Source organism: Kaistella sp. (genome assembly GCF_041824135.1).
In the GTDB taxonomy this organism is placed as follows: Bacteria; Bacteroidota; Bacteroidia; order Flavobacteriales; family Weeksellaceae; genus Kaistella.
The window spans coordinates 1-45,844 of the sequence record NZ_JBGZYM010000043.1 but is presented as its reverse complement, the minus strand read 5'-3'; the positions used below and the strand labels follow the sequence as shown (position 1 = coordinate 45,844).

Below are 45,844 nucleotides of genomic sequence, written 5' to 3'. Positions count from 1 at the left end.
TAGCTCCACATCCAGTTGAAGAAAATGGCTAATTTATTTCGAACACTCAAAATTAACATTAAGTGTAAAAACATCCAAAAGTACCACGCAAATAATCCCTGAAATTTAAAATTAGGCAAATCGACTACTGCTCTGTGTTTCCCTATCGTTGCTAAGCTTCCTTGGTCATTGTATTCGTATTCCGTCCAGTCTTTTTCAGATTTTTTCAGGAAATTTCGTCCTACATTCTTACCTTGATTGATAGCGACATTCGCAACCTGTGGATGCCCGGTAGGATATTTAGGAGTTTCCATATAAGCGATATCTCCAATGGCGAAAATATTATCGTAGCCAAGAATTCGATTATAACGGTCGGTTTTAAATCTATTTCTAAGAATGATCTCTGGATCTAATCCATCAACAATATTGCCGGTAACACCTGCCGCCCAAATCACGTTATTTGATGGAATTGATTTCCCACTTTTCATGTAAACTTTGTCACCGTCGTAATCCGTCACCATTTCACCGCGCATAAAATCGACTCCTAATTCTTCTAAATATTGGTCAGATTTTTCTTGGGCTTCGTCGCTCATCACAGCCAAAGGCATTTCGGTAGAACTTATTAAAATGATCTTTAGATCTTCAAAATTCATGTGAGGATAATCGCGGGGTAGAATATCTTTCTTCATTTCGGCAAAAGCTCCCGCCAACTCCACGCCGGTCGGCCCACTTCCCACAATTACAATATTCCAATTACCGTCGTCGCTGCGTTTTCTTTCGATAATTAATTTCTCAAAAGTTAACAGGACGTGATTTCTAATGGCGATTGCTTCCTGGGTGTTTTTCATCCCAAAAGTGAGATGCTCCATTTTAGTATTTCCAAAGAAATTGGTTTTACAACCCGAGGCGATCACTAATTTATCATAAGTAAACTCTGCTTCTTCGGTAATAATTTTGTTTTCTGAGGGAATAATTTTATGAACTTCGGTCAATCTGAACTGCACATTTCGCGACCGCTGGAAAATTTTTCTAAAAGGGAAAGAAATATTACTGGGCTCAATCCTACCACAAGCAACCTGATAAAAAAGTGGTTGAAACATATGGTGATTCACCTTGTCAATGACCATCACCTTTTTTCTTTTATTGTTAAGGGATTTAGCTAACTGTAAACCGGCAAAACCACCTCCAATAATTACTATTTTTTCGCGTGCTTCCATAGGTGCAAAATTACGAAATTTAATCTCAATCTATATTAATTCTAAATAGCAAAAAAGCAGACAAAAAAAATCCTCGAAAGGATTTCAAGGATTAAATATTTACTGTTTTACTATTTGCGTGACTTTCTGAGTGTTGTCGCTTAAAACATATCTCATCAGATATTTACCTGGTCTAAGTTTGTCTAAACGAATTTCTTCAGAATTCTTATTAATCTGATATTCTGCAACCTGCATTCCTAAAATGGAATAAAACGTAACAGACTTAATTCTTAAAGAAGGATCTTTTGATTTTACCATAATAAAATCACGGGCAGGATTCGGATATGCAACCAACACCGGATCTTCTGATTTTTGGTTTGTAATCATCGAAACTCTGTCAGCCGATTGTGCGGAAACTTTTTCCGAAAAAGCTGTTAAACTGCCGATTAAGATTACAAAAAGTAGTAATTTTTTCACCTATAATGATTTTATTTTAAACTATATCTTAACAAAAGTAAGAAATTCTATTTGAAATACAATAGTTTTTTCGCAAAACTATAATTAAATTTGCAAGCGATAAATCAAATACCATTCCAAAAAATGATCATCTATTCAAGAAACAGAAGACTAAGAACAAACGCGGCTATCAGAGCTCTTGTGCAAGAAACTACTCTTACGACCAGTGATTTTGTAATGCCTATTTTCGTAATGGAAGGCACCAACACTCAGGAAGCGATCTCCTCGATGCCGGGAATCTATAGAAGGACACTTGATCTTACTGTAAAGGAATGCCAGGAATTATTTTCACTTGGCGTAAAAGCAGTGAATTTGTACATGAAAGTTTCTGAAAACTTGAAAGATAATACCGGAAAAGAATCATGGAATCAAAACGGCTTAATGCAAAATACCATTAAAGCAATTAAAGATGCCGTTCCAGAAATGATCATCATGCCGGATGTTGCTTTGGATCCCTACTCGATGTACGGTCACGATGGAATTATCACCAACGGACAAATAGATAACGATGCCACCAACGATTCATTAGTAAAAATGTCGGTTTCACTGGCAGAAGCTGGGGCAGATATCGTTGCGCCAAGTGATATGATGGACGGGCGAGTTGCCGCAATCAGAACTGGATTAGAAGAAAGCAGTTTCACTGATGTTGGAATATTGAGTTACGCAGCCAAATACGCAAGTTCTTTTTACGGACCATTTAGAAGCGCGCTGGATTCAGCGCCTGTAGATAATCAGGAAATTCCAAAGGATAAAAAGACCTATCAGATGGATTTTCATAATTCACGAGAAGCAATTGATGAAGTTTTGAAAGATGTTGCAGAAGGAGCAGATATTATTATGATCAAACCGGGAATGCCCTATCTGGATATCGTTGCTAAAGTTCGCGACATCATTGATTTACCAATCGCAGTTTTTAATGTGAGTGGCGAATATGCGATGCTAAAGGCGGCGGCTCAAAATGGCTGGTTAGACAATGACAAAGCGATCATCGAGAGTTTAACATGCATCAAAAGAGCTGGCGCAGATATGATTTTCACGTATGCCGCAAAAGAAGCAGCGATATTATTAAATAATTAAACAAAGAATACATACAAAAAAGAGTTTCTAAATTTAGAAACTCTTTTTTTATTTTAAAACCAACCTTTCTTATTCTGAACATAGGTTCGGTCGAATTGTTCGTCGGGCATTGTTAAGTAAATAACTCCTTCAACTATTCCAAGGAAATGTAAAATCCCGCAACTGGCAAAAGTGATAACTATCTGAATGATTCCTTCCTGAATATATCCAAGATAAAACTTATGGATTCCTAAACCTCCTAATAAAATAGCTAAAATTCCTGCTGCTAATTTTTTTTCAGATCGATAATTCCCTTGATTGCGATTGAAATTTTGGTTTTGCGATGATTCAGGATTATTATAACCGTAGGTTTCCATATTGTATTATTTTTAGTTAATTGTTTAAATATAAGTGTGCACTTATGATTTATTGTTACAGTTAAACTAAACTTTTCCTAAATAAAACAAGCCGATACATTTTTGATTTTCATCTAAATCTAGAAATTCATTCAAATGATTGATCATTCCAGGCGTGCTCCAATAACAGCCGATTTCATGAGCTGTCGCAGTGAGATACATATTTTGAACAGCCATTGCCGTGGCTGCAATTTCTTCCCATTCTGGTAGCAAACCACTGAAGTTTACACCAATAGTAATGATGACGTTTGACTTCGATACTTTGTCAGAAATGTCCGCATATTTCTTTTCCAGAAAGGACTGAGGATTGGTCGTCTGTTTATAAATATCAGCTAATTTTTCTCCTAATTGCTTTTTTTCTTCGTCACGAAAGACTTTTAACCGCCAAGGCTTTGTGCGCTTATGATTGGGTGCGAAAGTAGCAGAATTTAAAATTTCAGTTAGAATCTCTTCTTTAACTTCCTCGGTCGAATACGACTTCGGAAATGTACTTCTTCTCGTTTCTATGATATTTTTTAATACTTCTGCTTTTTCCATTTTATAATTTAAATTAAAGTTTACCAGACCTGTTCAATCACCTGACTGATATTATTGAGCGTAAAAGAATCACCGACCTGTTTGCCAAACATGATTTTCGCCATCGGACTTTCTTCAGAAATCGCATAAAACCGATCTCCTTCAAAGAAAAATTCGCCTAAGGAAACAGAAATATAAAACCGAGCTTTATTAGTGAATACAATCGAACCCACTTGAATTCGGTCCGAGTCTTTATCAATGATTTTAGATAAATTTCTTTTTAGATCCTTTAAGGCAGCCAGCTGCTTTTGCATTTGATAAATCTCTTCCTGCATCTCTTCGCGAATGGAATCGTATTTAGAAGTCTTCTTCACCTCCCGACTTGCCTCCAAAGTAAACTCCATGAAATTTTCGAGTTTATGAATTTTTTGCGCAATAATTTCTTGGACGTAGCTGCGAACTTCAGTTTTTACCAGGGTACTTTTTTGCATACCGTTTCTATTTTTTATTAAAGATAAAAATTCTTTTCAAATAGGAACGGTATAAAAAGTTAATTGTAAATCGATCGTAATATTAAATTTTCAAACGTTGACGAGTTGCTTCAAAAAGGATAGCACCACAAGCAACCGAAACATTTAAGGATTGAGTCTTGCCTTCCATTGGAAGTTTTATTTTTTCATCTGAATGATGCAGAACTTCCTTAGAAATACCAGTTTCTTCATTTCCCATCACGATGGCACAAGGTTGTGTAAAATCAACATCGTAATATAATTTCTGCGCTTTCTCAGTTGCTGAAAAAACCTGAACGCCGGATTGTTGCAGAAAATCAACCGTATGACCAAGATTTTTTTCCTTACAAATGATGATATTGTACATCGCTCCAGCAGATGTTTTTATGGCGTCAGAATTCATTGGCGCTCCACCTTTCTCTGGAATAATAACAGCATCAACGCCGGCACATTCTGCAGTTCTGCAAATGGCTCCAAAATTCCTAACATCTGTCAATCGGTCTAAAATTAGAAGAAAAGGTGTTTTCCCAGCTTCGAAAAGCTCGGGTAAGATGTTTTCAATAGAATGAAAAGGAACGTCTGAAATAAAAGCAACCACACCTTGGTGATTTTTTCTGGTAAAACGATTCAGTTTTTCAACAGGAACAAAATTGGGTCTGATTTTGTATTTCGCCAGAAGATCTTTTAATTCATAATAAATGTCTCCTTGTAAACCGTTTTGCAAAAATACTTTATCAACCGTTTTTCCGGCTTCAATTGCTTCTATTACCGGTCGTAATCCAAATATAAAATCGTCTTTCATAAGTTCTTTAAAAATTAAGTGTACCAGGTTTTATTTTATTTCCTAACCTCGCAATCGGAATGTTTCTATTTAAAATTGTTCGCCCAGAATTGCTCTTTTCTGAGCCATTGCGTAACCTAAGTGAGTGCTTTCATGCATATTATTAAAAATAATCGCGTCTTGAATATTCTTCAGGTCCAAACCAAAACTGGTGGTGTAAGAAGTATAATCAGGAAAGAAATCATCATCATAATCTTTCATTAAAACCTTGGAAGTTTCGGTGAGCAGAAAAGCCAAATCATCAATCTCCGATTGCTGTACATTCAGATTCGGAAGCGTTCCTTTTTTGTAGGTTTCAATCCAGTACTGATCGATCCGAAAAGGATTTCCGCTCAAGTAATAATGCAATAATTGCTGCGTTGCTACACAATGTGCAATATTCCAGTAAATATTATTATTGAATCCATCTGGAATCAACAATAAATCTTTAGTGGAAGTATTTTGCAAGATTTCTAAAATATTTCTGCGAACTTGTCGATGTGCCTGAAAATGATAATTCATTTTGCCATTATTTTAAGGTCCAAAAATAGGTTAATTAACTGAAAATGACAAGAATTTACCTCATTTTCATCAATAACGATTATCGCTTTCATTTGAAAAATCTCCTATTCAAATGTAATTTTTCAACTACCATTTCTACTATTTATTTGGTCGTAAAAAACGCAGTACACTTTAAAGCAAGTCAGAAGCAGTAAGGTTTAACAAACTTTAACTCATCGTTGGCATTAATTGTGTTGATTGGTGTCCATATTTATTGGAAATTTACACTTTAAATTCTACAAACAATATGTCAGAACTCAATCAAGCAGAAGATATTAGACAACTAACAGAAAAGGTAAGAGAACAGAATTACTTTTTCACACTCTTAAAACAGGAAATCAACAAAGCAATTATCGGACAAGAATACATGGTAGACCGTTTATTAATCGGTCTTCTGGGAAATGGTCACGTTCTTTTGGAAGGTGTTCCTGGTTTGGCAAAGACTTTAGCCATCAAAACTTTGTCAGATGCTGTTCACGGTGATTTCTCCCGAATTCAATTTACCCCAGATTTGCTTCCGGCAGATGTGGTGGGAACAATGATTTACAGTCTTAAAGACAATGATTTCTCCATCAAGAGAGGACCTATTTTCGCTAATTTTGTTTTGGCTGATGAGATCAACCGTGCACCATCAAAAGTACAGTCGGCTTTATTGGAGGCGATGCAGGAAAAGCAGGTAACTATTGGCGATGAAACAATGCCGCTTCCTAAACCATTTTTGGTATTGGCAACGCAAAACCCGATTGATCAGGAAGGAACTTATCTATTACCAGAAGCACAAAGTGACCGTTTTATGTTGAAGTGTACCATCACTTATCCTGATTTTGAAGATGAAAGAAAAATCATGAACATGGTAGCGAGCGGACATTCTCCTGAAATTCGTCAGGTAATTAGTTTAGAAAATATCACTGAAGCTAAGAAATTAATTAACCAGATTTATCTGGACGAGAAAATCGAAAAATATATTTTGGACATGGTTTTTGCAAGCCGATTCCCAGAGAAATATGGACTTACCGACTTGAAGAATTACATCAGTTTTGGTGCTTCACCAAGAGCTTCTATTAACTTATCGATTGCTGCACGAGCCATGGCTTTCTTGAAAAATCGTGCTTTCGTGATTCCAGAAGATGTGAAAGAAATTGCAAAAGATGTTTTACGTCACCGTATCGGTTTAAGTTTCGAAGCAGAAGCAGAAGAAATAACCTCTGATGATATTATTGACAAAATCTTGGGTAAAATTCAAGCGCCTTAAAATAAATCAATTGAAGATTTTAAATTTTAAATGATGCAAATACATTTTTAAAATTCAAAATCTAAAATCTAAAAATCCAGAATTCTACCGTGCAGATCAAAGACATCATCAAAAAAGTAAAACAAATTGAGATTCGGACTAAGAAAAAGTCTGAAGCAACTTTGATGGGTCAATATCACAGCGCATTTAAAGGTCAGGGAATGACTTTTTCCGAAGTTCGTCCTTACCAGTTTGGTGATGAGATCCGACGCATCGACTGGAATAAAACCGCCCGCTTCCGCGAACCATTTGTAAAAGTGATGGAAGAAGAACGGGAACTAACCATGATGCTTTTGGTTGATATTTCTGCGTCAATGGACTACGGAACTCAAAGTCAGTTAAAGCGGGAATATGTCGCTGAGATTGCTGCGAGTTTAGGTTTTTCTGCCGCGGGAAATAATGATAAAGTAGGTTTAATTTTATTTGCCGACAAAGTTTATAAAGTAATTCCACCTCAAAAAGGAAGAAAACATATTTTGGCAATTATCAGCACCATTTTATCAGCCGACTATGTTGCCGCAGAAGCGAAGATTGATAAAGCTTTAGAATACATGATGACTGTTTTCAAAAAGAAATCACTGATTTTTATGTTCTCCGATTTCGAAGATGCTTATGAATTAAAAATGGTGAGAATCGCGGCCAGAAAGCATCAGTTATTAGGTCTAAGAGTGTTTGATCAGAAAGACAATGAAATCCCAGATGTTGGATATGCGCTTTTTACAGACGCAGAAACCGGAAAACAAATTTGGGCAAATACAAGTAATGCAAGATGGCGTTACCAATTTGCAGAACAACAAAAGCAAAAAGTAAAACAAGTAACCGAAGATTTCGAAAGTTCTTCGGCCAGTTTTATCAATATTAATACAGGCGAAGATTATTCTAAATTTTTGTATCAATATTTTAGAAAAAGATAAATTTTGAAAAGACTACAACTCATATTATTTCTACTCCTAAGTGCATTTGTATTTTCGCAAACCTTAAGTTCAAAACTCGACAAACAGACTTTGGCTTTGGGTGAACCAGGCATTTTGCAGATTCACATTTCAGATCTTCAGGCAAAAGATGTTCTGTCTGCACCAAAAAATGAATTACTTCCTTTTCACTTTGAGGAAATAAAAGACAGCATCAGCAAACAAATGGATTCGTACGATCGCATCATTGAGTTCGCTGTTTTCGAAGAAGGAAAATTCACCATTCCAGCTCTGGATTTTAGAATTAACGGCAAACTTGTTAAAACGATTCCTTACGATATTGAAGTTATCAATACCGCTCAAAAAGGCGATGAGATCAATGATATCATGAAAAATAAACAGGTCGATCTTGGTGTTCAGGATTACTGGCAAATGTACAAATGGTATATTTTAGGCGTCTTAATTCTGCTGGCTTTAATATTCATCATCTATCAACTCATTAAATACGGAAAACGGAAAAAATCTGATCCGATCGTGATGACGAATCAAACTTTAAGAGAACTTGAAAAACTTAAAAAGAAAAATTACATCGAGGACGGAAATTACCGATCATTCTATGTGGAGTTATTAGACATTACCCGTAATTTCATTACCAAACAATATAAAATTCCGGCAGATGTCCTATTGACCGATGATTTAATTGATATCATTAAACTTAACAATACCATTTCTCCCGATAATGAAAAAATTATTGAAGACATCTTTTTAAGAGGTGATTTGGTAAAATTCGCAAAAGTATTTCCTGATCAGCAAAATATGCAGGATGATTTTGATCAAATGAAAACTTTCGTAAAACGTTCTTCCAAAGATCTGGAAATAGAACACTTAAGAACTGGAGTGTAAATGATGAGCTTAGATTTTTTAAATTTCGAATTGTACAGCCCGTGGTTCTTACTGCTGTTTGCGGTTTTCATCCCGCTGATCATTCGTGATGTAAGCAAGAAAAAGCGTTCTGGAATCACTGTTCCTTCCACTCAGAATATGGAAGCGAACAAATCTATTTTGTTTGTTTTATTCCTGCTGAAAATTTCAAAATATATTATTCTTTCCTGCTTAATTATCGCGATGGCCAGACCGCGCACGTTTACCATTTCGCAAGATCAGGATGACAGCAAAGGAATCGACATTATGCTTTCCGTAGATGTTTCGCTAAGTATGCTCGCAAAAGATTTGGAGCCAGACCGTTTAACGGCGTTGCAAACTATCGCCAAAAAGTTTGTCAACAGCCGTCCTGGTGACCGAATTGGTTTGGTGACTTACGCCGGTGAGGCATTTACAAAAGTTCCCGTCACTTCAGATCACGCCGTTGTAATTGATGAACTAGAGAACTTGAACACCATGGAGCTGATTCAAGGAACCGCAATTGGAGAAGGACTTTCCGTCGCCGTTGCCCATCTTGTGAACAGCAAAGCGAAATCAAAAATCATCATTTTAATGACCGACGGCGTTAACACCATCGCGAATGCAATGCCTACACAAGTCGGTGCCGAACTGGCACGCAGCAGTGGAATTAAAGTATACACCATAGGAATTGGGACCAACGGTTACGCACTTATGCCGACCGCCGTTGATTACGCAGGAGATCTCGTTTTTACGGAAGCTGAAGTTCAAATCGATGAACCGGTTCTTCGCGAGATTGCACAAACTACGGGTGGAAAATACTTCCGTGCTACCACCAATCAAGGTTTAGAAAACGTTTATGACGAAATCAACCAACTCGAAAAGACCGAATTGAAATCGACCAAACTCTATAATTATCAAGAATATTTCAGAAACTTTTTGTGGATTGCCTTAGGCGCCCTGTTTTTTGATGCGCTGCTGCGTTGGGTTTTCTATAAATTTTTAAGTTAAAAAAGGAATGAACAGTTTTAGAAGCAACACCATTTTATCTTCTTTCAAGAGCGGTCCCGCTCTTCGTTACAATCTCTTTTTTGCCTTTGTAATCCGACTGCAAAAAAAGAGGATTTTCACTGCGATCGGGGCTAGAACCTCAGATATTTTGTCTTTCGAAAACTTAAATAAATTAATGATCACGTAAATCATATCAATGAACTGGACTTTAGGAAATAACTGGTATTTACTTCTGTTGCTGCTTTTGCCGCTACTGGGAATCATCATGGTTGCTTACCTCAAATGGAAAAACCAGCGTAAAAGTATTTTTGCCGAAGCCAGATTTCAAGAGGAATTATTCGAAAAGAAATCAGGTTTTTCGAAAGTGATGCCGATCCTTTATTTATTGGCGACCCTATTTTTAGTGCTTTCCATTGTGGATTTACTGAGTGGTTCTGAAGAAGTAAAATCCAAGCAGAAAATGAACAACGTGATTTTTTTACTGGATGTTTCTAATTCAATGAATGCGCAAGACGTAGAACCCAACCGTTTAGATGAAGCGAAAAACATCATCATCAACACGATGGGCAAAATGAAAAACGATAAAGTCGGAATCGTAGTTTTTGCTGGAGAAGCACGTTCTATTATGCCTTTGACAACTGATTTTCAGACTGTAGAAACTTATCTTGGCGGCGTAGAAACCAGTATTGTGAAGATTCAGGGAACTGATTATTTAAGAGCGATGCAAACGGTTGTAGATAAATTTAAGAACATTCCGAAAGGTGCCCGACAAGTTGTTTTATTAAGTGATGGCGAAGATAATGAAGGGAATGAAAAACCAGCTGCTAAATTAGCCGCTAAAGAAGGAATTTCAGTAGTTACAGTCGGTATTGGATCTGAAGAAGGCGCACCTATTCCCGAATATGTATTTGGTCAATTAATGGGTTATAAAACCGACATGAACGGCCAAACCGTTATTTCAAAAAGAGAAAATTTAGCCTTAAAAAATATTGCAGATCAAACCACAGGAAGTTATGTTGACGGCAATAATCTGGAGAATGCGACGACTCAGACTATTGATGGATTGCGAAAAAGTGCAAGCTCCAGTGAAAGTATGGTAAAATCAAACAACGCCATTCACTATTATCAATATTTTCTGGGAGTTTCCATCTTCTTATTTATGCTGATATTTTTATTAAATCCGAAGCGGGATTTTAATATTTGATTCAAAACCAACGCATTCGGCCGACTTTAACCCAAATTTAACAATATCATCCATAGACTTTAACATATAAAGGAATATTTTTGCAGTGATGAATTTAAAATTATTTTTTGCGGCATTTTTTTTAGCGGCTGGATTTACCTTTTTTTCTGCGCAGGAAAACTATAACACTTTAGTTTACAAAGGAAACCAGCAATTCGATAAAGAAAATTACGAAACCTCCTCTTCTAAATACACGGAGGCCGTACAACTCAACGACAAAGAGTTTATGGCCCACTATAATCTTGGTAATTCCCTTTACAAAAGAAAAATGTTCGATGAAGCGAAAGCAGAATTCGAAAAAGCCGAAAAACTTTCTGCCAACCTTCCCGACAAAAGTGCTGCCCTTTATAACTTGGGCAATACGTACATGCAGCAGGAAAATTCTAAAAAAGCGGCAGAACTTTACAAACAAGCACTTAAACAAGATCCATACAATGAAAGCATTCGTAAGAATTATGAGATCGCCATGTTGAAAGAAAAGGAAAAAGAAGAACAGAAAAAACAAAAAAACGATTCTGGCGGCGGTGACGGCGACGAGAATAAGGACAAAAATAAAGGCCAGGATAAAGGAGATCAGCCAAAGCAAGAAGCTGGAACCGGTCAGAAAAATAAAGGTGATGGTGATGGAAAAGATCCTAATGAAAATAAAAAACCAGACGCTAATAAAATGCCCAAGGATTTAGAAGACGCCATTCTGAATCGGGTCGGAAACAAAGAACGGGAAACCGCGAAACGGATTCTAAACAAAAACTCCTATTCGCTGCCAGAAAGCAACGAAAAGGATTGGTAATGAAACAACATTTTTCCTACATATTATTTCTAATGTCTGCTGTATTCACTTACGGTCAGGTCACTTTGGCGATTTCTGATGTGAAAGATCAAAAGGTTAATCAGCGATTTACTTTAACGGTGCTTTTAGAAATCAGTGGTGAAAATATGGAACAGCAAACTCCTTTACAAATGCCGGATTTCTCCAAGTTTGATATTATTGGTACCGCTTCCGAGAGAAACACCATCGTTTTAGATGCTAAAAAAGGAGACGTCATCAATCAACTTGTCTATCAGTGCGTGCTAGCTCCAAAGCAGTCAGGAAAAGTGAAAATTGGATCAGCACTGGTTACCGTGAATGGGAAAATTTATAAAACCGAACCATTCGATATTAATGTTCGTGATTCAGAAAGAGCTTCTTCTGTTGCCGATAACTCCGACAAAAATGACTTATATCTGAATTTAGAAGTTCAGGATAAAGTGGTGTATAAAAATGAACCGACGATTGCAATCCTGCGCGCTTACAGCCGTGATTACGATAATTTTAGAAAAGTAGGAAAAGTTCATTTTCCGAACCAACGCAATGCGAACATAAAAGCGGTAAGTTTTGCAAAATCCGAAATAGAATCTAATTCTGGAATGGCTTCTCAAATTATCGGCGTGTTTATGATTTTCCCTTCAGAAACAGGTACGGTTGAAATCAATCCCATTTCTGCTTCGTTTGCCAGTTCTTCAAAATCAAATAAAATTTCATCAAACAAAGTGAAGTTGAATGTGAAGAAATTACCGGTCGGAATGCCTTCCCATTTCAAAAATGCGGTTGGTAAATTTGCTCTTGATCTATTGAGTCTACGAAATGAAGATATTCCTGAAATTGATCAACCCTTAAATATTGTTTTAAAACTGACCGGCTCAGGAAATCTGGGAAGTGTGCATTTACCTAAAATTCAAAATTCACAGGATTATATTTTCTACCAGCCAAAAATCACCACTGAATCATCAGCTAAAAAGAACGGACTCACCGGTGCTATCACCGCTGAATATATTGTGGTTCCAAAAAAATCAGGACCAGTCTCTATCAAATTTGAAGACTTCTCTTACTTTGATCCAGAAAGCAAAAAATACACGGACTTAGGTGCGAAAGAATTATTAATTAATGTAAAAACACCATTACAAATTGCAGATGCTAAAACCACTTTGCAAAAAGTAAATGAATACACCAACACGGTTTTGGAAACGGTAAACACACCTGTTTTACAAACTCAAAATCTGATCGTTAAAGATAAAAATAGAATTAACTGGAAAGTGGTGGTTGGTAATTTCGGTTTGTTGACCATTTTTGGTTCTCTGTTTTTAATTGTTTTAAGAAAGCGAGAGAAAAGAAAATTGAAACCTCATGTTGTTATAAAACCAATCAGCACCATTGCTGAAACCGAAGAATTAATTCGACAAAATTTAAGCAATCACATTGAAGAGAGTATTGAATATTTAAAAATCTTAAAAGATAATAAAGAATTTACAAAGTTCTTTGAGGCATATGATGAGCTCAACAGAGAGACCAAAGAATATCACGGCGCAAAAGACGATTCAGAATTCAGAACGATTCTAGAAAAAACTCAGGGACAGCAAATTTCGGAACGATACCGATCACTTTCGGAGCAAATTCAGATTGAAAAATTCGCTCCAATTCATGTTGAAGAGCAGATGGATGACCTGTACAAAACGATTCACATCTTATATTCAGAAATTAACAAATAATGACTTATTTTTCATATTTTTGCGAAATTAATAATTCCAAGAAATGTTTGAATTTTTCTCAATAAAAGAAACCCTTACCGCCTCCATGATTCTCTTCGCTGTAATCGATATTATCGGATCAGTACCAATTATCGTTGGCTTAAAAAAGAAATTTGGTAAGATCGAAGCCGAACGTGCCGCCATCGTTGCTGGAATTTTAATGATCGCTTTTCTTTTTATTGGAAATAAAATTCTAAAATTGATCGGCGTAGATGTGAATTCATTTGCAATTGCAGGTGCATTTGTGATCTTTATCATCGCTTTAGAGATGATTCTTGGCATTGAAATTCAAAAGAATACAGAATCCAAATCCGCTTCAATTGTACCGATTGCATTTCCTTTAATTGCGGGTGCTGGAACATTGACTACAACGCTTTCTTTACGTGCGGAATATCATGATATTAATATCATTGTCGGAATTGTGATCAACACAATTTTCGTATATTTGGTCCTGAAATCAGCGAATTGGCTGGAGCAAAAATTAGGTGACGGAACACTTCAGGTTTTACAAAAAGTTTTCGGAATTATTCTTCTTGCAATTTCAATTAAGTTGTTTACAGCGAACTTCGCTCAACTTTTCTCTCAGTATGTTAAATTTTAATTATTAAAAAAATGCAACTCTTTTATAAAATATTCTTAGCACTTTTCGTAATATTTATCGGTATCAATCTTTATGTTATCGAATGGCCTTTAGGATTTTTGGCAGAAGAAAATTCTACATTCGTGCTTTCAATGTCAGCAGCAATCGTCGGAATAATCGTTGTATTTATTTTGCATATGATGAGCCGACTTTCAGTAAAAAAGTAAATTCAATCTTCAAATTTTAAATATTTTTGTTACCACAAAGTTTGTGGTAAAGGGAATCTGTAAAAAATGCCAAAAAGTTATCGAATGTTCTTTTTAATCAACATTTATAAACTTTGGGTTGGGTAGTTTAGAAGACCGTTGTTACATAAAAATCACCTCCCTGAAGAAGTGATTTTTTTTATTTTGTAATTCGAAACAATTGTAATCAGATTCATTTATTCCATTAAATTGTCCTGCTTTTCACCACATTAAAACCGTAATTTCTTTTGTAAAAAAAAGAAATAGAATAACCACTAAAAATAAATATTTATACTTTTTATCGATTTTTAAAATCTCATCACGTCTTTAACAACTCCATTATTCTGAGTATGTTGCACCAATTCTTTGATGATGAATTCGCTGATCTTATCTTCATCTTTATTGCTCGGGAAAAGCAAATGAACGTTTGCGCCAGCATCTAACGTAAAGAACAGAGGAAGATTGGTTTCTTTTCTAAATTCCCAGATCTTATTGATGACCGCTAATGTTCCAGCTTGCATCAAAATAAAGGCTGGTTCACTCATCATCATCATGGCATGTAAGGTTAAAGCTTCATGTTCAACCAACTTTATGAAAGCGTTCATGTCGCCTTCTTTGAGGATGGTTTTTATACTTGTAAAATTTTCATGAGCTTCTTGAAATCTTCTTTCTGCATACGGATTGGTATTCATCAAACCATGACCAACGGTAGAACTGACGGATTTCTCACCTTCGTGAATTAGTAAAACCCAGTCGTTGAAACTTCTGAATACGTCATGAACTTCTTCATTCGGATAGCGAACTGCAAACAGATCAGAACTTCCGGAAACTTCTACAGTTTGTCCCCAAACTACGAGTCCATCATACAAACTCCTGCATGCGCTTCCGCTTCCTAAACGAGCCAAAAAACTGGCCTTTTTTAAAGAAAAGCTTTCATCAGTCTGACCTGAAAATGATTGATCTAAATTCATCAGACATTTTGCAATCGCGCCAAATCCTGAGGCTGAACTTGCAATACCCGAACTATGTGGAAAAGTATTTTCAGTTTTAATGATGTATTTCCCTTTTAAGATCCAGGGTAAATATTGTTCGATCGTTTTAAAATATTTCTCGATTTTTTCAGCAAACTTCACTTCTTCTTTGCCAGCTAAAAACGTCTGAACAGAAAACTGCTCCTCTGCCAGAAACTCCAGTTCTGTATTCGTTTTACACAGATTTAAAGTATAACTAATACTAGGATTGGCTGGAATCTGATTTTCATATTTCCCCCAATATTTAATTAGGGCAATATTTGATGGACAAGATTCTGTCACTTTCTGATTAGAGATTTTGAAGTTTTGATCTCCTGAAAATTCGTTCATATTTTCTATCTGATTTACTTTAATGAAATACATTTATTTTCGAAATGTATTTTTTAAGAATTATACATTTTATCTACAATTGCTGCATATTTTTGAAGGACCACATTTCTTTTTACTTTTAAAGTCGGCGTAATTTCTCCACTTCCGACTTCAAATTCTGCAGGCATTAAAACGAACTTTTTGACCTTTTCAAAACCAGAAAATCCTTTCTGAATCTCCTCCATTTTTTCACGGTAAAATTCTTTTACTTTATCTAAATCCACAATCTCCTGCCAAGTCGTGAATGGAATATTCATTTTAGCAATTTGTTCTTGCAACGCATCAAAATTTGGAATAATTAGAGCAGTTACAAACGGTTTACCTTCCGCGACAATCATCGCCTGATTGATATAATTATTGTTGGAAAGCAGATTTTCTATCGGTTGTGGTGCAATATATTTTCCGTTGGATGTCTTCATCAAATCCTTAATCCGATCGGTAATAATTAAATTTCCCGCGTCGTCAAATTTTCCAGCGTCACCGGTTTTGAACCAACCATCTTCCGTGAAAACTTCCGCAGTTTCTTGCGGTTTCTTGTAATACCCTTTCATAATGGAACTTCCTTTGGCCAGAATTTCGTCATTCTCGCCAATTTTAATTTGAGTATCACCTAACGGAATACCCGCTGAACCATGCTTAAAATGATGAAAAGGAAAGCAAGTTAAAGTTGCCGTAGTTTCTGTCAAACCATAACCAACCGTGATGTGAATGCCCATTGCTTCAAAAAACTGAGTCACTTCTCCCGAAACCGAAGCGCCGCCACAAGGCATAAACCAAAGTTTTCCCCCCATTTTCTTCTTGATCTTATTGAAGACCATGATGCCGGCAATTTTATTTTTTAAACCTAAGGAGAAAGGAATATTTTCATCTGATCTCCGCAACTCTGCAACTTCAGTTCCGGTGGCTAACGCCCAAGTGAAAATTTTCTTTTTGGCAGGCGAACTATTCGCAGCCATTTCATTAACACTGGCGTAAATCTTCTGATAAAACCTCGGTACAGCACACATAATAGTTGGCTTGATCTCGGCTAGAGCGCTGGCAATTAACTTTGTATTTTCTAAAAAATAAACTTTAGAACCGCCATACAAAGCGAGCAAAGTCCAAGAACGTTCAAAAATATGAGTTAAAGGTAAAAAAGCCAGTGATGTTTCCTGTTCGAAGTTTTTAAATTTAAAAAATTCAAAATGGGCTTCCACTGATTTATGAAAATTTCCGTGGGTTAACATGACTCCTTTGGGAACGCCAGTCGTCCCGGAAGTGTAGATAATCGTGGCTAACTCGTCATCTTCTTTGGAAATAATATCGAAATCTTCCTCTGATTTTTTAATAAAATCTTCCAGATAATGACTGTTTTCTTTCTTGATCCAGATCGATTTTTTTGCAACTATAATTTGTTGTAGAATGTTGCTTTTATTTAAAATATTGAAAGCCGCATCGTACTGCTCCTGATTTCCGACGAGTATGATTTTACACTCAGATTCGTTAAGAATATATTCGGCCTGTTCTTCATTATTCGTAGAGTAAATTGGAACTGTGACGGCACCTAAGGATAAAATCGCTAAATCTGTGGTAATCCACTCTGCTGAATTATCCGAGTAAATCGCCACTTTATCATGCTCAGAAATCCCAGCTGCTCTAAGTGCATTGGCAGTTTTAAAAACCAAACGTCGAAAATCGGTCCAGTTAATTTCTGTCCACTTTTCTTTTTTCTTAAAACCGATTGCGGGCTTCGTAGGAAACTTAGCCGTATTTATATTTAAAAATTCTGCAACATTCATAGTTATTTTTTAGCTGAAATAAAATTTTTCAAATGGAAATCGATACTTTCAAAAACAGGAATAAATTGATAGTCAAGCTCTTCCTTAATCTTTTTATTGGAAATGATCTGGTGTGAAGTTACGGTTTCTAGGTTGACTTTACTCATTATCCGAAGTTGCGGAAACAGCCACCCAAATAGTTTATTCGACACGTAACCTGCAGTTAAAATATCTTTTGACAGGATCTTTGCTTTTGATTTTCCTAATCTCTCACGCACAAAATTGGCCACTTCTACTATCTTCTTGGATTCAGAAATGAGGATGAATCGCTCTCCGAAAATATTTTTTTCCATTAATGAAATTGCAATTTCAGATACATCTCTCACGTCTATATAAGCAGTACTTCCACTCATCGCGTAAGGATATTTTGAAAATGCATCAAACATTTCACCGCTACTCGACTGCCAATTTCCGCTGCCGACAATGACGCCCGGATTGATGATGACCGTATTGAGACCTTCTGCAGATGCGCGCCAAACTTCCATCTCGGAAAAGTGTTTGGATTTGGCATAAGAAGAATGAGCAAGTTTCGAATTATAATTAGAATCTTCGGTCACTTCACCGTTTTCATCAACACCATCTAAAACCGCCGTTGAACTTACAAAACAGAATTTCGTTACCGATGAATCTTCACAAGCAAAAAGCAACCATCGGGTTCCTTCGATATTGGTGTGATACATCGTTCGGCGATCATCTGGATGAAAACTCACTTTTCCTGCGCAGTGATACACTTCGATAACTCCATTCAAGACATTCTGAAGAGAATTGATATCTGCGAAATCAACATCAACCCATTCAATTTTATTAAAAAAATCATCAGGTTGATCGGTATAGAAATGAAATGATTTTCGAACCTCATCAATATTACTGGATGATCTTTTGGTGGCACGCACGGATTTCCCACGCTTTAGCAATTCTAAAGCGATGACTCTGCCGAGGATTCCGGTAGCACCTGTGACTAATACCATATTGTAGATTGTAGATTGATAGACATTAGATTCTAGACTTTGAGTTATTGAAATTTTGAGTATTTGAGCATTTGAGTATTTGAGAAAAACCAGTATTATACCCTATGTTCTGAAAGAAAATCTTTTACAACCTCATTAAAGTCGGTCGGATTTTCGGCTTGTACCCAATGTCCAGCATTTTTTATGGTCACAACCGAAGAATTAGGAAATTGCTGTTTAATCTGAAATTCATCTTGCGGTAAAATATAATTCGATTTTTCACCTGATATAAATAAAGTTTCTCCCGAATACACGCCATATTTGATTGCATTGGAAACGAATTCGGTATATTTTTCAGACAGCGTTTTGAGATTAAATCTCCAGCTCAATTTTTTATCGTCGGTCCAATAAAGGTTTTTTGCTAGAAATTGAACTACCGATTTTTCTGGAATATATTGATGTAAAACTTCTTCTACGTCTTGTCTGGTCGTTTCTTTTTCGAAATCAACCGTCTCTAAAGCTTTTATAATTCCTTGGTGATGTGGTGGATATGCTTTTGGTGAAATATCAACTACAATTAACTTCTCTACTTTTATCGGATATTTTATAGCGAACTGCATCACTGCTTTTCCACCTAAAGAATGCCCTAACAAGTTAATTTTCTCTAATTTGTGAAACTCCATATAGTGTAAAATATCGTGAGCTAAATCGTCATGCGACATTTCGGGTGAATGAAAACTCTTGCCATGATTTCTTAAATCAATTAAATGCACCGGAAAAAACTCGCCCATTTCTTTACCAAAACTTCCCCAATTATCAAGCATTCCAAATAATCCGTGGAATACCAAAAGTGGAAGCCTAGGTTGGTCTTCTCCGTAAATTTTTGAGTGTAGAATATCCATAAATTGCTAACGTATTTTATTTTTCAAATTTAATGATTCCTTACTTAATCATTTGATGAATTTTTTCAGAAATCTCTTTGCCATAATAAGAAATCCCACTGATATGTGGTCGATCGATCTCAAAGAATTCTTTGGGTTCATTTGCATTTTCATACAACTGTCTTCCCATTTCTAAAGGAATTAACTTGTCTTCTTTGCTGTGAATAATTAAAACAGGTTTTTTAAAGTTTTTTAAATTCAAACGGTTATCATCATTCTCCTTGATCACTAAACCTCCTAAAAGCGGCACTTTTCGATTTGCAATCGCATTAAAACTGATAAATGTTCCTTCTAAAACTAACCCTTCAATATCATCTTGATTTCGTGTTGCAACAGGAATTGAAAAATTTCCACCGATCGATTGTCCGTAAATTACTTTTGGTGTGTTTTTAATTTCATCTAAATTTTTAAAGAAATCAAATACTGAATAGGAATCTACAACGGCATTTGCTCTGGTACTTTTCCCTTCAGAATATCCAAATCCAGGATAATCGAAAAGAAATATTTGAAATCCATATTTCGTCAATTCTATAAAGCGACGGTATTGTGAATTAAGATTTCCTGAGTTTCCGTGAAGTGCAAATACTGAAATTTTGGGAACTTCAGTTTTTGACTTTAATAACCAACCGTTAATTTTCCTGCCGCTTTCCGTTTTAAAATAATAACTTTTAATAGTGAAATCGTGTTGTAAAGTATCCTTATTTTTAAAATAATAAGGTTGCAAATTTTCGCCAGCGACTTTTAATTCAATCAAATCCTTTCCTTCTTCCCACTTAAATTCTCTTTTATCGATTGCATTTTTTGTTGGCAACAAAACTTTATTCACCTGACAATTCACAAGTAATAAAAGGAAGATCAATCCTAAAAAGTTGTCCGGAAATTTGCGCATCACACTTAATTAGAAACAGAAGAAAACCTCTATCAAATCAGATCCTACCACTTTGCCAATCTCTTCAAATAAGCTTGAACCGTGTTTTCAAGTCCCATGTACAATGCTTCGGAAATCAAAGCGTGACCAATGGAAACTTCTAACAGATTTGGAATATTGTCGGAAAAATATTTTAAATTTTCTAAACTTAAATCGTGTCCGGCGTTAACTCCCAATCCATATTTCTCAGCTTCTAAAGCAGTTTCAATGTAAGGTTTAATTGCTTGTTCTTTATTTTTAGGATAATTGGTTGCGTAAGCTTCCGTGTATAATTCAATTCTGTCAGCGCCAGTTTCCTTAGCATACTTCACCATTTCTGGATTTGGGTCTAAGAAAATAGAAGTTCTGATTCCCGCAGCTTTAAATTCAGCAATCACCAGTTTTAAAAATTCTAGATTATATTCACAATTCCAGCCAGCGTTCGATGTAATAGCATCTTCACCATCGGGAACAAGCGTAACCTGCTCGGGCTTTACTTCTAAAACCATATCTATAAAAGCTCGGTGTGGATTTCCCTCAATATTGAATTCGGTGTGAACAATCGGCTTTAAATCATAAACATCTTTTCTGGTGATATGTCTTTGATCCGGTCGTGGATGAATAGTGATTCCCTGGGCTCCAAATTCCTGCAATTTTATTGCGGCTTCCGTGACACTCGGAGTATCTCCGCCACGGGCATTTCTAATGGTTGCAATTTTATTGATATTAACGCTAAGTTTTGTCATTATTTTACATTTTATTGAACTGCATGATTTCCAGATCAAATTCTTTGGAGGCAACCAAAAGGTGATCAAAAATATCTGCCATAATTACTTCAAATTTTTCCCACTCAGAATCATTTGTAAAACAATAGATTTCCAAGGGCATTCCGTGTGGTGTGTTTTCTAACTGTCTCACCATCAAAGTTCCTTCCTGATCGATATGCTCACTATTTTTAAGATAATTGTGCGCGTATTCACGGAAAACACCAATATTGGTTAACTGTCGTCCGTTGATCACCAAATCTGAATTTTCAATTTTCGATCTTTCTTCAATAATCTGGTTCTTTTTGTCAATGATATAGTCTTTGATCAAATTAAACTTAGATAATCGGTCTACATCTTCTAAATTCAAAAACTTAAAAGAATTGATGTTAAAGATGATGGAACGTTTAATTCTTCGGGTATTACTTTCCGACATCACCTGAATATTTTTGATCTCGGTCGTCAGAAAATCATAAGTCGGAATGGTGGACATTGTTTTATCAAAATTCTGAATTTTCGTTGTTAAAAGATTGAGATCTACAATCGTTCCCTCCAGATTATATTTCGGAATACCGATCCAGTCACCCACTTTTAAATTTTTGGAAGTAGCGACGTGAATTCCTGTCACAAAACCGAGAATCGTGTCCCGGAAAACCAAAACTAAAACGGCGGTAATTGCTCCAAGACTTCCAACAATCGCAGAACCGCTTATGCCAAATAGCACGCTGATCGCAACGACTGAGGCGATGAACATCCCAAATATCTTCAACGTTTGTGAAACAGCGTTTAAGGCAATAATTTTATAGTAATCTTTTTTGATGACAAAATAATTCCTGGTGGCAGTTAAGCCCCGCATAAGCATTTTCGCCACTACGATCACCAATAATAAACCGATCATGCGTTCCAGAAAGTCATAGCTTTTTGGATGGCGATAGAAGAAGGACTCTACTGCAAAACTTCCAACTAAAAGAGCCAGCAAATGGGAAATAGAATTCGTGATCTTCGCTGCATAAACCGACTTTAATACCGGATATTTCTCTTTGTCAAAAAATAGTTTGAAGACGGTATTAATAAGCAACCTGATGAGAAAATCGACCAGGTAAATTAGACCGATAAAGAACAGGAATTTAATTAAAATCTGAAAGAAAAGAACACCGCTATCCGGTGAGTTCTGCTTCACAAAAACATGAATATAATCGCTTATATTCTGCAAAAAATCTTTCGTATCGTTCAGTTCCTTATCCATTGACGCAAAAATAAGAATTCTGTTTGTCTTTAGCAGATTAATAAGTACATTTAACAAAATTTAGCAACCATGGACACCACTTTAATTCAGATCGTTTGTATCATATTATTAGTTCTGGGAATGATCGGAACTTTTCTACCGGTTTTACCTGGTTTATTATTAAGTCTGGCAGGAGTCCTGATTTACAAATTCGGCACCGATGCACCCTTATCGATGATTTATGTTTGGATCTTTGTTTTTCTGACCGTTATGTCAGTCGTTTTAAATTATGTTATTCCCGCCCGAACGAACCGTAAATATGGCGGCACACGTTGGGGAAGCGTAGGATCAGTGGTCGGAACAATAGCCGGATTGCTTTTTATTCCCATTCCTTTTGGCTTCTTGATCGGGATGTTTTTAGGCGTTTTCATTGGTGAATTATTGCATGATGCTTCCGACAAAAAGAAAGCCTGGAATTCAACTAAAGGAGCCTTTATTGGTTTTCTCTACGGAACAGGATTCAATTTCATCGTGGGATTGGCAATGTTTTTGGTAGTTTTAATCGATATGTTTTAAAATTTAAACCCATGATTTACAGAACCTTATTAACCTCGCTCACGATTTTCACTTTGGCAACATGTAAAAATCAAAATGCAGCAAACGCAGAACAAACAAAAGCATCACAAAAAACGGAAGTGATCACCAAGTCTGAAGCTCCTACTACTCCTCAACAATCTACTCCTAAAACTTCGACTGAGTTACCAGTTGAGAAAACAGAGGTGAAGATTTCGGAAAAGGTAACAGAGAAGCAAACACTCTCTAATAAAAAAGGAATGATTTATTTAAAAGAAGGAGAAAATAAATTTCTGAAAGAGTACGAAATGAACGTCACCTTCAAAAGAATGGTGGAAGACAGCCGGTGTCCAAAAGATGTACAATGCATCTGGGCAGGAAATGCCACTGCGGAAGTTGAGTTTATGGGAACTTATACAAGACCGGTAACCGTTCAATTAAGTACCTCGAATGATGCCAGTAAAGGATATGCAAATACGGAGAAATTCAATGGATATAAAATAACTTTGGAAGAGGTAACTCCAGAAACGACTTCTGCGAAAGGTTTTAAATCTTTAAAAGGAAGTTACCAGATCGCACTTAAATTTGAGAAAGACAGCGGTTCACCTTCTCCTACTGAGCGCGGCGGAACTACCACGAAATAGATTCTTTATTTTTCGATTTTAAATAATCGTTAATCTTGGAAAAAGGCTTGCTTCGATAGAAACCACGATAGACTGAAAATGGCGAAGGGTGAGCAGATTTTACAATAAAATGTTTAGAGGAATTAATCAGTTCCTCTTTTTTTTGTGCAAAAGCGCCCCATAAAACGAAGACTACATTTTCCTTTCTATCGGAAATTTCTTTGATAATAAAATTGGTGAATTGTTCCCAACCCAAATCTTTATGGGAGTTCGGCGAATGAGCTTGTACTGTTAGGGTGGCATTCAAAAGCAGAACGCCTTGTTCTGCCCAATCGTCGAGTTCTTTCTTGGTGCGGTCGATTCCTAAATCTTCTTTTAACTCTGTAAAAATATTTTTGAGCGACGGCGGCGTTTTTACTTTTTCAGAAACTGAAAAACATAAACCATTTGCCTGATCATCGTTATGATAAGGATCTTGCCCAATAATCACCACTTTAACATCTTCAAAAGAAGTTAGATCCAAAGCACGAAAAATCTGTTCCTTGGGTGGAAAACACTTTTCAGCATCGTAGGCTTCGTTGACTTTTTGCCAAAGATTTTCGAAGTATGCTGTGTTTTTTATTGGGGCGAGAATTTCAGTCCAATTCATTTGATGATGAGTTAATGTGCTGATGTGCGGTTATTTAAGATTCATTTAGTTCAAAAATAAGATTTTCTGGAAACTCTTCGTCGGTTCGGTTTTCGTTTAAGATAAACTTTGATTTCTCCAGTAATTTAATGGAGCTCAAATTATTTTTATTGGTAAACGCCTCTATTTTTTTTAAGTTCAAATTTTTGAAACCATAATTTAAAACAAACTGAACCGCTTCTGACATAATTCCTTTTCCATGATATGCCGGCAAAAGCTCATATCCTAATTCCGCAGTAGTTCGGTCTTCTGAGAATTTCCACAAACAAATCGTCCCCAATAATTGGGGATGATTTTGAGAAGAAATTCCAAAAAACAGAATTTCCTTATTGATCGTTTTCTTTTTAATACCTAAAATAAAACCTAAAGCTTCGAAAGAATTTTGAGGTGGATTTCTATGAAGAAACTGATTGATCTCTACATTACTTCTAATCCCTAAAATCTCAGCTGCATCGTGTTCGGTGATTGTTCTTAAAACCAGTCGTTGTGTAGAAAACCTCATCTTTCAAAGATAGAATTTTCAAAGTTTAAAAACATCAGATCTTATCTCTTTGAATTTTTTACTGAAAGAATACCATGATCACGGCTACGATAAATCCGATTCCTGCGTAAATCATTCCACGGCGGAAAGCTTTTGATTTAAAATTAAACATCCAAAAAGAAGAGATGACAAAGAAAAACAGGACGAATCCGAAAACCGTATTCAAAGAGGCATAACGGTGAGTGGAAGTCGATTTATGTAATTGATTAAATTTTTCCAAAACAAAAGGCAACTGCATTTTAGAATATTTTGCTTCACCCGTTTTTAAGTTATAAGTTCCATCTTTAAAAGTTTTCAAATCCCCTTCACCAGGTTCAAATTCAACATTCCTCATTTTAATTTCTTTCGCCAGTTCTTTTTCGGTCATATTGGGTTTCAATACGATCTCTGTTTTATTTTCCTTTTTTAAGAAATTGGTGTCGCGGTAAATCAATAATACTCCACTCAATGAGTAAACCACCATTATTCCCGCGGCGAAATATCCTAAATACCTGTGCGTGATTCGCATGAATGACTTGGTGTCTTTAATTGCTGCCATCGTTTTCTGTTTTTTTGTTTTTGTTTTCTTACTGAAAATAACAGTAGTGGAAACCGAGATTTCCACCACTATTATTATGAAATTTAAATGATATGAAAAGTTTTTTTTACAATTTATACGTTAGGGTCATATAGAAATTCCTTGGCGTAATTGGATTGACCGAGTAATTCTCGTGGTAGTTGTAATCTACAGTATCGAATAAATTCCCCACTTTTCCCATGACAGAGAATTTTTTCCAATCATATCCAACAGATAATGATGCGGTCATATAGTCTCCAACTTCTAAAAATCGGGAAACACCATTTCTGTCCACTAAGGTTTTCTTGGTATCATTCCAACCTGCGATTCGATCTCCAATGTAGTAGACACTTGCTCCTAATTTAAGACCTTTCACATAATCAGTGAACGTATAGAAAACAGAGGCATTTGCTGTAGTAGCAGGCGTTCTTACCAATCTTTGATTTTCAACATATCCAAAATCTTCAGGCGTATCTAAATAAACAGAGTGGTTATAAGATGCTCCGGCGATGATCGATAAATTCGGATAAGGATTTCCGGTGATGTCTAATTCAACACCTTGGCTTCTCATTTTTCCAGCGAATTCTTTGTAAGTAGAATTACTGTTTGGAAGTCCGTCTTTCATTTCAGCCGTTTGATAAAAGTTTCTGTTTTCAATTTGATAAACTGATAAATTCAGTGCTACTGCATTATTCCAGAAATTATGTTTCATCCCAACTTCGAACTGATCAATTAATGAAGGTTTTAAAGCCAAACCTGTCACTGCATCTTCACCCGTATTTGCCGAGAATGAGTTGGTATACGTTGCGAAAAGTGATAAATGATCATTCGGCATATACACCAAACCTCCTTTTGGCGAAAAAGCTCTATCTACAGTTCCTTGACCCTCGGTGATTTTACCGTCTGCAAAATTTAATCGCTCAGAATTTTTATTTTCAATATAAGACCATCTTAACCCAGCCAATACTTTAAATTTATCTGAAAGTTCAATATAATCCTGTGCATAAACTCCAAATCTTTGGGTCGGAATTCTGTTTCTATCTTTTCTGACAGCATCTGGTATTGCTCCCGAAGCCCAAGTTTCGGGATCATCTAAATAGATTGTTCCATTGGTACTGCCATTAGTTCCGTATTGTTTTTGAGAAAGATCGTATGCGTAAGAATCATTCGTCCCGTAATCACCATCAGTACCTACTAAGATCTTATGATTAACGTTTCCGGTTTTAAATTCACCATTCAAATTAACCTGCAATGAAGTGTAATTTTGTTCAGCATACGTTCTGTTTATTGGTCTTTTCCAAGATAGCCTTGTCGCATCTGGTGTTGCATAACCCCACTCTACTCTCTCTGAAGAAAAATAATCTTTGGTATAATTCTGATAAGAAGCTATGGCGTTTAAAGTCCAAACATCATTAAACTGATGGTTAAAAGTAATTCCAGTTGTTGCCTGTTCTACATTTTGAAACTGCCAGTCTGCACCAACGAAATCTTTTCTTGATAACAAGCCATTCATTTCATAAGAACCATCTTTATTGGTAATAGACCCAATACCGAAATCTGGTGTGAATTCATTTTTCAAATAATCTGCTTCAACAATCAACTGAGAATTCTCGCCGATGTTAAATAAGATCGAAGGATTGAAATAATATTTTGAAGAAGAAACAACATCTCTGAAACTATCAGCAGTTTCATAAGCACCATTTACTCTAAAGGCAATTTTCTCTGTTAAAGGACCATAAAAATCTACAGTTGGCTTGTAAGAATTCCAGCTTCCACCGCTTAATCCTACACTTCCACCGAAATCAAATCTTGGTTTCTTGGTAATTAAATTAACAACACCGCCTGCAGCTACGTTTCCGTATAACATGGCGTTTCCACCTTTTAATACTTCTACTCTTTCCAAACCAGAAACTTCCGGGAAAACACCGCTGTTTACTCTCGCTCCGTTTTTGAAGATGTTATCGTTTCCAAAGTTAAAACCTCTACCACCGAAACTGTCTTGAGAATTTCCTCTGGAAGAAGTAATATAAAGTCCATTTACATTTTGAAGAACATCACTCAATTGTTTTGATTGCTGCTGCTCAATAATTTCATGCGTAACAATTGCAACTGGCTGCGGATTTTCCATAATCGTCAAATTTGATTTAGACGACATTGACCTTGCTTTGTTTGGATTACCTGTTTTGTGAAGATTAATATCTTCAATTTGCTGAATTTTGAGAGTGTCGCTTTCTGATTGATATTGCATCTGCGCATTTGCGGAAGAGACAATAACTAAAGCGCCAAGTAAAATGATCTGTTTTTTCATAGGACGTTTTTATTTAGACTGAATTAAAATAACGATGCAAAAGTAAAAAATGATTTTATACTAGACAAGGCTATTTGTAATTATTCTAAATAAACTTTAAAACAGTTGTTTAATTCATTGAAAAATAGAGAAGTTAGAGAAGACTGATATTTGTCAGTTTTTTTTCATTAACAAGAATCCGGCAAGTAGGAAAAGAATATTAATGATGAAATAGGTTAATCCATTCGGTGCAGTTGCCGTTCCGAACAGTACGATCGCATTTCCTAAAACAGCGATTACAGTCATTATTTTCTTTAAAACGGAATTTCGAGCAAAAGATTTTTTACGAAACAGTTGAAATAGCCCAAAAAATAATGCACCATTAACCAAATAAATAAAAATAATAGGAATCGCAGAAAGATCGAAATTGCTCTCGGTAAAATACGGATGCGTATTATTAATATAATAAATGAAAAGATAAAAAACGATTATTAAAGTTCCGAAAATCGCACTATTGACCGGCATTTTGGTTTTTTCGTCGACCTTATTTAAGTTCAGAATATTCTTTGACTTTTCTAAATTAGAAAACTGGAAAGGAACGCGGATGGTGGCCAACAATAAGCCGTTAGAAGTTCCTAAAACCGAAATAATAATAAAAAGCTGCATTAAAATCGCACCAGAATTCGAAGCTGCTTTCCTTGCAAACTCAGTGATGTAGGTATCTTTTAACTGAATAATTTCGCTTCCACTCATCCGAAAAACAATTCCTAAATAATAAGCGATATAAATAACCATCACGGAAATGGTTCCTATAATTAAAGCTTTCGGCAGATTTTTACTTGAGTTTTTAATCTCTCCCGAAATTTGAGTCGCGATATACCAACCATCAAAGGCAAATGAAATCGGAATAAAACTCGCCGCGATCAAAAGAATGAAAGATTGATTCTGCAAACCATTTCCAACTTGTGTAAATGTATTCACGTTACTCACATCTCCTTTAAATAAAGTTAAAATCCCCAGAGACGCGATAAATATTAAAGGTAAAACTTTCAAAACCGTAGTCATCTGCTGAAAAATTCCACTACTTTTCGGTCGAAAAATATTGACGAGTAAGAAGATCACTAAATTCACAAAACCGATTAACGCATAATGTAACGGCGTCGGCACAAAGTTGATGAACTCTGAAATTAAATGCGCAATGTAAATTCCCGAAACCGTAAATAAAACGGCGGTAAGCGAAGGATAAAACAAACTCATGTACATCCAGCCCACAAAATAACTTGCAGTTTCGCCAAATCTGTAATTAACGTAACTCAGAATCCCACCATCTCGAGGTAGCAATTCTGCATAGTTCGCCATCGAAATTCCGGCAAAGACCACGCTGACACCAACAATTAAAAAGCCTAAAAGTCCAGCTAAAACATTTCCTTGAGTTGCTAACAGAACATCATCAACTTTGAAGAAAATACCGGAGCCAATTACCTGGCCGATCACCATTGATATGGCAGTGAAGAGTCCGTATTTCGCTTCCAGTTTTTGGTCGTTGTTCATGTCAAAATTATTTGGACACAAAGAACGCAAAAGCATTTTAGATTTTAGTTAAAAATAGCAGATTCTCCAATAAACATATTCTTCTATCAGCACAAAAAAAGAACGGACAAAAATCCGTTCTCATTTTATATTAAATTCGTTTAACCAAATTAATCCTGAAGTTCTAACCACCGCATCTCAAGCTCCTGCAGTTTTTCAGCGATATTTTCTAAAGTGGTAGAAAATTCTGCGATTTTACCGTAATCCGTTTCGTTATTCAGTTTCGCTAAAATTTCAGCTCTCTGTTTTTCTAACTTCGGCATTTCTTTATCGATGTCATTCAATTCCTTTTGTTCTTTAAACGATAATTTTTTAACGGGAGCTACTGGAGTTGAAGTTTGCTGAACGGCTTCCTCTTTTTTAGGAGTTGCCACAACTGCGGCGGTAACCTTTTCGTTTTTCTCCTGAGATTTCTTTTCACGGTATTCTGAGAAATTACCCACGAAATCTTTAATAACTCCGTCACCTTCAAAAGCCAAGACGTGATCTACAATACGATCCATGAAATATCTATCGTGAGAAACGATAATTAAACTTCCCTGGAATTGTAACAGGAAATTTTCTAAAACCGTTAGTGTTGGTAAATCCAAATCATTGGTCGGCTCATCAAAAATCAAGAAGTTCGGGTTTTGATACAAAACGTGCATCAAATGCAAACGTCTCTTTTCACCACCAGACAATTTCGAAATTGGCGAATATTGAGTTTGATCATCGAATAAGAACAAACGTAAAAACTGAGAAGCAGAAATTGTTCTTCCATTTGCTAATGGGAAGTTTTCTGATATATCTTTGATAAAGTCGATTACTCGCTGATCTTCTTTGTACTTTAATCCTTTTTGGGCGAAGTAACCGAATTTAATGGTTTCACCAGTTTCTATAGAACCAGAATCATAAGGCTCAAAACCTTGAATAATATTTAAAAGCGTCGATTTCCCAGCTCCATTTTTTCCAACGATCCCGACTTTTTCACCACGTTGAAACTGATATGAAAAATCTTTCAATAATAATTTCTCGCCGAAACTTTTACTGATATCATGTAATTCCAAAATCTTGGAACCCAAACGTTTCATTTCAAAATCAAGTTCCAGTTTTTCTTTTCTGGTATCTGTTTTTGCTACTTTCTCGGTTTCGTAAAAATCATCCTGTCGCGATTTCGATTTCGTAGTTCTTGCTTTCGGTTGACGACGCATCCACTCCAATTCCTTACGGTAAAGATTTTGCGCTTTGTCAATCGTAGAATTCATATTGTCCTCGCGGATAATTTTATTTTCCAAATAAGTTCCATAACTACCATTGTGGAAGTACAGATTGAAATCTTCAATTTCCCAAATAATATCACAAACGGCATCCAGGAAATACCTATCGTGAGTTACCAAAAGCAAAGTTACCATCGCTTTGGAGAGATAATTTTCCAGCCATTCAACCATATCCACATCAAGGTGGTTAGTCGGCTCATCCATGATCAACAAAGTATGACGGTGTTGTGCACGCGTTTCTACCAAAAGTTTTGCCAGAGCAACTCTTTTTATTTGACCACCGGAAAGCGTTTTCATTTTCGAAGTTAAGTCCGTAATTTTTAACTGACTTAATATCTGACTCATTTCATTTTCCAAATCCCAGGCTTCGTGAATTTCCATTTCATTCAGCGCCTTATCCATATCATCTGGATTCTCAGAAATCAAAGCATGATGATAATTTTTCAACGCCATAATAGGTGCAGAATCTAAAGTCATCATAAATTCCTCTACATTCAACTCCCCTTCAAAATCAATTTCCTGATCAAATAAAACAACCTGGATATCTTTATTAATGGTTACCGTTCCAGAATCAGCGATTTCATTCCCCATTAAAATTTTGAGTAATGTCGATTTTCCAGAACCGTTTTTAGCAACGATGGCTATTTTATCGCCTTCATTAATATGAAAAGTAATATCTCTGAAGAGCGTTTTTACTCCGTAAGATTTGGTAAGATTTTCAGCTGAAATGTAATTCATTGTATAATTGGACTGTATGGTTTTTGAAGGTGCAAAAGTACGGAAATTAAATGAGTGCATTTTAGACATTAAAAGTTAGATGGAGTTAAAAAAAGCAAAATACTTTCACTCCTATTTTAACCACGGAAAAGTTAAATCTAATGGCAGAATCATCATGATTCATAAAATAAATACCAATCGTGATTCGGTTTTTTAAAGAAATGATTAGATTAGCGTCCTAATAAATTTAAAAAAAATGAAAAAAATATCATTGTTGCTACTGGTCTTTTTTAGTGTCCTCACCTTTGCTCAGGGAATGAAATTTGAAGAAAACAAATCATTCAAAGATCTACTGGCATTGGCTAAGAAAGAGAACAGATTATTATTCTTAGATGCCTATACAACTTGGTGCGGACCTTGCAAAATGATGGCGAAAAACGTTTTCCCGCAGGAGAAAGTAGGCGAATTTTATAATGCTAATTTCATCAATTCTAAAATTGATATGGAAAAAGGCGAAGGGATCGACTTGGCGAAAAAATACAATGTTCGCGCCTATCCAACTTATCTCTTCATCAATGGTGACGGAGAATTAATTCACCGCGTGACTTCTTATTATGATGCACCAGAATTTATTGAAGTTGGGAAAGATGCGATAGATCCGGCAAAACAAATGGGAGCGCTTAAAACTAAATTCGAAGCGGGAAATAAAGATCCTGAATTTTTAAAAAGTTTTATTAAAATATTTGCGTTCGCAGATCCAGAATTAGCGACAACCGCGGCGGCAAAATATTTCGCTGGTAAAAAAGAAGAGCCGTTAAGTCAGGAAGATTTTTCTTTTTTGTTCTCACTGACCAAAGACAGCAACTCGCCTCTTTATGGAGAATTTATTTCTCGTAAAGATGAAATGTTGAAAGTGATGCCCGAAGAAAATTATAACAAGACGCTGAATACCTTTCAATTGAATTCTTTATTCAATAGTGCTTATGACAAGAAAACAAAATCTTTTGATGAGAAAAAATATGTCGCTGAAGCGAGCAAAACCAAGTCAGAAAAAGAAGTGAGTACTTTGTTATTAAAATCTAAAATTAGAGTTGCGGCTTTAAATAAAGACAAAAATGAATACCAAAGATTATCGATGGAATACTATAAAGATGGGAGTTCTCCTGAATTTACCTCAGAAGAATTAAACTCTATTTCATGGAACTTTTTTGAAAACGCTACGGAGAAAGTAAATTTAGATCGTGCTTTACTTTGGGCAAAACAATCGGTGAATTTAGATGCAGCTTATGCCAATACCGATACGGTTGCAAATCTTTATTTTAAATTGGGAGATAAAGCAAACGCTAAAATTTGGGCAACGAAAGCAATTGAATTAGCGAAGAAAGAAGGTGAGGAATATGCCGAAACCCAAGCTTTATTGGATAAAGTTAAATAAACAGTTTCTCTAAATATAAAAAAGGATGCCTGTGAGCATCCTTTTTTTATTAGTCTAAAGTCAATCTTTTCAGCGACCAAAGATTTCCGTTATAAACATTCAAATCTACTTTGGTGTTGATTCCGTAAACGATTCCGTTCTCCGTGAATTGCCAGATTTTCCACTCGCTGTCGGGCGTAGGTTGCGGAACATTATTATAGTTGGCCAACCATAGTGGATAATCATCAAACTCCCCTTTCAGAAAATCTTTGTGGTAGTGATAATAGCTGTAGATAATCGGTTTTACGCCGTACGCTTCTTCCACGATCCGACACCAGATCTTTAAATCTTCTACGAGTTTTTTCGTTGATTTTCTTCTCGGTATTTTTTCAATATCTAAAATTGGCGGCAAATCTCCAGCTTCTAATTTCACATTAGCGAGGAAATTATTGGCTTGCATTACTGGATCTTCGTCGGCTCTGTAAAAATGATAGGCGCCGCGAACTAAGTCGTGCTTTTTGGCCAAAGTCCAGAATTCATCAAAATGTTTATCTGAAGATTTATTCCCCATCGTTGCCCGAAGGACTACAAATTCTATCGGAATAGCACGGTTTCCAACGCTTAAACTATCCCAGGTAATGTCTTCTTTTCTTTGATAATGAGATACATCGATCCCAAAAGTTTTATCGGCATAATCACCAATGATGCGGTTAATTCTATTCTCTTCTTTTTCAGAATTCGATAATTTCTTGTGGTCGAACTTATTGAAATACATTGCGTAATAAAAAGAGATTTTCTGCTTTAAATAAAAGCCGGTTCCGAATAAAGCCAGCGCTAAAAACAGCAATAAAATCTCACGTCGCAACAGAAAATGTCTCTTGCGTTTCTTGTGAATTTTTCGGGTCGTTTTTCTTTTAACAGTTCTCTTAGCCATGGTTTGCAAAAATAGATTTTTTAGTCCTAAAAAACGATGAAAATTAACGACATCAGTTCTGAGAAAACAAAAAATCAATTCAAATTATTTAGAAAAAATTATTTAGAAAATTTCATAACTTCACTTCAAATTAAATTCATGAAAAAAATCCTGCAAATTTCGACTTTACTTTTAATCACGTTCTTCTATGGACAGCAAGTTTCGGATTATCAATATATTTATATTCCAGAAAAATTTAATGACCAAGATGTTAATAAATATGGTTTAAATGATCTGCTTCAATTGAAATTGAAACAGAAAAAATTTACCGTAATTACGGAAAGTAAAGAAAATTGGCCGGCAGAATTATTGCAAAACCCGTGTCAGATTCTTACCGCTGATTTATTGAACACCAGTAATATGTTTAAAAATAAACTTAAAGTTGAGTTCAAAAATTGCGACAATAAAACGATTGGCTCAGTGGATGGCATCTCTTCTATAAAAGAATTTGAACCTGGTATGCAGGAAGCTTTAGAAGTTGCAGGTAAAAAAATTCCAGTATCAGCACCTGTTGAAAAATCAATTACCCTTAAAAAAGAAGAAACACCAAATCAAGTAGAAATTTTAAAAAAGGATTCACCTGTTGTAGCGGAAACTAAAAAAGCTCAGATCGTTCCGGCGCCAAAGACAGAAGCAACGGCCAGTCAAAAAGCAGAAGTTTATAGCAACGGCTCTTTAACATTGACCAAAATTTTTCTGACTAATGGGGAATTTATTTTAGTCAATCCGAATAATTCAGTTCCTTACGCGACTTTTAAACCTTCTACGAAAAAAGAGGTTTATAGAGTTAAACTCGATGATGGAACTTCAACTTTGGGTTATCTGGAAGATGGAAACATTGTAGTCGAATTAGCTGATTCTGACGGAAGCTTTAGAAAGGAAATTTTTACCATTAGGTAAATTTTAGTTCGGATTAAAATATTCCCAAACCACTTTTCCTTTAGACTTACCTAAAATCTCTTCTAAAGTTTCTAAATTCGATTCTTTAACCCGCTTTACTGATTTTAGTTTTTGAAGCAACAACTCTACGGTCTTCTCTCCGACTCCTGGAATTCCGTCGAGTTCAGATTTTATGGTAGAATTTGTTCTGCGGGCACGGTGATGTTTCACGCCAAAACGGTGCGATTCATCCCGAACTCTTTGCAGGATTTTTAGCGTCTCTGACTTTTTATCAAGATATAACGGAATCGAATCTTCGGGAAAGTAAATTTCTTCGAGTCTTTTTGCAATTCCGATAATGGTAATTTTTCCGTACAAACCGAGCAACTTTAAACTCTTTACGGCAGAAGATAATTGACCTTTTCCACCATCGATCAGGATCAATTGCGGCAAATCATCACCTTCGTCCAACAACCTTTTGTAGCGGCGGTAGATCACTTCTTCCATCGTTTTATAGTCATCAGGACCAACAACGGTTTTGGGATGGAAAATCCGGTAATCAGCTTTGCTGGGTTTACCATCTTTAAAAACGACACAAGCCGAAACAGGATTTGTTCCCTGAATATTGGAGTTGTCAAAACCTTCGATATGTCTTGGTTCGGTTGGCATTCGCAGCAATTTCTGCATTTCTGCCATGATCCGGTTCGTATGTCTTTCGGGATCAACAATCTGAACCTGTTTCAATTTTTCAACACGGTATTCTTTGGCGTTTTTTTCAGAAAGTTCGATGATTCGTTTTTTGTCGCCGACTTTGGGAACGATCAATTTTACATTAGGAATTTCTAAGGTTAAATGAAAAGGAATTAGAATTTCTTTCGATTCAGAATTAAATTTCTGACGAATTTCAATCATGGCTTCTTCCAGAATATCTTCATCGGATTCTTCCAAAATCTTTTTAATTTCTGTGGTAAAACTCTGAATAATATTTCCATTCTGAATTTTAAAGTAATTAATGTACGCCGCAGTTTCATCACTCGTCATCCCGAAAACATCCACATCATCAATATTCGGATTTACGACGGTATGTTTGTGCTGATAATCTTCGAGTAAATCGATTCGCTCCTTAATCGCCTGTGCATTTTCAAATTCTAAATTTTGTGCAAAAGCCGTCATTTGATTGATCAAATATTCTTTAGCAGTTCGGAAATCTCCTTTTACAATTCCACGGATTGCGTCGATCTTTCGATCATAACTTTCTTTCATTTCCAGCATTTCACACGGACCTTCACAATTTTTAATATGATATTCCAAGCAAACTTTATATTTTCCTTCTGCAATTTTTTTCGGCGAAAGATTCAGATTACAAGTTCTGATCTTATAAAGATGTTTGATGGTATCCAATAAAACCTTAGCTGGTCGAACTTTGGCATAAGGACCGAAATATTCCGAACCGTCTTTTATCTTGGTTCTTGTTAAAAAAACACGCGGGAAATCTTCATTTTTAATACAGATCCACGGATAGGTTTTGTCATCTTTGAGCATGACATTGTAAAATGGCTGATGCTCCTTAATTAAATTGTTCTCCAGCAAAAGTGCGTCGTATTCACTATTTACAACGGTAGTTTCTAGTCGGAAAATTTTACTGACCATGATTCGGGTTCGATAACCCGCCTGGTTTTTGTTAAAATAGGAAAGTACTCTGTTCTTCAAATTCTTGGCTTTACCAACGTAGAGTAGATTTCCGTTTTTATCATAGTATCGATAAACTCCCGGATCGGTTGGCAAAGTTTTCAGTTGAAGTTCGAGGTCAGCATTCATGATACAAAAATACGGATTTGCTTTGTAAAAAAGGACTGCTAAAAATTAAACCAGTCTGCCAAAATTGACAGACTGGTTTAATATAAGGTCTTCAATGCAAATAAAATACTAGAAATTTCTAATGCAATGTCCGCAAAGAAATTTTTAGACTTTTATGCTTTTACATTTTCAGGAATTTCAATACAGTTTATTTTGTTTTTGTAATCTGCCAATTGAACTTGAACCACCTTCACATTATTCTTAAAAAAAGAAGTTTCTGTAAACAATTGCTCGTAATAATTTACGCCTTCAATCAAATTATTTTTAAAGGTTTTCCATTTTTTAGTTTGAGCATTGGTGAAACTTTCAGAGAATTCGTCGATCTCGTTTTTCAAATATTCTACATACATTTTCAACTCATTCACAAAAATATTCGGACGGTTCAGTTCATGCATGACGTTTTCATTTCCGTAAATATGTTTCACCATGTCAGAAAGAGAAACTTCTTTATCGAAATAGGCTAAATTAGGACCTGGACAAACTACTACTCCTTGCTTTTCCCCTTTAATTGGTATTTCACTTTCCAGATAAGAAGAGTTGACCAATCCAACGCAAAGGCAAGATTTTTCGGTAATTTTCGTTTTCCTTTTATCGTATTCTTTCAAGGTAATATCCTCTTTCACTTCTTCTAAATCTTTCAGCTTTACCGTTTGATATTTTCGGGATGCCGTGCAGATTCCTTCGGGACCAAACTCTTTACTCAAAGCCAAATACTTTTTCGGACAAGAACTTCCGGCTTTTTCTTTATTGATTTTTTCCTGTTTGAAAAACTCATTCGTACTACCTTTGACGGTATTGAACGGAATTCCAAGAGGTGAAATGTTGCTCAGATAGAAATCTTCTTCTTTTGATTTTGACAATAAATCACGCGTTTCTTTATCTACAGAAGTCGCTTCTGGAACCAGTAAAAAAGGCGAACCCCAACCAATACTGTCGACTTTATAATTCTCCAGTAAAAACTCGTGTTCTTCTGCGGTTCCTACGCCACCCTGAACGGTGATTTTCATTTCTAAAGGTTGTACAGGAACAGGAATTCCTTTTTGAGTCAAAGCGTTCACCATTAATTCATGTGCAGACGCAATGAGGTCGTTTTTCTTTTGTTTGAATTCCTCCATAATTGGACCGAGCAATAGACCATCAGTTGCAAAAGCGTGTCCTCCACAGTTTAAGCCAGATTCTACCCGGTATTCAGAAACCCAAAGTCCTTTCTTTGCTAAGAAATTCCCCTGAATCATTGCAGACCGAAAATCACTTACTTTCAAAATAATTTTCTTTTTTAATTCTCCCTTTTCATTGGGAAAAAAATCTGGAAAAGACTCGAAATAACTGTACAATCTCGGATTCATTCCAGCAGAAAGTACGATAGAAGAAGACAGTTTGCTATTGGCAAATCCTCTCAGAGAAACGTGTGCGTCATTAAACATCACGGGCAGTTGTTCGCCTTTTACGAAATTATCTTTATCTACTTTAGTCATGACATTCACGTCAATACTTCCGGGAGAAAGATGATTTTCTAAAAAATTTCGAACGTTTTCAGTGAAGTTCTCTTTTTGTTCGACCAGGTTTTCCAGACCTTTTTTAAGATCTGATTTACCGGGAAGCATTTCAATGTATTCACTCAATGCCTCTTTGCTTTTGCTTAGCTCCTGCTTGAAGTTTTCAAATTTCACATTTACCACGTCGTGCACCATGTCGAGGTAGGCAGTAATTCGTTTTGCCCGGTAATCTTCAATTTTATTAGAGATTTCAGTGTAACTTAAATTATTTCGTTTATGATAGAGACTATTCATCTTCTCGATAATCTCATCATCGATAATGGAAATCACGGAGGAAATTCCATATTGAGCAACTCTGATCGGACTGTCGATCGTATACGCCAATCCCATTACCGGAATGTGGAAATTGTGTGCTGGTATTTTATTATTCATATTGTTTAAAGTCTTTTTATAATTAAATAACTTTCAAAATTATAATTAACTTTTTAATTATGTATAGGATAATAATCATAAACTCTTTCTTTTTTATATGACTTTTATCAGTAAATAAAAAAGAAAAACATCCTTTTGGACAACCTCTTAAAAAGCCGTAATTTTAAAAAAATTCTTTTCAATGAAAATTTACGGAGTCGATACTTTTACGATCAAAGATATCATGGCGATTTTGAAAAATCCCAAAAATGCAAAACTTAACAAAGAAGCAAAACAAAAGATTCTGAGATCTCAGAAAAATGTGCAACAAATCGTTGCTTCCGACCGAACGGTTTACGGAATCAACACTGGATTTGGACCACTGTGCGATGTGAAAATTTCAGAAGCAGAAACCGCTTTACTTCAGCATAATTTAATTATTTCTCACGCTGTTGGAGTTGGGAAACCGATTTCAAAGGATTATTCTAGAGTGATGATGATCGCTAAAATTCACGCTTTATCAAAAGGATTTTCAGGAGTTTCGCTGGAAGTGATTGAAAGATTGGCGGTTATGCTGGAAAAAGATATTATTCCTGTAGTGCCCGAACAAGGTTCTGTGGGTGCTTCGGGTGATCTGGCTCCATTGGCTCATCTGGTTTTACCACTATTGGGTTTAGGTAAAGTTTGGCAAAAAAATGAAATTCAGGAAACGGCGAAAGTTTTAAAAAAGCACGGACTTGCGCCTTTACAACTCGGCCCGAAAGAAGGTTTAGGTTTAATTAATGGAACGCAGTTTATTTTAGCGCACTCGATTCTGGGTTTAAATAAATTTAAATACCTCCTGGATCTCGCAGATCTGACTGCCGCGGTGAGTTTAGAGGCCTATCGCGGTTCAGCCAGTCCGTTTAAGAAAGAACTTCATGATATTCGCCCTTTTGATGGCAGCCGAAAAGTAGCCTCGAGAATGCGGAAGTTTCTCAATGATTCTGATAATTTAAAAAGTCATGAATTCTGTGACCGTGTTCAGGATCCGTATTCGATGCGTTGTGTTCCGCAGGTTCATGGAGCAAGCAGAAATGCGTACGAACATTTGAAACATTTGACCGAAACTGAATTGAATTCTGTCACCGATAATCCAATCGTGTTAAGTGCTGAAGAATCAATTTCTGGCGGAAATTTCCATGGACAGTTATTGGCTTTGCCTTTAGATTATGCCACTTTAGCCGTAGCAGAACTGGGCAATATCTCTGACCGAAGAAGTTATCTTTTATTAGAAGGAAAATATGGGTTACCAAGATTATTGACGGAAAGCTCTGGATTAAATTCTGGCTTTATGATCCCTCAATATACTTCTGCAGCTTTGGTTACGGAAAATAAAACGTTATGTTTCCCTGCTTCTGCAGATTCGATTCCGACGAGTTTAGGACAGGAAGATCATGTTTCGATGGGAAGTATTTCTGGTAGAAAATTTAATCAGGTTTTAGGGAATTTAGAAAATATTCTTTCGGTGGAACTTATGTTTGGTGCCCAAGGATTAGAATTTAGACGTCCAGCGAAATGTTCAAACTATGTTGAAAGTGCTTACGCATTAATCCGAACTAAAGTAGCAAAATTAGAAAATGACCGATTGATCGGTGAAGATATGTTGGCGATCGCGGATTTAATCAGAGAGCGAAAATTTAAAGTGCAGTAAAAATAAAATAGATCATCAAATCAGGCTTTCAATTCATGCGGAAAATTATTTTTAGCATTTGCTTTTTTCTTTTCAATTTAATTTATTCACAACTTACTTATACAGTCTGCGACAGCGATGATGACGGAATTTATAATTTTTCAATATCTGATAGAGAAAAAATCGTAAAACTTTATCAATTTGATTATCAAGAGGAAGCAGAAATATATATTACAGTTAACCGTGGTGGGATTCTTAAAGTAAAAAATCTAGAATCTACAACTCCCTCCATCGAGTTTGTTTGTGCAGCAACAGTCACTGAACCCACCTTTTTTGAAATAGCTGTAAATTCTAAAAAAGAAATGTTCGTGACCAATGCGGCAAGAATCATTTATAAAGTAGATTCAGTAAGTTGTGAAAAAACGGCGATGAGCACCGTTGCGGATCACGATATACAAGCGCTCTCCTTTGACAGACTCGACAATCTATACAAAAGCGATGGCACCAGCCTGGTAAGTCGGGCATCTGCTAATGATTTTGATAATTTTATTCCCTGGCATGACTTCGGAAGTGGATTTCCCTCTGGCGACTTTGTAATGGTGGACGATAAAATGTACATTTCGTGGGCTTATAACCGTTTTGGCGGATTAAACGATTTGTTTGAAGTTACGGTTGATGATAATTTCAATTATATTTCACACGTAAATCTAGGGGCGATAAGAGATGATACGTGGGGTTTAGCTTCTGAGTATGGTAAACTGTATGGCGTCACTTATGCAGAGTTGTATGAGATTAATCCAAAGAACTTAAGCACAAAAACAATTTTAACAAATCCACGAATCTTCCCAAATGCAGCGTGGTGGGGTGCAGCCGGAAAACACGAAGCAATTAAATTACAGGAAGATCTATTTGAATCGTATGAGGATGCTCAAAATAACGTTAATGTAATTACATTTCCTTATCAAAACAGGACTCCATTTAAACAAACTATTTATCTACGGTCAGAAAATATTTACACCGGCGAAACAAAAATAGTATCGATTGATTTAGTCATCAACCCTGCTCCCCGTGTCGAGCTTGAAAAAGAATATCCTCTGTTATAATGGAGCGTATGGTACGACAATAGTGGATACACAACTTTCGGCCGACACTTACACTTTTAAATGGTTTCACGAGGGTCGCCCACAGTTAAATGATAAGTCCAGCCTATCCTTAGCTCTGCCTGGACTTTATAAAGTGATCGTCACTGATCAATTTACAGGCTGCTCAACGGAGAAAGAATTTAGTACCGTACAGTCAGAAATTTTCATCAATAATGTAACGACCAATCAGGAATATATCTTGGTTGAGGCAAGTGGTACCGATCATCCTTTTACTTATATGGTAGATAATGTAATTCAGCAGAATCCTAGATTTGACAGCGTTCCTTTGGGGGAAATATCAGTATTTGCTATCAATAATAAAAAATGTATCAGCCAAAAAATAGTAAAATCTATCTCAATCAACAATGTCATAAGTCCCAATAGTGATGGCATCAATGATTTTTTTGAATTAAAAAATACAGTCTTTAAAAATTCTGATTTTAAAATAAACATTGTAAATAGGTACGGTACCTCAGTTCATCAAAGTATAGTGACGGACAAATTCAAATGGGACGGGCGCGATGCTGTAGGCAGACCATTACCAACCGGAACCTATTGGTACAGTATCTACTCAGCTGAAAAACATAAAAGATATACCGGCTTCATCTTACTTAAAAATTATTAATATTTTGACGGTAATAATTTTTAAAATTAAATCTCAATTTTTAAGAGAAAAAAGCAAAAAAAATTCCATCAAAATGAATTGATGGAATTTTTTTATTATTGAAAAGTCCGTTATTGAAAAATATAACTTAAGCCAACACTAACAATTTGTTCAGATTTATTTTTGACCGTATTTGGATCACCTCCTCCTTCATTTTTTAAGCCTTTGTAAGTATCGGTTAATCCTAAGTCATACCTAAGAGCAATTTCGACTTGTCTTTTATAAGAAAAGCCAACTCCAAATCCTAACCCAAAGTTAAAGCTACTTGCTTTACCGTCAAGACCTGGAAATGCAGCTACTTCATCTACATCATAATAATCTTTGCTGGGATTTGTAACTTTCTGGTCAATCAAAAAACTAAATCGAGGTCCAGCCATTGCAAAAAATTCTGATTCTGCTTCTGAGAAAAACCCTTTAAAATAAATCGGTACACTCAGGTAGTTATTAGCATAAACTGCGTCGTAACCAGGAGTACCTTTTGCATTTTTATCTTTTCCAGTTTCACCAGCACCTAAATACTCAATTTGTGGTTGAATATAAAACTGATCATTGCTATCAACAGGAATTAATGCAAGCGCTCCTCCATAAACAGAAATCCTGGGTCCTGAAGGATTATGTGCATTACTCACACGAGAGTAAGTTGCTCCTGCAGTAACTCCGTATCTCGTACTGCTGAAATCGATCTGTGCCGAAACGAGAACAGTAGCCAAAAGTGCTGAAGTTAAAATTAATTTTTTCATAGCCATTTGTGTTTTTTGTGTTTTATCCTAAAACTTTGGCAACGGTAGCACCAATCTCTGCTGGCGAATCTACTACGTTGATTCCGTTTTCTCTCATAATTGCCATTTTCGCCTGAGCAGTATCTTCATCACCACCAACGATTGCACCAGCATGACCCATTGTTCTCCCTTTTGGAGCAGTTTGTCCTGCGATGAAACCAACCACTGGTTTTTTAGAACCGCTTTCTTTATACCATCTTGCAGCTTCAGCTTCTAAGTTACCACCGATTTCACCGATCATAACAACAGCTTCAGTTTCTAGATCGTTGATGAACAATTCCAATGCTTCTTTAGTAGTTGTTCCGATAATTGGATCACCACCGATTCCGATCGCGGTAGAAACACCGTAACCTGCTTTTACTACCTGGTCAGCAGCTTCGTAAGTTAAAGTTCCTGATTTAGAAACGATTCCTACCTTTCCTTTTTTGAAAACGAAACCTGGCATAATACCGATTTTCGCTTCATCAGAAGTAATAATTCCTGGGCAGTTTGGGCCGATCAATCTGCTATCTTTGTCAGCAAGGTAAGCTTTCACTTTCACCATATCTTCCACTGGGATTCCCTCAGTAATACAAACGATTACTTTGATTCCTGCTTCAGCAGCTTCCATAATTGCATCAGCAGCAAATGCTGGTGGTACAAAAATGATACTTACGTTAGCTCCAGCTTTTTCTACTGCATCGGCAACCGTATTAAATACTGGTTTTCCTAAATGCTCAGAACCTCCTTTTCCTGGAGTAACACCACCTACGACGTTTGTTCCGTATTCGATCATTTGACCTGCGTGGAAAGTTCCTTCATTTCCGGTAAATCCTTGTACGATTACTTTAGAATCTTTGTTTACTAATACTGACATTTTTTATTAATTTAAATTTATTATTCGATGTTAATGAGGACAAAATTACTTAATAATATTTGAATTGAAAGGCAACCAAGACCTTATTTCATATTCTTAAGTTTCACCTCTTTTCTTAAATATTGTTTGAATTCTTCTGCGAGCTGACCAAAATAAACTCCTTTTTTCAAATCTCTGTTAGCTCCACATTTTGCGAGCAGAACGGTTCCACTTTCAATGCGGACACCCGATGCCATTCCGACCTGTCCCCAAATCGTCACTTCATCTTCGATGTTGCAACAACCTGCGATCCCGGTCTGGGAAGCAATCAGGCATCTTTTCCCGACAACGGTATCATGACCGATCTGGATTTGATTATCTAAAACAGAACCTTCGCCAATGATGGTGGAATCTGTCACTCCACGATCGATGGTACATCCGTTTCCGATCTGTACATTATTTTCGATGATGACATTTCCGACTGAAATTAAACGGTCAAAATTCCCGTCTAATTTTCTGTAATAGAAAGCGTCTCCACCCAAAACAGTGTTGGACTGAATGATGACGTTGTCCCCGATTTCAGTTCGGTCGCCGATCACTACATTGGGGAATATGACACAATCATTTCCGATTTTCACATTATTACCAATGACTACGGAAGAATGAATTTGCGTTCGCTCTCCTACTTCTAATTCGTGAAGCGTTTCGCCAAAGTTGGTAATTTTTGTAAAGTGCGTATTGATCTTATTAAAATCACGGAAAGGATCATCGGAAACGAGCAATGCTTTTCCGGAAGGACAATCAACTTCTTTATCGATGAGAATAATGGTAGCCTCCGAATGAAGTGCTTTGTCGTAATATTTTGGATGATTTACAAAAACGATCTCACCACTTTTTACCCGATGAATTTCATTGGTTCCCAGGATCGGAAAATTTTCGTCGCCAATCATTTTAGCACCAATAATTTCTGAAATGGATTTAAGGGTTTGTGGTTTTGTAAAAATCATCAATCTACTGTTCTAATTATTTTACTCTTTCTAAGTAAGATCCGTCTTCGGTATTTACTTTAATTTTATCACCAGCTTCGATGAACAATGGCACCATTACTCTGGCTCCTGTTTCTACGATGGCATTCTTAAGTGCATTGGTTGCTGTATTTCCTTTTACTCCTGGATCTGCTTCCGTAACTTCTAAATAAACCGTCGGTGGAATTTCTGCCGATAAAGGGGATTCATCTGCATCTTTCAAGATAATCGTTACTTCTTCACCTGCTTTCATAAATTGAGCATTTTCGATCATGTCTTTGTCAAGATAGATTTGGGAGAAATCATCATTATTCATAAAGTGATATCCGTTATCATCTTCGTATAAATACTGGAATTTTCTCGTGATCACTTTTACCTCATCGATTTTGTGACCTGCAGAAAAGGTGTTGTCTAAAACTTTACCGTTGGTTACTGATTTCATTTTCGTTCTCACGAAAGCTGGACCTTTACCGGGTTTGACGTGCATAAATTCAATAACTTTAAAGATGTCATTGCTAAATTCGATGCACATTCCTTTTTTAATATCGTTGCTTGTTGCCATTTATTTTGATAGTTGCTAGTTAAAACTTAATTGAGTTATTTTATTTATTCTTTACCTGTTCCGTAACCTTTTACAATTCCTCTTGGCGAGTTTCTCATAAACTCTAAGATCTCGTCGCGTTCAGCGGTGGGCAACATTTCTTTTTCAATATAAATAGCTGCTTGGGAAACATTCATTTTCATTTGGAAAACGGCGCGATAAATTTTCTGAATTTCAAAGATTTTATCGTTGGTAAAGCCTCTTCTTCTAAGACCTACAGAATTAATTCCTGCATAAGTCATCGTTTCACGAGCTACTTTTACATATGGTGGAATATCTTTTCTCACTAACGTTCCGTCCGAAATCATGACATGTTTGCCAATCTTACCAAACTGATGTACGGCGGAAAGTCCACCCATTACGGTGTAATCGCCAATTTCAACATGACCTGCGATACCGCAACCATTAACGATGATCACATGATCACCGATAATACAGTCATGTGCAATATGCGAGGTTGCCATTATAAGACATTCCTTGCCAATCTTAGTATAACCAAGTGCCTTCGTTCCGCGGTTTACGGTAACACATTCTCTTATCGTTGTTCCATCACCGATGATCACCTGGGTATCTTCACCGTCAAATTTCAAATCTTGTGGAATTGCAGAAATAACCGTTCCTGGAAATATTCTACAATTTTTTCCGATTCTGGCTCCATCCATAATGGTTACATTAGAACCGATCCAGGTACCTTCGCCAATCTTAACATCACCTGCAATCGTTGTAAACGGTTCTATGGTAACATTTTTACTAATTTTTGCACGCTTATCTACGGCAGCCAGCTGATGAATCATTTATTCAGGTTTATTTTTTGCCACCTGAGCCATCAGTTCTGCTTCTACCACAACGCTGTCTCCGACATATCCATATCCCTGCATGTGAACAATTCCTCTTCTGATAGGTGAAATTAATTCAATTTTAAAAACCATGGTATCTCCTGGAACTACTT

45 protein-coding genes and 1 pseudogene are annotated in these 45,844 nt (G+C 36.2%); 17 read left to right on the top strand and 29 right to left on the bottom strand.

Going from position 1 to position 45,844, the window contains the following annotated elements; translation table 11 throughout:
* The coding region (locus tag ACEYOS_RS04955) for an NAD(P)/FAD-dependent oxidoreductase (protein WP_373797529.1) at positions 1 to 1,196 on the bottom strand (1,196 nt) is incomplete at its 3' end.
* 99 nt (positions 1,197 to 1,295) lie between these two features.
* Positions 1,296 to 1,652: a T9SS type A sorting domain-containing protein gene (locus ACEYOS_RS04950; RefSeq protein ID WP_373707842.1), complete on the bottom strand. Its 357-nt coding sequence runs from the start codon at positions 1,650 to 1,652 to the stop codon at positions 1,296 to 1,298.
* A gap of 123 nt (positions 1,653 to 1,775) precedes the next feature.
* Between ACEYOS_RS04950 and hemB the strand changes: the two genes are divergently transcribed.
* The gene (gene hemB, locus ACEYOS_RS04945) at positions 1,776 to 2,768 is read left to right on the top strand and encodes a porphobilinogen synthase (RefSeq protein WP_373707843.1); all 993 of its coding nucleotides are present in this window, start codon (positions 1,776 to 1,778) and stop codon (positions 2,766 to 2,768) included.
* 53 nt (positions 2,769 to 2,821) lie between these two features.
* Here hemB and ACEYOS_RS04940 read toward each other — a convergent pair whose 3' ends face one another.
* The 5 genes from ACEYOS_RS04940 to ACEYOS_RS04920 form a co-directional block, all read right to left on the bottom strand.
* On the bottom strand, positions 2,822 to 3,124 hold the full coding sequence (locus ACEYOS_RS04940) for a TM2 domain-containing protein (RefSeq protein WP_373707844.1): 303 nt from the start codon (positions 3,122 to 3,124) through the stop codon (positions 2,822 to 2,824).
* 66 nt (positions 3,125 to 3,190) lie between these two features.
* Positions 3,191 to 3,700 (bottom strand): nitroreductase, encoded by a 510-nt coding sequence (locus ACEYOS_RS04935; protein WP_373707845.1) that lies wholly within the window; start codon positions 3,698 to 3,700, stop codon positions 3,191 to 3,193.
* 20 nt (positions 3,701 to 3,720) lie between these two features.
* Entirely contained in the window at positions 3,721 to 4,170 is a 450-nt protein-coding gene (locus tag ACEYOS_RS04930; protein WP_373707846.1) for a hypothetical protein, read from the bottom strand.
* Between the two features lie 82 nt (positions 4,171 to 4,252).
* Positions 4,253 to 4,990 carry a 23S rRNA (guanosine(2251)-2'-O)-methyltransferase RlmB gene (rlmB, locus tag ACEYOS_RS04925; RefSeq protein ID WP_373707847.1) on the bottom strand — a complete coding sequence of 246 codons (738 nt, stop codon included), beginning with the start codon at positions 4,988 to 4,990 and terminating at the stop codon, positions 4,253 to 4,255.
* A 69-nt stretch (positions 4,991 to 5,059) separates the two neighbouring features.
* Positions 5,060 to 5,530, bottom strand: a complete 471-nt coding sequence (locus tag ACEYOS_RS04920) for a DinB family protein (RefSeq protein WP_373707848.1) — start codon at positions 5,528 to 5,530, stop codon at positions 5,060 to 5,062.
* A 286-nt stretch (positions 5,531 to 5,816) separates the two neighbouring features.
* Between ACEYOS_RS04920 and ACEYOS_RS04915 the strand changes: the two genes are divergently transcribed.
* From ACEYOS_RS04915 to ACEYOS_RS04875, 9 genes are all read left to right on the top strand, one after another.
* Positions 5,817 to 6,821: an AAA family ATPase gene (locus ACEYOS_RS04915; protein ID WP_373707849.1), complete on the top strand. Its 1,005-nt coding sequence runs from the start codon at positions 5,817 to 5,819 to the stop codon at positions 6,819 to 6,821.
* Between the two features lie 89 nt (positions 6,822 to 6,910).
* Positions 6,911 to 7,774 carry a DUF58 domain-containing protein gene (locus ACEYOS_RS04910; protein ID WP_373707850.1) on the top strand — a complete coding sequence of 288 codons (864 nt, stop codon included), beginning with the start codon at positions 6,911 to 6,913 and terminating at the stop codon, positions 7,772 to 7,774.
* A complete protein-coding gene (locus ACEYOS_RS04905; protein WP_373707880.1) occupies positions 7,775 to 8,674 on the top strand; it encodes a BatD family protein in 900 nt (299 codons plus the stop codon).
* The gene (locus tag ACEYOS_RS04900) at positions 8,675 to 9,682 is read left to right on the top strand and encodes a VWA domain-containing protein (protein WP_373707851.1); all 1,008 of its coding nucleotides are present in this window, start codon (positions 8,675 to 8,677) and stop codon (positions 9,680 to 9,682) included.
* 196 nt (positions 9,683 to 9,878) lie between these two features.
* The gene (locus tag ACEYOS_RS04895) at positions 9,879 to 10,886 is read left to right on the top strand and encodes a VWA domain-containing protein (RefSeq protein ID WP_373707852.1); all 1,008 of its coding nucleotides are present in this window, start codon (positions 9,879 to 9,881) and stop codon (positions 10,884 to 10,886) included.
* Positions 10,887 to 10,974: 88 nt separating this feature from the next.
* Complete coding sequence (locus ACEYOS_RS04890) at positions 10,975 to 11,715, top strand: tetratricopeptide repeat protein (protein WP_373707853.1); 741 nt, start codon at positions 10,975 to 10,977, stop codon at positions 11,713 to 11,715.
* Positions 11,715 to 13,451: a BatD family protein gene (locus ACEYOS_RS04885; protein ID WP_373707854.1), complete on the top strand. Its 1,737-nt coding sequence runs from the start codon at positions 11,715 to 11,717 to the stop codon at positions 13,449 to 13,451. Before ACEYOS_RS04890 ends, ACEYOS_RS04885 begins: the two co-directional genes overlap by 1 nt.
* Positions 13,452 to 13,494: 43 nt before the next feature.
* On the top strand, positions 13,495 to 14,091 hold the full coding sequence (locus tag ACEYOS_RS04880; RefSeq protein ID WP_373707855.1) for a MarC family protein: 597 nt from the start codon (positions 13,495 to 13,497) through the stop codon (positions 14,089 to 14,091).
* A gap of 11 nt (positions 14,092 to 14,102) precedes the next feature.
* Positions 14,103 to 14,297, top strand: coding sequence for a hypothetical protein (locus tag ACEYOS_RS04875; RefSeq protein WP_373707856.1), 195 nt, complete (start codon positions 14,103 to 14,105; stop codon positions 14,295 to 14,297).
* A 326-nt stretch (positions 14,298 to 14,623) separates the two neighbouring features.
* Here ACEYOS_RS04875 and ACEYOS_RS04870 read toward each other — a convergent pair whose 3' ends face one another.
* The 7 genes from ACEYOS_RS04870 to ACEYOS_RS04840 form a co-directional block, all read right to left on the bottom strand.
* Positions 14,624 to 15,676 carry a diphosphomevalonate/mevalonate 3,5-bisphosphate decarboxylase family protein gene (locus ACEYOS_RS04870; RefSeq protein ID WP_373707857.1) on the bottom strand — a complete coding sequence of 351 codons (1,053 nt, stop codon included), beginning with the start codon at positions 15,674 to 15,676 and terminating at the stop codon, positions 14,624 to 14,626.
* A gap of 53 nt (positions 15,677 to 15,729) precedes the next feature.
* The gene (locus ACEYOS_RS04865; RefSeq protein ID WP_373707858.1) at positions 15,730 to 17,493 is read right to left on the bottom strand and encodes a long-chain fatty acid--CoA ligase; all 1,764 of its coding nucleotides are present in this window, start codon (positions 17,491 to 17,493) and stop codon (positions 15,730 to 15,732) included.
* Between the two features lie 2 nt (positions 17,494 to 17,495).
* A complete protein-coding gene (locus ACEYOS_RS04860) occupies positions 17,496 to 18,500 on the bottom strand; it encodes an NAD-dependent epimerase/dehydratase family protein (protein WP_373707859.1) in 1,005 nt (334 codons plus the stop codon).
* A gap of 95 nt (positions 18,501 to 18,595) precedes the next feature.
* Positions 18,596 to 19,381, bottom strand: a complete 786-nt coding sequence (locus ACEYOS_RS04855; protein WP_373707860.1) for an alpha/beta fold hydrolase — start codon at positions 19,379 to 19,381, stop codon at positions 18,596 to 18,598.
* A gap of 40 nt (positions 19,382 to 19,421) precedes the next feature.
* Entirely contained in the window at positions 19,422 to 20,309 is an 888-nt protein-coding gene (locus tag ACEYOS_RS04850) for an alpha/beta hydrolase (protein ID WP_373707861.1), read from the bottom strand.
* 44 nt (positions 20,310 to 20,353) lie between these two features.
* Entirely contained in the window at positions 20,354 to 21,073 is a 720-nt protein-coding gene (locus tag ACEYOS_RS04845) for a pyridoxine 5'-phosphate synthase (protein ID WP_373707862.1), read from the bottom strand.
* Between the two features lie 4 nt (positions 21,074 to 21,077).
* Positions 21,078 to 22,337, bottom strand: coding sequence for a mechanosensitive ion channel family protein (locus ACEYOS_RS04840; protein ID WP_373707863.1), 1,260 nt, complete (start codon positions 22,335 to 22,337; stop codon positions 21,078 to 21,080).
* A gap of 69 nt (positions 22,338 to 22,406) precedes the next feature.
* Here ACEYOS_RS04840 and ACEYOS_RS04835 point away from each other — a divergent pair, with 69 nt between their 5' ends.
* Positions 22,407 to 22,892, top strand: a complete 486-nt coding sequence (locus ACEYOS_RS04835) for a DUF456 domain-containing protein (protein WP_373707864.1) — start codon at positions 22,407 to 22,409, stop codon at positions 22,890 to 22,892.
* Positions 22,893 to 22,903: 11 nt separating this feature from the next.
* Entirely contained in the window at positions 22,904 to 23,533 is a 630-nt protein-coding gene (locus ACEYOS_RS04830) for a hypothetical protein (protein WP_373707865.1), read from the top strand.
* On the opposite strand, the gene ACEYOS_RS04825 is transcribed toward ACEYOS_RS04830, so the two are convergent.
* The 6 genes from ACEYOS_RS04825 to ACEYOS_RS04800 all read right to left on the bottom strand — a co-directional run bounded on the left by ACEYOS_RS04825 (position 23,520) and on the right by ACEYOS_RS04800 (position 31,168).
* Complete coding sequence (locus tag ACEYOS_RS04825) at positions 23,520 to 24,161, bottom strand: uracil-DNA glycosylase (RefSeq protein WP_373707866.1); 642 nt, start codon at positions 24,159 to 24,161, stop codon at positions 23,520 to 23,522. The two genes, ACEYOS_RS04830 and ACEYOS_RS04825, sit on opposite strands and share 14 nt — an antisense overlap.
* Before the next feature lie 34 nt (positions 24,162 to 24,195).
* Positions 24,196 to 24,702 carry a GNAT family N-acetyltransferase gene (locus ACEYOS_RS04820; RefSeq protein WP_373707867.1) on the bottom strand — a complete coding sequence of 169 codons (507 nt, stop codon included), beginning with the start codon at positions 24,700 to 24,702 and terminating at the stop codon, positions 24,196 to 24,198.
* 58 nt (positions 24,703 to 24,760) lie between these two features.
* Positions 24,761 to 25,279 carry a hypothetical protein gene (locus ACEYOS_RS04815; protein WP_373707868.1) on the bottom strand — a complete coding sequence of 173 codons (519 nt, stop codon included), beginning with the start codon at positions 25,277 to 25,279 and terminating at the stop codon, positions 24,761 to 24,763.
* Between the two features lie 106 nt (positions 25,280 to 25,385).
* On the bottom strand, positions 25,386 to 27,605 hold the full coding sequence (locus tag ACEYOS_RS04810; protein WP_373707869.1) for a TonB-dependent siderophore receptor: 2,220 nt from the start codon (positions 27,603 to 27,605) through the stop codon (positions 25,386 to 25,388).
* A 153-nt stretch (positions 27,606 to 27,758) separates the two neighbouring features.
* Positions 27,759 to 29,135 carry an APC family permease gene (locus ACEYOS_RS04805; protein ID WP_373707870.1) on the bottom strand — a complete coding sequence of 459 codons (1,377 nt, stop codon included), beginning with the start codon at positions 29,133 to 29,135 and terminating at the stop codon, positions 27,759 to 27,761.
* Between the two features lie 149 nt (positions 29,136 to 29,284).
* Positions 29,285 to 31,168, bottom strand: a complete 1,884-nt coding sequence (locus tag ACEYOS_RS04800; RefSeq protein WP_373707871.1) for an ABC-F family ATP-binding cassette domain-containing protein — start codon at positions 31,166 to 31,168, stop codon at positions 29,285 to 29,287.
* Between the two features lie 235 nt (positions 31,169 to 31,403).
* Here ACEYOS_RS04800 and ACEYOS_RS04795 point away from each other — a divergent pair, with 235 nt between their 5' ends.
* Positions 31,404 to 32,582: a thioredoxin family protein gene (locus tag ACEYOS_RS04795; protein ID WP_373707872.1), complete on the top strand. Its 1,179-nt coding sequence runs from the start codon at positions 31,404 to 31,406 to the stop codon at positions 32,580 to 32,582.
* A gap of 49 nt (positions 32,583 to 32,631) precedes the next feature.
* Here ACEYOS_RS04795 and ACEYOS_RS04790 read toward each other — a convergent pair whose 3' ends face one another.
* Positions 32,632 to 33,495, bottom strand: coding sequence for a glycoside hydrolase family 25 protein (locus tag ACEYOS_RS04790; RefSeq protein WP_373707873.1), 864 nt, complete (start codon positions 33,493 to 33,495; stop codon positions 32,632 to 32,634).
* A 138-nt stretch (positions 33,496 to 33,633) separates the two neighbouring features.
* Here ACEYOS_RS04790 and ACEYOS_RS04785 point away from each other — a divergent pair, with 138 nt between their 5' ends.
* Entirely contained in the window at positions 33,634 to 34,434 is an 801-nt protein-coding gene (locus ACEYOS_RS04785) for a hypothetical protein (RefSeq protein ID WP_373707874.1), read from the top strand.
* A gap of 3 nt (positions 34,435 to 34,437) precedes the next feature.
* Here the strand turns inward: ACEYOS_RS04785 and uvrC are convergent, their stop codons facing one another.
* Positions 34,438 to 36,231, bottom strand: coding sequence for an excinuclease ABC subunit UvrC (uvrC, locus tag ACEYOS_RS04780; protein WP_373707875.1), 1,794 nt, complete (start codon positions 36,229 to 36,231; stop codon positions 34,438 to 34,440).
* 152 nt (positions 36,232 to 36,383) lie between these two features.
* On the bottom strand, positions 36,384 to 38,198 hold the full coding sequence (locus ACEYOS_RS04775) for a hypothetical protein (protein ID WP_373707876.1): 1,815 nt from the start codon (positions 38,196 to 38,198) through the stop codon (positions 36,384 to 36,386).
* Positions 38,199 to 38,379: 181 nt separating this feature from the next.
* Here ACEYOS_RS04775 and hutH point away from each other — a divergent pair, with 181 nt between their 5' ends.
* From hutH to ACEYOS_RS04760, 3 genes are read left to right on the top strand one after another with little or no spacing between them, the layout of a single operon-like run.
* Complete coding sequence (gene hutH / locus ACEYOS_RS04770; RefSeq protein ID WP_373707877.1) at positions 38,380 to 39,870, top strand: histidine ammonia-lyase; 1,491 nt, start codon at positions 38,380 to 38,382, stop codon at positions 39,868 to 39,870.
* Between the two features lie 35 nt (positions 39,871 to 39,905).
* Complete coding sequence (locus tag ACEYOS_RS04765; protein WP_373781376.1) at positions 39,906 to 40,952, top strand: hypothetical protein; 1,047 nt, start codon at positions 39,906 to 39,908, stop codon at positions 40,950 to 40,952.
* Positions 40,953 to 40,974: 22 nt separating this feature from the next.
* The gene (locus ACEYOS_RS04760; RefSeq protein ID WP_373797528.1) at positions 40,975 to 41,616 is read left to right on the top strand and encodes a gliding motility-associated C-terminal domain-containing protein; all 642 of its coding nucleotides are present in this window, start codon (positions 40,975 to 40,977) and stop codon (positions 41,614 to 41,616) included.
* A gap of 110 nt (positions 41,617 to 41,726) precedes the next feature.
* Here ACEYOS_RS04760 and ACEYOS_RS04755 read toward each other — a convergent pair whose 3' ends face one another.
* The 6 genes and pseudogenes from ACEYOS_RS04755 to ACEYOS_RS04730 all read right to left on the bottom strand — a co-directional run.
* Complete coding sequence (locus tag ACEYOS_RS04755) at positions 41,727 to 42,395, bottom strand: porin family protein (RefSeq protein WP_373739041.1); 669 nt, start codon at positions 42,393 to 42,395, stop codon at positions 41,727 to 41,729.
* Between the two features lie 22 nt (positions 42,396 to 42,417).
* Positions 42,418 to 43,290 carry a succinate--CoA ligase subunit alpha gene (sucD, locus tag ACEYOS_RS04750; protein WP_373739042.1) on the bottom strand — a complete coding sequence of 291 codons (873 nt, stop codon included), beginning with the start codon at positions 43,288 to 43,290 and terminating at the stop codon, positions 42,418 to 42,420.
* An 83-nt stretch (positions 43,291 to 43,373) separates the two neighbouring features.
* The gene (locus ACEYOS_RS04745; RefSeq protein ID WP_373797527.1) at positions 43,374 to 44,276 is read right to left on the bottom strand and encodes an LpxD N-terminal domain-containing protein; all 903 of its coding nucleotides are present in this window, start codon (positions 44,274 to 44,276) and stop codon (positions 43,374 to 43,376) included.
* Between the two features lie 16 nt (positions 44,277 to 44,292).
* Entirely contained in the window at positions 44,293 to 44,856 is a 564-nt protein-coding gene (efp, locus tag ACEYOS_RS04740) for an elongation factor P (RefSeq protein WP_373708706.1), read from the bottom strand.
* 44 nt (positions 44,857 to 44,900) lie between these two features.
* A complete protein-coding gene (gene lpxA / locus ACEYOS_RS04735; protein ID WP_373797526.1) occupies positions 44,901 to 45,689 on the bottom strand; it encodes an acyl-ACP--UDP-N-acetylglucosamine O-acyltransferase in 789 nt (262 codons plus the stop codon).
* Positions 45,690 to 45,844: pseudogene (locus ACEYOS_RS04730) on the bottom strand (UDP-3-O-[3-hydroxymyristoyl] N-acetylglucosamine deacetylase); the annotation flags it as partial.

What these genes read in the sequence shown, in the direction of transcription:
- hemB (WP_373707843.1), top strand. Translation starts at nt 1,776, where the DNA reads ATGATCATCTATTCAAGAAACAGAAGACTAAGAACAAACGCGGCTATC.
- ACEYOS_RS04940 (WP_373707844.1), bottom strand. Translation starts at nt 3,124, where the DNA reads ATGGAAACCTACGGTTATAATAATCCTGAATCATCGCAAAACCAAAAT.
- ACEYOS_RS04935 (WP_373707845.1), bottom strand. Translation starts at nt 3,700, where the DNA reads ATGGAAAAAGCAGAAGTATTAAAAAATATCATAGAAACGAGAAGAAGT.
- ACEYOS_RS04930 (WP_373707846.1), bottom strand. Translation starts at nt 4,170, where the DNA reads ATGCAAAAAAGTACCCTGGTAAAAACTGAAGTTCGCAGCTACGTCCAA.
- rlmB (WP_373707847.1), bottom strand. Translation starts at nt 4,990, where the DNA reads ATGAAAGACGATTTTATATTTGGATTACGACCGGTAATAGAAGCAATT.
- ACEYOS_RS04920 (WP_373707848.1), bottom strand. Translation starts at nt 5,530, where the DNA reads ATGAATTATCATTTTCAGGCACATCGACAAGTTCGCAGAAATATTTTA.
- ACEYOS_RS04915 (WP_373707849.1), top strand. Translation starts at nt 5,817, where the DNA reads ATGTCAGAACTCAATCAAGCAGAAGATATTAGACAACTAACAGAAAAG.
- ACEYOS_RS04900 (WP_373707851.1), top strand. Translation starts at nt 8,675, where the DNA reads ATGATGAGCTTAGATTTTTTAAATTTCGAATTGTACAGCCCGTGGTTC.
- ACEYOS_RS04895 (WP_373707852.1), top strand. Translation starts at nt 9,879, where the DNA reads ATGAACTGGACTTTAGGAAATAACTGGTATTTACTTCTGTTGCTGCTT.
- ACEYOS_RS04890 (WP_373707853.1), top strand. Translation starts at nt 10,975, where the DNA reads ATGAATTTAAAATTATTTTTTGCGGCATTTTTTTTAGCGGCTGGATTT.
- ACEYOS_RS04885 (WP_373707854.1), top strand. Translation starts at nt 11,715, where the DNA reads ATGAAACAACATTTTTCCTACATATTATTTCTAATGTCTGCTGTATTC.
- ACEYOS_RS04880 (WP_373707855.1), top strand. Translation starts at nt 13,495, where the DNA reads ATGTTTGAATTTTTCTCAATAAAAGAAACCCTTACCGCCTCCATGATT.
- ACEYOS_RS04875 (WP_373707856.1), top strand. Translation starts at nt 14,103, where the DNA reads ATGCAACTCTTTTATAAAATATTCTTAGCACTTTTCGTAATATTTATC.
- ACEYOS_RS04870 (WP_373707857.1), bottom strand. Translation starts at nt 15,676, where the DNA reads ATGAACGAATTTTCAGGAGATCAAAACTTCAAAATCTCTAATCAGAAA.
- ACEYOS_RS04865 (WP_373707858.1), bottom strand. Translation starts at nt 17,493, where the DNA reads ATGAATGTTGCAGAATTTTTAAATATAAATACGGCTAAGTTTCCTACG.
- ACEYOS_RS04860 (WP_373707859.1), bottom strand. Translation starts at nt 18,500, where the DNA reads ATGGTATTAGTCACAGGTGCTACCGGAATCCTCGGCAGAGTCATCGCT.
- ACEYOS_RS04855 (WP_373707860.1), bottom strand. Translation starts at nt 19,381, where the DNA reads ATGGATATTCTACACTCAAAAATTTACGGAGAAGACCAACCTAGGCTT.
- ACEYOS_RS04850 (WP_373707861.1), bottom strand. Translation starts at nt 20,309, where the DNA reads ATGCGCAAATTTCCGGACAACTTTTTAGGATTGATCTTCCTTTTATTA.
- ACEYOS_RS04845 (WP_373707862.1), bottom strand. Translation starts at nt 21,073, where the DNA reads ATGACAAAACTTAGCGTTAATATCAATAAAATTGCAACCATTAGAAAT.
- ACEYOS_RS04840 (WP_373707863.1), bottom strand. Translation starts at nt 22,337, where the DNA reads ATGGATAAGGAACTGAACGATACGAAAGATTTTTTGCAGAATATAAGC.
- ACEYOS_RS04835 (WP_373707864.1), top strand. Translation starts at nt 22,407, where the DNA reads ATGGACACCACTTTAATTCAGATCGTTTGTATCATATTATTAGTTCTG.
- ACEYOS_RS04830 (WP_373707865.1), top strand. Translation starts at nt 22,904, where the DNA reads ATGATTTACAGAACCTTATTAACCTCGCTCACGATTTTCACTTTGGCA.
- ACEYOS_RS04825 (WP_373707866.1), bottom strand. Translation starts at nt 24,161, where the DNA reads ATGAATTGGACTGAAATTCTCGCCCCAATAAAAAACACAGCATACTTC.
- ACEYOS_RS04820 (WP_373707867.1), bottom strand. Translation starts at nt 24,702, where the DNA reads ATGAGGTTTTCTACACAACGACTGGTTTTAAGAACAATCACCGAACAC.
- ACEYOS_RS04815 (WP_373707868.1), bottom strand. Translation starts at nt 25,279, where the DNA reads ATGGCAGCAATTAAAGACACCAAGTCATTCATGCGAATCACGCACAGG.
- ACEYOS_RS04810 (WP_373707869.1), bottom strand. Translation starts at nt 27,605, where the DNA reads ATGAAAAAACAGATCATTTTACTTGGCGCTTTAGTTATTGTCTCTTCC.
- ACEYOS_RS04805 (WP_373707870.1), bottom strand. Translation starts at nt 29,135, where the DNA reads ATGAACAACGACCAAAAACTGGAAGCGAAATACGGACTCTTCACTGCC.
- ACEYOS_RS04800 (WP_373707871.1), bottom strand. Translation starts at nt 31,168, where the DNA reads ATGAATTACATTTCAGCTGAAAATCTTACCAAATCTTACGGAGTAAAA.
- ACEYOS_RS04795 (WP_373707872.1), top strand. Translation starts at nt 31,404, where the DNA reads ATGAAAAAAATATCATTGTTGCTACTGGTCTTTTTTAGTGTCCTCACC.
- ACEYOS_RS04790 (WP_373707873.1), bottom strand. Translation starts at nt 33,495, where the DNA reads ATGGCTAAGAGAACTGTTAAAAGAAAAACGACCCGAAAAATTCACAAG.
- ACEYOS_RS04785 (WP_373707874.1), top strand. Translation starts at nt 33,634, where the DNA reads ATGAAAAAAATCCTGCAAATTTCGACTTTACTTTTAATCACGTTCTTC.
- uvrC (WP_373707875.1), bottom strand. Translation starts at nt 36,231, where the DNA reads ATGAATGCTGACCTCGAACTTCAACTGAAAACTTTGCCAACCGATCCG.
- ACEYOS_RS04775 (WP_373707876.1), bottom strand. Translation starts at nt 38,198, where the DNA reads ATGAATAATAAAATACCAGCACACAATTTCCACATTCCGGTAATGGGA.
- hutH (WP_373707877.1), top strand. Translation starts at nt 38,380, where the DNA reads ATGAAAATTTACGGAGTCGATACTTTTACGATCAAAGATATCATGGCG.
- ACEYOS_RS04765 (WP_373781376.1), top strand. Translation starts at nt 39,906, where the DNA reads ATGCGGAAAATTATTTTTAGCATTTGCTTTTTTCTTTTCAATTTAATT.
- ACEYOS_RS04755 (WP_373739041.1), bottom strand. Translation starts at nt 42,395, where the DNA reads ATGAAAAAATTAATTTTAACTTCAGCACTTTTGGCTACTGTTCTCGTT.
- sucD (WP_373739042.1), bottom strand. Translation starts at nt 43,290, where the DNA reads ATGTCAGTATTAGTAAACAAAGATTCTAAAGTAATCGTACAAGGATTT.
- ACEYOS_RS04745 (WP_373797527.1), bottom strand. Translation starts at nt 44,276, where the DNA reads ATGATTTTTACAAAACCACAAACCCTTAAATCCATTTCAGAAATTATT.
- efp (WP_373708706.1), bottom strand. Translation starts at nt 44,856, where the DNA reads ATGGCAACAAGCAACGATATTAAAAAAGGAATGTGCATCGAATTTAGC.
- lpxA (WP_373797526.1), bottom strand. Translation starts at nt 45,689, where the DNA reads ATGATTCATCAGCTGGCTGCCGTAGATAAGCGTGCAAAAATTAGTAAA.